This is a genomic window from Frankia sp. RB5, assembly GCF_059816245.1.
The window spans coordinates 1-41,843 of record NZ_JCBATA010000071.1; the positions used below are offsets into that span (position 1 = coordinate 1).

The 41,843-nt window shown below is 72.4% G+C and carries 29 protein-coding genes; 15 read left to right on the top strand and 14 right to left on the bottom strand.

Annotated elements, in window-relative coordinates:
• The 3 genes from AC6EXY_RS27675 to AC6EXY_RS27685 form a co-directional block, all read left to right on the top strand.
• On the top strand, window positions 1-332 hold a 332-nt coding region (locus tag AC6EXY_RS27675; protein ID WP_499818468.1), incomplete at its 5' end, for a nucleotidyltransferase family protein.
• On the top strand, window positions 322-693 hold the full coding sequence (locus tag AC6EXY_RS27680) for a HepT-like ribonuclease domain-containing protein (RefSeq protein WP_499818469.1): 372 nt from the start codon (window positions 322-324) through the stop codon (window positions 691-693). The genes AC6EXY_RS27675 and AC6EXY_RS27680, both read left to right, overlap by 11 nt.
• Window positions 694-1,675: 982 nt before the next feature.
• Window positions 1,676-1,852 (top strand): hypothetical protein, encoded by a 177-nt coding sequence (locus tag AC6EXY_RS27685; RefSeq protein WP_207770448.1) that lies wholly within the window; start codon window positions 1,676-1,678, stop codon window positions 1,850-1,852.
• Between the two features lie 81 nt (window positions 1,853-1,933).
• Here the strand turns inward: AC6EXY_RS27685 and AC6EXY_RS27690 are convergent, their stop codons facing one another.
• On the bottom strand, window positions 1,934-2,857 hold the full coding sequence (locus AC6EXY_RS27690) for a helix-turn-helix domain-containing protein (protein WP_101833444.1): 924 nt from the start codon (window positions 2,855-2,857) through the stop codon (window positions 1,934-1,936).
• A 142-nt stretch (window positions 2,858-2,999) separates the two neighbouring features.
• On the opposite strand from AC6EXY_RS27690, the gene AC6EXY_RS27695 reads away from it, so the two are divergent.
• Both AC6EXY_RS27695 and AC6EXY_RS27700 read left to right on the top strand, forming a co-directional pair.
• A complete protein-coding gene (locus AC6EXY_RS27695; RefSeq protein ID WP_101833443.1) occupies window positions 3,000-3,740 on the top strand; it encodes an SDR family NAD(P)-dependent oxidoreductase in 741 nt (246 codons plus the stop codon).
• 392 nt (window positions 3,741-4,132) lie between these two features.
• Window positions 4,133-6,409, top strand: a complete 2,277-nt coding sequence (locus AC6EXY_RS27700; protein ID WP_101833447.1) for a molybdopterin oxidoreductase family protein — start codon at window positions 4,133-4,135, stop codon at window positions 6,407-6,409.
• 50 nt (window positions 6,410-6,459) lie between these two features.
• Here the strand turns inward: AC6EXY_RS27700 and AC6EXY_RS27705 are convergent, their stop codons facing one another.
• Window positions 6,460-7,041, bottom strand: a complete 582-nt coding sequence (locus tag AC6EXY_RS27705) for a class I SAM-dependent methyltransferase (RefSeq protein WP_101833442.1) — start codon at window positions 7,039-7,041, stop codon at window positions 6,460-6,462.
• Between the two features lie 946 nt (window positions 7,042-7,987).
• Here AC6EXY_RS27705 and AC6EXY_RS27710 point away from each other — a divergent pair.
• Complete coding sequence (locus tag AC6EXY_RS27710; protein ID WP_101833440.1) at window positions 7,988-8,806, top strand: TIGR03620 family F420-dependent LLM class oxidoreductase; 819 nt, start codon at window positions 7,988-7,990, stop codon at window positions 8,804-8,806.
• A gap of 264 nt (window positions 8,807-9,070) precedes the next feature.
• Here AC6EXY_RS27710 and AC6EXY_RS27715 read toward each other — a convergent pair whose 3' ends face one another.
• On the bottom strand, window positions 9,071-10,000 hold the full coding sequence (locus AC6EXY_RS27715; RefSeq protein WP_207770447.1) for a LysR family transcriptional regulator: 930 nt from the start codon (window positions 9,998-10,000) through the stop codon (window positions 9,071-9,073).
• A gap of 435 nt (window positions 10,001-10,435) precedes the next feature.
• Here AC6EXY_RS27715 and AC6EXY_RS27720 point away from each other — a divergent pair, with 435 nt between their 5' ends.
• From AC6EXY_RS27720 to AC6EXY_RS27740, 5 genes are all read left to right on the top strand, one after another.
• Window positions 10,436-11,209 carry an SDR family NAD(P)-dependent oxidoreductase gene (locus AC6EXY_RS27720; RefSeq protein ID WP_499818471.1) on the top strand — a complete coding sequence of 258 codons (774 nt, stop codon included), beginning with the start codon at window positions 10,436-10,438 and terminating at the stop codon, window positions 11,207-11,209.
• Between the two features lie 22 nt (window positions 11,210-11,231).
• Window positions 11,232-12,908 (top strand): rhodanese-like domain-containing protein, encoded by a 1,677-nt coding sequence (locus AC6EXY_RS27725; RefSeq protein WP_499818472.1) that lies wholly within the window; start codon window positions 11,232-11,234, stop codon window positions 12,906-12,908.
• A gap of 25 nt (window positions 12,909-12,933) precedes the next feature.
• Entirely contained in the window at window positions 12,934-13,821 is an 888-nt protein-coding gene (locus AC6EXY_RS27730; protein WP_101833437.1) for an ABC transporter permease, read from the top strand.
• Window positions 13,822-13,897: 76 nt separating this feature from the next.
• Entirely contained in the window at window positions 13,898-14,749 is an 852-nt protein-coding gene (locus AC6EXY_RS27735; protein WP_480014664.1) for an ABC transporter ATP-binding protein, read from the top strand.
• Window positions 14,750-14,775: 26 nt separating this feature from the next.
• A complete protein-coding gene (locus AC6EXY_RS27740) occupies window positions 14,776-15,891 on the top strand; it encodes an ABC transporter substrate-binding protein (RefSeq protein WP_499818473.1) in 1,116 nt (371 codons plus the stop codon).
• A 261-nt stretch (window positions 15,892-16,152) separates the two neighbouring features.
• On the opposite strand, the gene AC6EXY_RS27745 is transcribed toward AC6EXY_RS27740, so the two are convergent.
• Window positions 16,153-17,559: an NtaA/DmoA family FMN-dependent monooxygenase gene (locus AC6EXY_RS27745; protein ID WP_101833434.1), complete on the bottom strand. Its 1,407-nt coding sequence runs from the start codon at window positions 17,557-17,559 to the stop codon at window positions 16,153-16,155.
• A gap of 214 nt (window positions 17,560-17,773) precedes the next feature.
• Here AC6EXY_RS27745 and AC6EXY_RS27750 point away from each other — a divergent pair, with 214 nt between their 5' ends.
• Window positions 17,774-18,982: an acyl-CoA dehydrogenase family protein gene (locus tag AC6EXY_RS27750; RefSeq protein ID WP_101833433.1), complete on the top strand. Its 1,209-nt coding sequence runs from the start codon at window positions 17,774-17,776 to the stop codon at window positions 18,980-18,982.
• Between the two features lie 27 nt (window positions 18,983-19,009).
• Here the strand turns inward: AC6EXY_RS27750 and AC6EXY_RS27755 are convergent, their stop codons facing one another.
• The 5 genes from AC6EXY_RS27755 to AC6EXY_RS27775 all read right to left on the bottom strand — a co-directional run bounded on the left by AC6EXY_RS27755 (window position 19,010) and on the right by AC6EXY_RS27775 (window position 22,450).
• On the bottom strand, window positions 19,010-19,396 hold the full coding sequence (locus AC6EXY_RS27755) for an SDR family oxidoreductase (protein WP_115538004.1): 387 nt from the start codon (window positions 19,394-19,396) through the stop codon (window positions 19,010-19,012).
• 66 nt (window positions 19,397-19,462) lie between these two features.
• Window positions 19,463-19,999, bottom strand: coding sequence for a MarR family winged helix-turn-helix transcriptional regulator (locus AC6EXY_RS27760; RefSeq protein WP_101833432.1), 537 nt, complete (start codon window positions 19,997-19,999; stop codon window positions 19,463-19,465).
• 16 nt (window positions 20,000-20,015) lie between these two features.
• Window positions 20,016-20,453, bottom strand: coding sequence for an SRPBCC family protein (locus AC6EXY_RS27765; RefSeq protein WP_101833431.1), 438 nt, complete (start codon window positions 20,451-20,453; stop codon window positions 20,016-20,018).
• A gap of 51 nt (window positions 20,454-20,504) precedes the next feature.
• Window positions 20,505-21,335 (bottom strand): radical SAM protein, encoded by an 831-nt coding sequence (locus AC6EXY_RS27770; RefSeq protein WP_243407855.1) that lies wholly within the window; start codon window positions 21,333-21,335, stop codon window positions 20,505-20,507.
• Window positions 21,336-21,559: 224 nt separating this feature from the next.
• Window positions 21,560-22,450 carry an alpha/beta fold hydrolase gene (locus AC6EXY_RS27775; RefSeq protein WP_101833429.1) on the bottom strand — a complete coding sequence of 297 codons (891 nt, stop codon included), beginning with the start codon at window positions 22,448-22,450 and terminating at the stop codon, window positions 21,560-21,562.
• 444 nt (window positions 22,451-22,894) lie between these two features.
• Between AC6EXY_RS27775 and AC6EXY_RS27780 the strand changes: the two genes are divergently transcribed.
• Window positions 22,895-24,622, top strand: a complete 1,728-nt coding sequence (locus AC6EXY_RS27780) for an acyl-CoA dehydrogenase family protein (RefSeq protein ID WP_101833428.1) — start codon at window positions 22,895-22,897, stop codon at window positions 24,620-24,622.
• A gap of 47 nt (window positions 24,623-24,669) precedes the next feature.
• On the opposite strand, the gene AC6EXY_RS27785 is transcribed toward AC6EXY_RS27780, so the two are convergent.
• A complete protein-coding gene (locus tag AC6EXY_RS27785; RefSeq protein WP_165818547.1) occupies window positions 24,670-25,254 on the bottom strand; it encodes a TetR/AcrR family transcriptional regulator in 585 nt (194 codons plus the stop codon).
• A gap of 95 nt (window positions 25,255-25,349) precedes the next feature.
• Between AC6EXY_RS27785 and AC6EXY_RS27790 the strand changes: the two genes are divergently transcribed.
• Window positions 25,350-26,852 (top strand): MFS transporter, encoded by a 1,503-nt coding sequence (locus AC6EXY_RS27790; protein WP_133150794.1) that lies wholly within the window; start codon window positions 25,350-25,352, stop codon window positions 26,850-26,852.
• Window positions 26,853-26,915: 63 nt separating this feature from the next.
• Here AC6EXY_RS27790 and AC6EXY_RS27795 read toward each other — a convergent pair whose 3' ends face one another.
• Complete coding sequence (locus AC6EXY_RS27795) at window positions 26,916-27,986, bottom strand: LLM class flavin-dependent oxidoreductase (protein WP_243407852.1); 1,071 nt, start codon at window positions 27,984-27,986, stop codon at window positions 26,916-26,918.
• A gap of 622 nt (window positions 27,987-28,608) precedes the next feature.
• Between AC6EXY_RS27795 and AC6EXY_RS27800 the strand changes: the two genes are divergently transcribed.
• A complete protein-coding gene (locus AC6EXY_RS27800) occupies window positions 28,609-31,551 on the top strand; it encodes an AAA family ATPase (RefSeq protein WP_499818474.1) in 2,943 nt (980 codons plus the stop codon).
• Window positions 31,552-31,701: 150 nt separating this feature from the next.
• Here the strand turns inward: AC6EXY_RS27800 and AC6EXY_RS27805 are convergent, their stop codons facing one another.
• From AC6EXY_RS27805 to AC6EXY_RS27815, 3 genes are all read right to left on the bottom strand, one after another.
• Entirely contained in the window at window positions 31,702-33,264 is a 1,563-nt protein-coding gene (locus AC6EXY_RS27805; protein ID WP_499818475.1) for an FAD-dependent monooxygenase, read from the bottom strand.
• A gap of 12 nt (window positions 33,265-33,276) precedes the next feature.
• A complete protein-coding gene (locus AC6EXY_RS27810; RefSeq protein ID WP_499818476.1) occupies window positions 33,277-39,249 on the bottom strand; it encodes a type I polyketide synthase in 5,973 nt (1,990 codons plus the stop codon).
• Window positions 39,250-39,372: 123 nt separating this feature from the next.
• A partial coding sequence (locus AC6EXY_RS27815; protein ID WP_499818477.1) for a KR domain-containing protein occupies window positions 39,373-41,843 on the bottom strand: 2,471 nt, incomplete at its 5' end.

The following is a 41,843-nucleotide window of genomic DNA, read 5'->3' on the forward strand; positions in this document are numbered from 1 at the left end:
GGGTCGTGCGGTCATCGTCGTCTGGAGGCGATAATGGTCGGGTGACCGTCGACCTGCGTGACAGCCGGATCGCCGAGGTGTGCCGGCGTTACGGCGTCGCCGAGCTGTCCGTCTTCGGCTCGGTGGCTCGCGGCGACGACACCGACTCCTCGGACGTCGACCTGCTGTATGTGCTGGCGCCCGACTCGACGCTTGGCTTCGAGATCGTCGATCTCCGAGACGAACTCGAGAAGATCGTCGGTCGTCGCGTCGACCTGGTGCCCAAGACTCGGCTGAAATGGGTCATCCGCGACCAGGTGCTCGCGGAGGCCAGGGTTCTCTATGCGGCGTGACGAGCTCTACCTCGTCGACATGATCGAAGCCGCGGCCGCCGCGACGGCGTTCGTCCGGGACGTTGACGAGATCGCGTTCGCGGCGAGCGACCTGATCCAGAGCGCCGTTCCGCAGAAGCTCCTGGTGATCGGTGAGGCGGCCGGGCGAGTCTCGCCCGAGATCCGCGCGCGCTGGCCGGACGTGCCGTGGCGATCGGTCACAGGCTTCCGCAACATCGCCGTGCACACCTACTTCGACGTCGACTGGTCCATCGTGTGGCGCATCGCCACGACCGCGCTGCGCGACCTTCAGGAGCAACTGACAACGCTCCTCAAGGCGGAGTTCCCGCTCATCGCCAGCCAACTCGACCAGCCGCACTGACCATGATCACGGTCACCTGTCGGCCCAGAAATGCCCGGACCGCCAGACGTTCGGAACGCTTGCTCTCCTCTGTCGATGATGTTCTAGTCAGCGCGATCACCCGGCAAGGTCACTGTTTGGAGCGGCTGCCTCCACTACCATTCCTCAGCCGACCAGCGGCGCTATGCACATCGGAACACCCAGATGCAGCCCGAGCGCGAGGACATGCCGAACCCGAAGCAGAACATCAACGCGACCACCACGCCGACGATCACGGTCACGAGACGGGCCGAAGTGTCCGACGCCGCCAGGAATTCGGGACACGTGTTCGATTCGCTAGATAATGTAGAGGTCGGCGCGGTCACTGGGCATCGTCCCTGGTCAGGGTCCGGGTAGCGACCGGTCGGACAGCGATTTCAGGGCCAGCAACCAAGATCAATCGGTTCGGATGCTGGTACACATGGTCCACCGGTCGAGCGTTGGGTAGGTGTCTCATGCCGTCGGACCTGGGCTTTTCGCGGTTGTGACGTCCCAACTCGCCGATCTTGCTAACCGTGCCGGCCGTCCTCGGCGGTGTCGGCCGGCTCAGTCGCGAAGGTGCGGATCCTGGCACTCCAGCAGCGCTGCCTCACCCGACCGCGCCACACAACGCCGCCCGCCCCTGAAGCCAGGCCGCTGATTCCAGGTCTCACCACAGCAAGATCCCGTTGGGTAATCAGGGATTGGGTCTGCTCCCTGTGCAGACGGTCACCGCGCGGTCGTCGCCAACGACATCAGGGACCCGGGGGGAGGCCGCCGTGGTGGTGGTGGCGGCCAGTATCTCCGGCGTGCCGCTCGGGGTCAGGCGTTCAACGGTCGTTACCAGGCGCCATGGGCCGCCCCTTCCGGTGACTCCTGAAACGGATGTCGCCGCCCGCGCCGGTATTCGTCGGCGCGGACGGCACCGGGTCTAGTGGAGCGTGACTCTGTTTTCTTTATTAAAGATTCATGCTAAAATCGAGATATGGAACTTTCGGCGGAAAGTGCCGCGGAACGGCGACCCGGCGGCATGGCCGAGCTGCGTGGCGCGCCCAAGGTCGTGGACCTGGCGCCCTCGGCGAGGGACACCGAGACCGGCCGCCGCCTCTGGGACATCTCCGAGGAGCTCACCGGGGTTCGATTCAAACTTCCTCCCATGTGACCCCGCCCAGGCCATGGTTTCCGATCGCACATGGGATTGGCCTGCCCCGCCCCGTGGTTCGGCCGTAGATGTTCTCCGAGGTTATCGCTGACGCAAGTCGCCGGTACCGCGTTCCGTCGGGACCACATTCGTTACCCCCGGGCTTGAGCCAGGGTTGTTGTCCTTACCGGCCCGAGTAGACCGAGTGGGTAGACCCGCGGAGGCCAAGATCGCGAGCTTGTCGGCGTCGGTGGAGCCGGCGTCGGGGTGGTAGACGACGAGCATCAGGTTGTCGGTGCCTGTGATCGCGAGCCGGTCACGGTTGAGGGTTAGCTCGCCGACCTGCGGATGCATCATGCGGATCGGCGTGCCCGTCTGGCCGCGTACCTCGTGGCGGGCCCACAGCTGGCGGAACCTCGGGCTGGCCAGGGAGAGTTCGCCGGTGAGGTCGATGAAGCGCGGGTCGTCGATGTCGGACCCGACGGCCTGGCGCAGGCTGGCGACGAAGCACTCCGTCATCGCCTCCCACTCCGGGTGGAAGGACTGCTGGTCAGGGTCGAGGAACATGTCCTTGAGCTGATTCCCGCCAACGTCGAACCGAGGCGAGACCGCGCGGGCGAGGCTGTTGGCCGCGAGGATGTCGAAGTAGCGACCCTCGATGAAGGCCGGTTGAGCCATCGAGTCGAGCAGTTTCAACGCGCCGGGTGGGACCGTCTCCATGCGGGCCCGCGGGCGGCGTCGACGGGGGGCGGCCGCGGCCAGCGACAGCAGGTGGGCGGTGTGCTCGTCATCGAGCTGGAGCACCCGGCCGATCGACTCGAGCACCTGCACCGACGGATTGCGGTCGCGGCCGCGCTCGAGGCGCAGGTAGTAGTCAGCGCTGATGCCCGCGAGCATCGCGACCTCCTCGCGGCGCAGACCGGGGACGCGTCGCGCGCCGCTCTCCGGGATCCCGGCCTGCCGTGGCGTGACCAGCGTCCGACGGGCCCGAAGGAAGGCGCCGAGGGCGTTGGTCGTCTCGCTCACGTCCCCACTCTAGGCCGGCTCGTCGTGGCCAGGGGGGCCCTGCCAGTCCCCTGTCTGGAGAGGGCTCTGGGTCGGTCGCGGAGCCTTACCTAGCGTCGGCGATGGTCCGGTCCGGACCGCCGACCTTGAAGGGAACCGGAAAATGGGACAGTTCGACGGCAAGATCGCTGTGGTGACGGGCGGCAACGCCGGGATCGGCCTGGCCACGGCGAAGCGGCTGGCGGCCCACGGCGCGCACGTGTTCATCACCGGCCGCCGCGAGGCCGAGCTGGACAAGGCAGCCGCCGAGATCGGCAACGCCACCGCGGTGGCGGGCGACGTCAGTGTCGCGGCCGACGTGGATCGCCTCTACGAGCGGGTACGGGAGCGGGGCGATGGCCTGGATGTGGTGTTCGCCAACGCGGGCATCAACCCGCTCGCGAGCCTGGAGGAGCTCACCGAGGAGACGCACGACGCGATCTTCGACGTCAATGTCAAGGGCGTCTTCCTGACCGTGCGGAAGGCCCTTCCGCTGCTCAACGACGGTGCGTCGATCGTCCTCACCGGATCCACGGCCGGGTCGGGTGGAGCTGCCGGCATGAGCGCATACGGCGCTTCCAAGGCCGCCGTGCGCGCGTATGCCCGCGCCTGGACCAGTGAGTTGGCCCCGCGGGGCATCCGGGTCAACGTCGTCTCACCAGGGCCGGTGGCCACCCCGTTGTGGGACACGGCCTTCGGGGACCGAGCCGAGGAGATGATCACCAGCGTCGCTGCTGGCATCCCCGCCCGGCGCCCGGGTGATCCGGGCGAAGTGGCCGCCGTCGTCGCCTTCCTGGCCTCCTCGCAGAGCAGCTTCGTCTACGGGGCGAACGTCTACGTCGACGGCGGCCTGGGCCAGATCTGAGCCCGCGGCCGGGCGAACACCATGGATCAGCCGCCCTGATCGTCCAGGCCGCGACCCTGCCTCAGGTCGAGCCAGGCGGCGCCGGCAGCGTCCGGGCCCTCGCGGCGCCAGGACCGTGCTCAGGAAGTTGGCGACGCCGAAGACGAGCAGGAGCGCGGCGAACGTGCCGGCACCGGCCAGTGGTTGCGCCGATGCCCACCCCTGGGCATAATCAATACGCTAATTAGATTAAATAATTCACCGGCATGCGATCGAGCGGCTCTCGCGGAGCCATGCCCGCGCCGCCCCATCCGGGGCACCGGCCCACCGCGGTGCCGGCGACCTGGGAGGACCGCGTCGATGGAGCTGGACCAGCCTCGAACCGTCAGCACGCCGCCCGGGGGGACGTCGCGATGAGCCGGGTGCACACCACGACACCGGACGGGATCCGGGTCGGCTTTCGCACCTGCCCACTGTGCGAGTCGAGCTGCGGCCTGGCCGTCTCGCTCGCCGGGGACGAGGTCGTCGGGATCCGTGGCGACGCCGCGGACGTGTTCAGCCGTGGTTTCCTGTGCCCCAAGGGCGTGTCGGTGGCCGCGCTCGACACCGACCCGGATCGCGTCCGTACCCCCCTGCTGCGGCGCGGGGACGACGTCGTCCCGGTCAGTTGGGACGACGCCTTCGCCGAGGTGCACAGGCGGCTGGTGCCCATCCTGCGCGAGCATGGGCCGAACGCCGTCGCGCTGTACTCCGGCAACCCGACCAGCCACAATCTGTCGGGGCTGCTGTACACGTCCGTCCTGCTGCGCGCGCTCGGCACGCAGAACTACTTCACGGCCACGACGCTCGACGCGATGCCGAAGATGGTCGCGGCCGGGCTCATGTTCGGAACCCAGATGAGCATCGCCGTGCCTGATGTGGACCGGACCGACTACCTGCTGGTGCTCGGCGCGAACCCGGCCGAGTCGAACGGCAGTCTGATGACCGCGCCGGACATGCCGGGGCGGCTACGCGCCCTGCGTGCCCGGGGCGGGCGGCTGGTGGTCGTCGACCCGCGCCGCACCCGGACCGCCGAGCTCGCGGACGAGCATGTCACGCTGCGTCCCGGCACCGACGCGTACTTCCTGTTCGCGGTGGTGCACGTCCTGGTGGCGGAAGGGCTGGTGCGGCTCGGCCACCTCGATGGCCTCGTCAACGGTGTCGCCGACGTCGGGCGGCTGGCCACCGCCTTCCCCCCCGAGGCGGTGGCGTCGCGGTGCGCGGTCCCGGCGGGGACTATCCGGCGGCTGGCGAGAGAGCTCGCCGCGGCCCCGTCGGCGGCGGTCTACGGACGGCTCGGGACCTGCGCCCAGGAGTTCGGGACGCTGACCAGCTGGCTCGTGGACGTCATCAACGTGCTGACCGGAAATCTGGACCGGCCGGGTGGCGCCATGTTCACCCTGCCCGCCAGCGGGTCGGCGACGACACAGGGCCTGCCCGGCCGCGGCCAGGGCGTCCGGTTCGGCCGGTGGCACAGCCGGGTGGGCGGGCATCCGGAGATCTTCGGCGAGCTGCCCGCCGGCTGTCTCGCCGAGGAGATCGACACCCCGGGGACGGGGCAGGTCCGCGCGTTGGTGACCCTGGCCGGCAATCCGGCGCTGTCGGCGCCGAACGGTCCCCGGATCTCCCGCGCGCTGGCCTCGCTCGACTTCATGGTCAGCGTCGACATCTACCGCAACGAGACGACCCGCCACGCCGACCTCATCCTGCCGGCGCCCCGGATCCTCACGCGCAGCCACTACGACCTCGGCAACTACCAGCTCGCGGTGCGCAACATCGCGAACTACTCCGAGCCGCTCGTGGAACGCGCCGCCGGCGAGTTCGACGAGTGGGAGATCCTCCTGCGCCTCGCCCGCATCGCCCAGTCGGCGACCGAGCCCGACGACCCGGACCTGAGCGCCGAGGGTCTCGCGGCGGCCGTGACCGCGACCGACGACGCGATCGCGTCCCGGCTCGCCGGACGGACCGCGCGGACGATCGGCGCGGCCAGCGGCGCGGAACTCCTCGCTGCCGTCTCGCCCCGCCGCGGACCCGACCGCCTGCTCGACCTGATGCTGCGTGGCGGCCCGTACCGGCTCTCCCTCGACGACCTGCTCGCCCAGCCGCACGGCATTGATCTCGGGCCGCTGCGGACCCGCCTCCCGGACGCCCTGCGCACCCCGTCGGGAGCCGTGGAGCTGGCGCCGGCGCCGATCGCCGCGGATGTCGACCGGCTGAGGGAGGCGCTGTCGTCACGCTCCGGCGAGGACACGCTGATCCTGATCGGCCGGCGGCACCTGCGATCGAACAACTCGTGGATGCACAACATCGGCACCCTGGTGAAGGGCCGCGATCGCTGCACGGTGCAGGTGCATCCGACCGACGCCGCCCGGCTCGCCCTCGTCGACGGCCAACCCGCCCGGCTGTCGAGCCACGTGGGTGCGGTCGAGGCGCCGGTGGAGATCACCATCGCGGTGATGCCGGGAGTGGTGAGCCTGCCGCACGGCTGGGGGCACGGCCGGCCCGGCACCAACCTGCGGGTCGCGGCGGGACGCCCCGGAACCAACGTGAACGACCTCATCGACGAGACCGTCATGGACCCGCTGTCCGGCAACGCGGTGCTCAACGGCATCCCGGTGACGGTCACTCCGGCCGCCGTCACCGCGAGCTGAACCCGCCCGAGTCGCGTCAGCCCGCGCGGCCCGAGTTGGATGCAGGCTGATCAGTGCCGGTCGGCGGTGATGACCGCAAGATCGTCGCGCTGCCAGGTGACGGCCGGTTCGAAGCCTGCGTGGTGGAGCCAGGCGAGCTGGTCGGGTAGACGGCTGGGTTTGTCGTAGACGCCGTTGACAGGTGTGACGGCGTTCTGGGGGTCTTCCGGCACGATCACGTCTGCGAGCACGAACCGCCCTCCCGCCGGGATGGCGGCGGCGATCCGGTGGAACAGGTCTGCCTTTCCCGGGCCATCCAGGTGATGGACGGCGAGGGCGGAAATCACCAGGTCGAACGGGCCGGTCGGTAGTGGCTCCTCGAGTCTGCCGACGAGGAGGTTCGCGTCTGGTAGGTGGTGGCGGGCGTGGCCGAGCATCTGTGGGCTTTCGTCGAGTGCGACGAGCGCGGCTGTGGGGTGGAGCGCGAGCACCCGTCGGCTGGTCTCACCGGTGCCTGCCCCGAGATCGAGCACGCACCTCGCGGCCAGACCGGCCGTGGCGGCGGCCACCTGGTCCTGGACCTCCTCGTAGAAGGGGACGTCGGCCAGGACCATGGCCAGGTAGGTCTGTGGGTCGAAGTGAAACTGCTCCATACTTCAGTGTCAGCGGAGAGGCCCCCTGACGCCCGTACCGCCAGCTTCGTCGCTGGCGGTCATCGGCGTGGTGGGCGTCGCTGCTCCCGCTTCTCCCGGGGCGCGGACCGGGCGTGCTTTGCCGGCAGAACATCGGCCGTGGCTAAAGCGACGGCGACCCGCCAGCCTCGACGGCGACGCGAAAGAATGCGCAACAAAGCGCGGTGCGCGATATGCCGTCCCCGCGTCGCCTGGAGTTCATCTGCTGGTCGCCGGAATCAGGCGGAGCGCATGCTCGGGCGGATGGCCCCGCCGGTGAAGCCCGGCTGGTGCGTCACGGCGTTCGGGAGCCGTCCTGGGGCTAAGGCTCTGTCTAAGGCTCTGTGACGGCGGTCCACCTGCGATCGTGGGAGGCGGCGGCTCCCAGGTCCTGCAGTCGCCGTAGGGCTGCCTTCACCTCGACGGCGGGGAGGCCCAGAATGTGCGCCAACGCACGGGCCCGAAGGGGTTGGTTCGCGCGGGCGAGGGCTGCCCGAACGCGGGCACCCGTCCAGTCCGGTCGGCCCGCGATCTCGACGCGGTGCCGTACATCCTGGCGGGGCACCTTGATGCCTAAGCCGCCCTCCGATGGTGTCGTGAAGGTGACGGGATTCACAGAATGCATGTCGCCGCTCCTCGTCTGTGTTGGTGCCTTCCACAATGCAACACCACGGGAGCATATTCCCTGCGATATGCGTCGCTTTACTGTCTGTGTCGTCTATTTGATCGAGTGTGTCGACGTGGGGGTGGCCATCGGCGGCGGGGGAGTGGATCAGCGGCGGGGCGGTGCGGGCGGCGGCGTCGCGCGGGGGAACAGGAGCGCGACCGGGCGGGTTGCCGATCGCTGACGGACCGGCGCGCGCCATGGCCCGATGGGCCCGACGCGTCAGTCCGGACACCCGACCCGAACTACCGGACGGAGTCCGCGATGCCAAGGATCGAGCTGGGGGCTGTGGGCGTGGTGCTCAGCCCCGCGACGAACGGGCTCGCCGCCGCCGCCCGCGAGGTGGAGGCGCTGGGTTACCCGACGCTCTGGCTGACCGGCGGCCCGCTGCGGAGCCTCGGCCAGGTCAGGCAGGTCGTCGAGGCCACCAGCAGGATTCGGGTCGCCACCGGCATCCTGTCCGTGGACCTCTTCCCCGCCGCCGACGTCGCCGCGCTCTACACCGAGCTGGAGGCGTCCCACCCCGGGCGGTTCGTCGTCGGACTCGGTGGCGCGCACGGACCCAGGCCACTGCGGACGCTGGCCGACTACGTCAACGCGCTCGGCGGCGCCGTGCCGCGGACGGCGCTGGCGTTCGCCGCGCTCGGGCCGAAGATGCTCGCCTTCGCCCGCGAGCACGGCGCGGCCGCCTACCCCGTTCTGGTCACCCCGGAGTACACGCAGGAGATCCGCGGGTCCCTCGGTGACGACACGACGCTGGCCGTCAGCCAGCTTGCCGTCCTCGACGCCGCCGACCCGGCCCGCGCCCGGGCGGCCGCCCGGGCACCGCTGGGCTTCCTCGGGTCTCTGCCGGCCTATCAGGCGCACTTCGCCCGGATGGGCTTCACCGACGAGGAGATCGCCACGCTGGCCGACCGGCTCGTCGACGACCTGGTTCCGCACGGCGAGGTCGCGGCGGCCGCCGCCGCCGTGGCCGCCCAGTCCGCCGCCGGCGCCGACCACGTCGCCATCAGCCTCGTCACCGACGGCGAGGAGGCCCCGCTCGCTTCCCTGCGCGCGCTGGCGGAGGTACTGCCGGTCTGATTTCCGGATTCTGGGTGACCGCCGGTCCGCCAGCCGCCGGCCGTGCCGGGCCTGCTCGGCCTCGTCAGACGTCAGCTCAGGGCAACGGTTTCTTTCTTAAGTTCTCCTACAGCAACGATGTAGCAGTAACTCATTGATTGTCGGTGTGATCAACCCGGATCGTGGGTGGCGGCCACCCGCGGTTGTCACACCCCGCTGAGGATTCCTGGAATGACGAGGTTCGAGCGCGCACCGCGTCACACCGAGGCTGCCGGCGTGGCGCCGTCAGGAGGCGACGCTCAGCCGCGGCTCGCCCAGCGCCTGGGCGCCGATCACGCGCAGCGTGCGCAGGATGAGCGCGATGTTCGGGTCGGCGCGACGCCGGTCGCGCACGACCGCGCTGACCGTGCGATGCCCGACGGGGATGTCCTCGACGATGAGGTGTGCCAGGTGCGGCGGCACCGACAGCCGGGGCACGATCGCCGGGACGACTCCGGTGGCGGCGAGGTCGCAGACGATCTGGGCGGTCACCAGCCGGTGCGTGACCCGCGGGGTGAAGCCGGCCCGCTCGGCGGCGCGCAGCAGGGCGATGTCCAGGCTCGAGTCGACCAGGCCCGTCACCCAGGCGAGGTCCGCGAGGGCGGCGAGCCCCCGGCTGAGCACCCGCGGGTGCAGCCGTGTCGGTGCCAGCAGCACGAACGGCTCGACCAGCAGCGCCTGCTGGGTCAGCCCGGTGAGCACGTCCTGGGCCTCGAAGTCGCAGCGGTAGATGATCGCGACGTCGACCTCGTTCTGGCGCAGCAGGCGCAGCGCGCCGTCCGCGTCGGCCTGCTGCAGCCGGACCTGCAGGTGTGGCTTGTCGGTGCTCAGGCGGTGCACGAGCGGCGCGGCGAAGGCCGGGATGCCCAGGTTGTAGGAGGCGACGGCGACCTGGCCGGAAACCTGGTCACGTTCGGCCGCCAGCGCGCTCATCGCGTCGTCGACGGCGCCCAGCACGACGCGCGCGTGCTCGACGAGAACGCGGCCGCTGCGGGTGAGGCCCAGGGTGCGGCCAGCCCGGCGGAACAGGATGGCGCCGGTCTCCTGCTCGAGCACCCGCAGCTGCTGGGAGACGGCGGAACTGGTGATGTTGCGCCGTTCGGCGACCGCGGTGACCGTGCCAAGGTCGGCGAGATCGCGGAGCAACATCATGCGGCGCAGGTCGAGCATGCTCATGGATGACCTCAGGGGTGAGCGAGTTGATCGCTACGACACCGGGCAGGCCCCGGTCGGTGTCGGCGACGGACGTCTGGAAGGGCACGACGCGACCGGCGCCCGCCGGCGTGGCGGGCAACCGCCCGGTTACCGGACGAAGCGACTCAACAACAACAGGCGGCGACGCAGGCACGCATGAGATCCACATGCAGACGCGCGACGAGGTCCATCCTGCTGCTCACCCCCTGATGATGGCACAGACCTGCACGAACACACCACCTTGCCGATCGGAATGATCGGGATTGACCCGGCGCGGCCGGACTCGGCGCGCCACGGTTAAGCCCGATTCCACCTTTTTCGGTAGACAAACTTGCTTGTTCGCGGCGTCCCCGCCCCGCACGCTGAGCCCGTCCCGGCAGCCGAGCGCTGCCACCGTGCTCTCGATCGGGGAAACCTGTGGGTCTCGAACTGGCCGGCAAGCGCGCGATCGTCACCGGCGGCGGCACCGGCATCGGCTACGCCATCGCCGAGGAACTGGCACGCGAGGGCGTGCGGGTCGCGATAGCGGGACGTCGGGGGGACGTACTCGACCAGGCGGTGGCCGCGATCAGGCAGTCAACCGGCGCTGACGCCCTCCCCGTCCCGGCCGACACCGGTGACGACGACTCGGTGCGCGCTCTGGTCGACACCGTGCGGGCGGCCTTCGGCGGCGTCGACATCCTCGTGAACAACGCCGCCGAGCAGCCCGCCCAGCAGGGCCCGAGCCTGCACGACGCCGACGACGCATGGTTCCAGCGGCAGCTCAACGTCAAGGTGATCGGCTATCTGCGCACCATCCGTGCGGTGGCTCCGTTGCTGATCGAGAACGGCTGGGGCCGCATCATCAACATCAGCGGCACCGGCTCCCGCTCCACCGTCTCGGTCATCGGCTCCGTGCGCAACGCCTCGGTCACCGCGCTGACGAAGAACGTCGCCGACGAGCTCGGCCCGCACGGCGTCAACGTCACGGTCGTCCACCCGGGGCCCACCCGTACGGAGCGTTACGCGGAGCTCGCCAGTGCCCGAACCGCCGACGGCACGCTGCCCCCCGCGAACACCGTCATCGGCCGGGTGATCGAGCCCCACGAGGTGGCGTGGGTCGTCGCCTTCCTCGCCTCCCCGCGCAGCGTCGCCATCACCGGAGACGGCGTCTTCGCCGGCGGCGGCGTGCCCGGATCCATCTACTACTGAGCACAGAAGCCCGGGAGACCCCATGACCGATCTCGCCGCCGCCACGCCGCCCGCCTCCTCGCCCGCGGCACCCACGCTCGACGCCGCCACCATCGACGCCGCCACCATCGACGCCGCCGGACTGCGCACCCTGCTCGGGGACGGCGGGGAGTACGCGCTCGTCGACGTCCGCGAGTCCGGCGTCACCGCCGAGCAGGGGTCGATCCTGCTCGCCGTCTCGATCCCGCTCAGCATCCTGGAGCGCAGGGTCGGTGCGCTCGTCCCGCGCCGAAGCACGCCGGTCATCACCTATGACGGGGGTGAGGGCGAGCTGGCCGGGCGGGCCGCGGCACGGCTGGGCGAGCTCGGCTACACCGATGTCCGCGTGCTCGACGGCGGGCTCGCCGCGTGGGCCGCGGCCGGGCACAAGGTCCACAGCGGCGGCGACCACGTCATCGGGCAGGCCTTCGGCGAGTGGATCGAGGAGATCTACACGACGCCGCACATCAGCGTGCCCGAGTTTCTCGAGCGCCGGGCCGCCGGCGAGGACATCGTGCTGCTGGACAGCCGGCCCATCGGCGAGTTCACGAACCACAGTCTTCCCGGCGGGACGTCGATCCCCGGCGCCGAGCTCGTCTACCGGGCCGCCGAGGTGGTGTCCTCGCCCGACAGCCTCGTCGTCGTCAACTGCGCCGGTCGCACGCGCAGCATCCTCGGCGCCCAGGTGCTCATCAACGCGGGCCTGCCGAACCGGGTCGTGTCGCTGGAGGGCGGCACCCAGTCGTGGGTGCTGGAGGGGCACGAACTCGACCACGGCAGGCAGGCGCAGGCGCCGCTGCCGACCGGCCCGGCGCTGGACGCGGCGAAGGCGGCGGGGGACCGCTTCCGCGAGCGCTTCGGAATCCGGCGGATCGACGCCGCCACCCTGGCGAGCTTCGGTGCCGACGACACGCGCTCGCTCTACGTCCTCGACGTGCGCACGCCCGAGGAGTTCGCCGCAGGCCATCGGCCCGGCTCGCGCTCGGCCCCGAGCTGGGAGGTCGCGCCGTGGGTGTTCCGGTACGTCGGGACGCACCACTCCCGGGTGGTCCTCGTCGACAACGACGGCGTGCGGGCGACCGTCGCCGCCTCCTGGATCGCCCAGTTCGGCTGGGCCGAGGTCTTCGTTCTTGAGGGCGGGCTCGACGGGGTGGAGCTCGAGACCGGGCCGGTGGCGGCCACGGACGACCTCGGCCTGCCGACGGGCGGTCCACGCTCCATCACCCCCGGCGAGGTGCACGATGCGCCGGCCGGGAGCGTGCTGGTGCTCGACGTCGCTCCCAGCCCGGAGTACCGCGCCGGCCACCTCCCCGGCGCCAGGTTCGCCATCCGCGCCCGGCTCGCGGCGTCGGTCGGTCAGCTGCCCGGCACCGGGCCGATCGTCGTGACCTCCACCGACGGCGTGCTCGCGCGCTACGCCGCGGCCGACCTCGCGGCCGTCACCGACCGGGAGGTCCAGGTGCTCGACGGCGGCACCGACGCCTGGCGCGCGGCCGGCCTGCCCGTGGAGACCGACCAGGTCGCCTGGCTGCACGAGCCGAACGACGTCGTGAGCTCGGGCTGGCGCGAGATCGACCTCGAGGCCCGCAAGGCCGGTTTCCGTCGCTACCTGGCCTGGGAGCTCGGCCTGGTCGCCGAGCTGGACCAGGACGACACCGTCCCCTTCGCCACGTTCGCCTGAATGCGCCAGCCGTGAGGACCCGATCATGACCACCATCACCGCGATCGCGCCGGACGAGAAAGCCGCCGCGAAGGCACCGCTCAACCGGGCACTGATCGATCTCAGCCCGAACGGCCGCGGCCGCGTGGTGGCGATGCGCCAGCGGATTCGGTTCTGGGGCGGCTGGACGCTGCGCGTCGGTGTTCCCATGCTGCTGATCGTGTTCTGGCAGCTCGCGCTGAACTGGCACTGGACCTCCGAGGACACCCTCCCGTCACCAAAGACGATCGTGGAGGCCTACAAGTACCTGTGGGGCAACGGCTCGCTGCAGGACGCCATCCCGGTGTCGCTGCGCCGCGCCGGCGAGGGCCTGCTGCTCGGCGGGAGCGCCGGTCTGGTCATCGGCATCTTCGCCGGGCTCTGGAAGCTCGGTGAGGAGATCTTCGACGCCACCCTGCAGATGCTGCGAACGGTCCCGTTCATCGCCCTGGTGCCGCTGTTCGTCACCTGGTTCGGTATCGAGGAGCCCTCCAAGCTCGCACTCATCACCGCGGCCGCGCTGTTCCCGCTCTACCTGAACACGTTCCACGCGGTGAAGGGCGTCGACCAGAAGCTCATCGAGGCGGGGAAGACCTTCGGGCTCACCGGCTTCCAGATCGCGCGCCGCATCATCTTCCCGACGGCGCTGCCCGGCATCCTCACCGGCCTGCGCTTCGCCTGTTCGTTCTCGTTGCTGTCGCTGGTGCTGGCCGAGCAGGTCAACGCGACCGCCGGCATCGGATATCTGATCATCAACGCGCAGAACAACCAGCGCCCGGACATCGTCATCGCCGGCATCTGGATCTATGCGGTGCTGGGAATCCTCATCGACTTCTTCATGCGCGGCGTGGAGCGCCTCGCCCTGCCCTGGAGGGCCCGTGTCGGCATCGGTTGACGCTCCCGAGAACGCCACCGTGGACGGAGTTTCCACCGTGGACGGAGTCGCCACTGCGGACCGCGCCGCCGCGACTCTGGACGGATTTCCCGCGCCAGCCGAACCAGCGCACGGCGTGGGCAACACGGACGAAGTGCGGGGCGCGGCCGAGGCCGGTTATGTGGTCGAGGCGCTGGGTGTGCGGCGCGTCTTCAACGGCCGGGCGGTGCTCGACGGGGTCGACCTCCGGCTGCGCAAGGGGAACTTCGTCGCGCTGCTCGGCCCGTCCGGGACGGGGAAGACGACCCTGTTGCGCATTCTCGGCGGCCTCGACACCGCCGACGCGGGGCGGGTGATCGTCCCCCGGGTGCGATCGACCGTCTTCCAGGAGCCCCGCCTGATTCCCGCACAGCGGGTGTGGCGCAACGTCGTCCTCGGCGCCCGCCGACCGCGGGCCGCGCGCCGCCGGGCGACGGACGCCCTGGCCGAGGTCGGTATCGCGGGCCACGCGAATGCCTGGCCCCGCACGCTGTCCGGCGGCGAGGCCCAGCGCGTCGCGCTCGCCCGCGCGCTGGTCACCGAGCCTGACCTGCTGCTTCTCGACGAGCCGTTCGCGGCTCTCGACGCCCTGACCCGCATCAGGATGCACGACCTGCTGGCGGCGCTGTGCGCCAGGCACGAGCCGGCCGTTGTCCTGGTCACCCACGATGTCGACGAGGCGATTCTGCTCGCCGACCGCGTCCTGGTCCTCTCGGGCGGCGCGATCGCCCTGGACCAGGCGGTCGACATCGACAAGCCCCGCAACCGCGACGATCCGCGCTTCCTCGCGCTGCGGGCGACGCTGCTCGAACAGCTTGGCGTCGCCCGGACCGTCGGTGGTGGCAGCACGGAGGTCGCCGCTTCCGGACATCACCCCGTCGACCGGAACCCGACGACGGACCTTCACTGACCAGCCCACGAGAAAGACCGCTTTTCATGATCAGTAACAGGAAACCCTGGCGTCTCATCCGACGCGCGTCCGCCGCCGCCACGACCGTCGCGCTGGCGGCGGTGGTCGCCGCGTGCGGCAGCTCCGGCGGCTCGACCGCGAGCGGGGCCTCGTCGACCGGCGCGCGCGCGACGGGCGGGTCCGGCGGATCGTCCCTCGACCTCTCCGGCGTCACCCTGAAGGTCGGCTACCAGACGGCCGACTTCCCGGCGCTGCTCAAGGCGTCCGGCCTGTTCGAGGACACGCCGTACAAGTTCCAGATCCCGGTCATCGCCGGGCCGGCGAACCAGCTGGCCGCGCTCTACGGCAAGCAGATCGACGTCGGCCAGACCGGTGAGAACACCGCCGCCTTCGAGGCCGCCAACTCCGCCACCCCGTGGCCCGCCGACGGCGCCCCGATCCAGGGCTTCGCCGTGACCTGGACGCCGCGGGCGCCCTATCCCGCGGCCGTGTACGTGACGAAGAAGTCGGGCATCACCTCCCTGGCTGGACTTCGGGGCAAGAAGATCGGCTTCAACTACGGCGGCAACATCTACGCCGAATACGTCATCGCCCTGCAGAAGGGTGGCTTCGCGCTCAAGGACGTCCAGGGCGTGCAGTTCCCGAGCAACCAGGCCGCCGCCAACGCCTTCCTCGCCGGCAGCCTGGACGCCGTCGTCACCAGCTACAGCATCGTGAAGAAGCTGGTCGACTCGGGCGACGCGATCAAGATCGCCGACAACAACACCCTCGGCATCATCGGGGGCAGCGGTTGGATCGCCCGGACCGACGCGCTGAAGGACCCGGCCAAACTCGCGGCGATCAAGGACTTCTACGGCCGGCTCCGCACCTTCTACGAGAAGTGGATCCCGACCCACGAGGCGGACTACGAGAAGGTTCTGGTGTCGCAGGTGGGCCAGCGTCCCGACGTCGCCAAGGTGAACTGGGAGAACGCCCGGCACTCGACCTTCTACCGGATCGGCGATCCGAAGTTCCTGCAGATCCAGCAGGCGACCGTCGACGCCGCGTTCGGCTACGGCGGGCTCAAGACCAACGTCAGATCCCGGCTCGGATGGAACTACTCGACGGTCCTGGACGGCGTCACGACCGGCACCACCGGCTGACCCACCCCTCGCACCCGCCCGGCCGGACCTTTCCCACGGAAGGCCCGGCCGGGCGTCTTGGTGACCAGTTCTCCGGCCCCTGGGCCGTCAGCCGACGATCCCGGCTCGCCCTGGCAGCGCCGCCGCCGTAGGCTCCGGCGCCCATCCCTCACCGGCGGGACGGTACCGGGGTGGGCAGGCCGAGGTGACCGCGCAGCGTTGTGGACCTGTACTCGCGCCCCAGCGCGTTCGCGTTGACGTTCAGATGCGGCTGACGGGTGCTCACGCGCGGAGATCTCCTGGCCAGACGTGTGCTGGGGCGGTGGCGGCCGCGGCAGCGGTGGCCGGGCTGGCAACGGTCGCCCCTGCGCCGGGGCCGGGGCGGGCCTCGCGGGAGAGGGGAGGCAGGCCGTAGTGGCCGCGCAGCGTGGTGGAGGTGTACTCGCGGCGGAAGATCCCGCGTCGCTGCAGTTCTGGCACCAGGTGGTCGGAGACCTGCTCCAGACCGGACGGGAAGATGTCGAAATTGATGTTGAAGCCGTCGGCGGCCTGCTGGGTGAACCACGCCTCCATCTCGTCGGCGACCTGCTCCGGCGTCCCGACGAGGGCGTTCTGCGCGTGCGCCCGCCGTTCCAGCAGCTGGCGGACGGTGAGGTTCTCCCGGCGCGCCACCGACAACACGGAGGTCGCGGCGCCCACGCTGCGCGGCCGCCACTCGTGCGAATCGATGAAGTCCCAGGGCAGCGTCCTGTCCACGGCCAGCAGATCCACCGGGACGCCGAGCTGCGCCGACAGCGCGCCCAGACTGGCGGCGTTCACCACGGCCGGACCGTCCAGGTCGGCGCGGCGTGCCCGCGCCTCCGCCTCCGTGCCCCCAAGGGTGATGTTCAGGCCGGGCAGGATCAGCAGCTCGTCCGGGTCGCGGCCATGGGCGGCGGCGCGTGCCTTCAGCGTGCGGTAGAACTCCTGCGCGGTCGGGATGGTGTTGACCGCGCAGAACACCGCGTCGGCATGCTGGGCGGCCAGGTCGATGCCCCGCGGTGACGCACCGGCCTGGACGATGACCGGCCGTCCCTGGACGGACCGGGGGAACTGGAAGCGCGCCGTGAAGCCGACGTGCGTGCCGTCGTAGTCCACCGTCGGCACCAGGCTGTCCTTCACCAGTTCACCCGCGGCCGGGTCGGCGACCAGGGCGCCCTGGTCCCAGGAGTCCCAGAGCCGCTTGACGGCGATCAGCACTTCCTCGGCCCGGGCGTAGCGGACGTCGCGCTCGGGCAGCGTGCCCCGGCCGTACAGGGCCGCCGCCGCGTCCTCACCCGAGGTGACGATGTTGACCGCTGCCCGGCCACCGGAGGCGAGGTCGAGCGTCGCGGCGCGACGGGCGACGTCCCAGGGCTGGTAGAAGGTCGCCGACAGTGTCGCGACCAGGCCGATGTGGCTGGTCGCGCGGGCCACGGCCGTCTGGAGCATGAACGGGTCGAAGGCATGCCACGGCTTACTGAAGTCGGTGGCGCCCAGATGATCGGCGAGGAACACCGCGTCGAGCAGGCCGCGCTCGGCGATCCGTCCGAGCTGCTCCCAGCGGGCGACATCGAGGAACCAGGTCGGCGGATCGCTGCGTCGCCAGCTGTTCGGCGGCTTCGCGAGTCCATTGCCGTTGACATTCAGATGCAGGAGTCTTTCCGCCACCCCTGCATCCTTTGGTGCAGCCGTCGCGCCAAGGAAGGAGGAACGGCTACCGGTTCCCTGAAGCGCCTCTTCGTGGTCGGCGACGCAGCGCGTCGGGCCGGTGTCGGTGCGGCGCGACAGGTAAGCGCATGCCGTCCCAAGGCGTTAGCCGGACCGTGTTGATCCCGCCCGCCGCGGGATCAAGACTGGGTTGCCACGCCGAAAAGGGGCCCTGATGACCGACCTTGCCGACCTCACCACAGCCGTCACCTACGGCTCACCGCGCCTGCGGGAGCTGATCGACCACATCGCCGCGGGGGCCGTCGAACGCGATGAGCGCGACGAGCCGCCCTTCGCGGCGATCGACGCCGTCCGGCGTGCCCGGCTTGGTGCGATCCGGCTGCCGGTCGCGCAGGGTGGCGGCGGCGCCTCACTGGTCGAGCTCTTCGAGCTGTTCATCGAGCTGGGCGCCGCCGACTCCAATGTCGCGCACATTCTGCGCAGCCACTTCGGCGTCGTGGAGAACCTGCTGCGCGGGACCGGCCCGGTGAACGCGCGGTGGCGGGAACGGGTCGCGCGGGGCGAGCTGATCGGCGCGGCGTCGACCGAACTCGGCGCGAAGGCCGGCGCGACCGACGCGCCCTATCAGACCAGCATCACCCGGACACCACACGGCCCGCGCCTGAACGGGACGAAGCACTACACCACCGGCAGTCTGTACATGGACTGGCTGGTCATCGGCGCTACCGACCTCGACGGCGAGAAGGCCCAGCTGATCATTCCCGGTGACCGGCCGGGCGTGCACCGGCCGGGCGACTGGGACGGCTTCGGTCAGCGCTTCACCGGCAGCGGCACGGTGACCTTCGACGACGTCGCCGTCGGTCCCGACGACTACTTCGGCACGGGCGCGTCCGCCGGCGACGGCCTCCCGTATCCCGCGACCTTCTTCCACATCCAGCTGAACGCGATGATCGCCGGCATCCTGCGGCGGGTGGCCAGCGATGCCGTCGAGCAGGTCCACAGCAGGTCGCGTGCGTTTTACCACGCGACCGCCGACGTTCCGGCCGAGGACCCGATCGTCCAGTACAGCGTCGGGCTGCTGCACAGCCAGGCCTTCGCCGCCGAGGCCCTCGTCCTGACCGCCGCGGCGGCGCTGCGGGACGCCTACGCCGCACACGGCGCCGCCGAGGAGCCCGAGCTCTCGCTGCGCGCGTCGCTGCTCAACGCGAAGGCCAAGGTCGTCATCGACGAGCTCGCCAACCGCGCGGCCTCGGAACTGTTCGACATCGGCGGCGGCTCGCTGGTCCGCCGCGGCGCCCACCTGGACCGGCACTGGCGCAACATCCGCGCGATCGCCGCCCACAATCCGAAGACCCTCAAGGCCGTCGCGGTGGGTCGGTACGCACTGCTCGGCACCCCGCTGCCCAACCAGGGCTTCTTCTAGAGGCCATCGGCGAGGTGGACACCCGGCTCATCCGGGCCTGACCGGTGAGCCGGTCACGGCTGCGCCGTCGACCGCGATGATCTGGCCGGTGACCCACCTGGCGGCATCGCTGACCAGGAACGACACGACATCCGCGACGTCCTGCGGCTGCCCGGGCCGCTGGAACGGTCCGAGCGGCGCCTCGGGTTCCGGCCGCCGCGGGGGCTGCGCCGGCGGGAGGGTGACGGGAGCCATCGACCCGATCCGCAGCGAGTTCACGGTGATGCCGCGTGGGGTTGCCGCCTGCTCACCCGTGTTGAACCCGATCACGACACGGTGTCCGTCGACGGCCAGGCGGTGGCAGATCGCCGAGCCGACCGCTCCGGAGCCTCCCGTGACGACAGCCACCTTTCCAGTGGGACTCACCGCGTTCACCGGTCCGCTCCTCCGGTTCGCTCCTGTCCCCGGCCCCCCAACCGGGTCTCGAACGGGTCTGGCACGTCAGGCCTCATGCGAGGCCGCGCCCAGTGGGGCGACCTGCGACGCGGCCGGGTGTGGGGCGTGCTGGCCGGCACCGGCCGTGGCCGGACCCGCCGCGCGGGTGTAGGCCGCCAGCCGGCGCATCTGGCTGACGAAGGACGGTGAGACGCCGGCGAAGAAGTCGGCGTCGGCCTGATCCACCACGGTGATGGCGCGCCGCGCGAGCGCCGCGCCATCGCTGGTCACCGAGATGACCCTGGCCCGGGTGTCACGGACGTCCATGACGCGCTGCACCAGCCCGCGAGCCTCCAGCCGCCGCAGGACCTCCGAGGTCATCCGGACGTCCGTGCCGGCCTGGGCGGCGATCGCGACCTGGTGCGGCCGCTCGCCCTGCTCGCCCAGCCACCAGGTGCAGGCGAGCAGCACGAACTGGACGTGGGTGAGCTCCAGTGGCGCCAGCACGTCCGTGAGTGCCCGCTGCCAGCGCAGCGTGAGCCGCCAGAGCAGGAAGCCGGGGCTGTCGTCCGGGCCGCCGGCGATCCTCGTCTCCGGGCTCATGCCGGCCTGCCCGGGATCACGCCGCCCCGGTCGTCGCCTGGCGGCGGGCGGCGTCGAACAGCTCGTCCAAGGTGTCCGGGAAGTCCGTGCTGATCTGCGGGCCCATCTCGGGACCGACCTGGTCCGCCTCGGCCCCGTCGATCTCCAGGCGGTGGGTGACCCTGGTCCGGCCCGGGCCCTCGGGGGTCAGGGTGTGCCGGAACAGCAGGGTCAGCCCGTTGAAGGTGGTGCGGTCGGCGTACACCTGCGGCTCGGTCAGCTCCACGATGGTGGACCGGAAGGTGTCCTGGCCCTGCGGGGTGACCGACAGCTCGGTGCCCACCGCGAAGGGGCCGTGCAGCTCGAAGGTGTCACTGCGCTCGCTCAGCTTCACCCCGGAGTGCAGGTCGCGCAGGGCGGCCCAGACGGCCTGCGGCTCCACGTCGGCGACCGCGCTGTGCTCCGTTGCCCACATCTCGTTCTCCCAGGATCGTCTTCGCTGGATGGTGGATTATCTACGCACGGATTATGTGTGCACGGTCATTCTCGCACACGTCCGCCGGCGGCCGGGGCCGGTCGGCGGGACGCGCGGATGAGCGCCCTCCACCGGATCGCCGCCCCGGCGGGTGAGCCCGATCGTGGACCCGACCGTGAAGCGGCCGTTCAGGCGGCTGCTCTCGATGCCGTCGTCCCAGGTTCGCCAGGCGTTGACGTCGACCCAGACGGCCCAGATGTCATGCGGCGTGAAGCCCCGAGCCTGGAACTCCCGGATGACCCGGGCGCTGTCCTGCGCGGCGTGCGGCGAGCCGATCACGCCGAGGATCTCCGGCTGGAACGACTGGACGCCGAGGCTCAGCCGGTTGATCTGTGACCGGACGACGTAGTCGATCTTCTCCTCGTCGAAGTCGCGGGCGTTGCCCTCGAGGGTGAACTCCGCGTCGTCGGCGACCTGGAACGACGAGTAGACCGCGTCGACCAGGCGCCGCAGGTTCGCCGTCTTCAGGATGCTGCCCGTGCCGCCGCCGATGAAGATGGTGCGGACCAGGCCGGTGCCGAACCTGCGGTACCGCGCCCAGTGCCGCAGATCGGCGATCAGCGCGTCGACGTAGCGCTCCTCCCGGCCACGGGTGTCGTTCTCCGAGAGCAGGCTCGCGAAGTAGGGGCACGACTTGCACCGGGTCCGGCAGAAGGGGACGCCGAGGTAGAGCACGAAGTCGGACCCGGCCCGCTGCAGGTCGACGTGGCCTTCCAGCCACTCGACCCCGCCCGTGACCCGGTGCATGCCGGGCGGATAGAGAATGAAGGGCAGGTAGCACTTGTTGGGATACGGATCGGACAGCGGTGCTGTCTCGAGCATCGTCACGGCTGTTCTCCTCGCGTGCGCGACGGCGGGACCGCAGGGGTTCCGACCGGACATGACGCGAGACACGGTCGTGCCGACGTCTCCAGGCCTGTTCCAAGCTGGCTCCAACCGGCCGATCCCCGGTGCCGCCGAGCGTTCGAGCCGTTCTGGAACAGGACTGGATGGCCGTGCGAGCGCGGTGCGAGAAGAAGGCCGTGAGGGTCGACCGGGGGCCGCCGTCAGGGACTGGTGACGAGGCTGCGCAGCGCCGCTGTGACCTCGCCGGGCCGGTCCTCGGGGAGCAGGTGGCCGCCGTCGAGGACGACGGTCCGCAGCCGTGGGGCCCAGGACTTCCACACCGCCTCGAAGTCGAAGACCGGCGGGGTCTGGCCCAGGTCGTTGACCACGGCGACGACCGGCATCGCCAGCTGCCGGTTCTGGGCGCGGTCGGCCAGGTCATGCAGGCCGTCGACGAACGCTCCCGACCGGTAGTCGCCGCAGACAGCCGCGATCGCCTCGGGCCGGCGGGCGGCGGCGAGGTAGGCGGCGCGCACGTCGGCGGGAATCGCCTCCGGATCGGTGATCCACGTGTCCAGGAAGTAGCCGAAGTACAGGTCCGGGTCGCTGGCGATGACCTGTTCCGGGAACGGGGCCGGATGGGCCATCAGGTGCAGGTGGAAGAGGAAGGCGTCCGCCTGGTAGCTCAGGGTGCTCCACAGGTCGCCGTAGGGGATGACCCCGAGGACGGCGAGATGACTCACGGCGTCCGGATGGTCCAGCGCGGCGCGGAAGGCGACGCCGGCGCCGCGGTCGTGGCCGGCGACGGCGAACCGGTGGTGGCCGAGCTGGCGCATGAGCGTGACGACGTCGGCGGCCATGGTGCGCTTGCTGTAGACGGTGTGCTCCGCGTCGTCGGCCGGTTTGTCGCTGTCCCCGTAGCCGCGCAGGTCGGGGCAGACGACCAGATGGTTGGCGGCGAGATCGGCGGCCACGTGCCGCCACGCGAGGTGCGTCTGCGGGAATCCATGCAACAGAAGGACCGGCGTGCCGGCGCCGCCGATCGCCACGTTGAGCGTCACGTCTCCGACGGCGATCCGACGGTAGGTGAATCCGGCAATAGAGGTGGTCACAATTCCCTCGCGGTGCTGAGGTTCTCCGAATATCACGTTCCTGACAGCGACCCAGCCTGTCATCGCCGCGGGCGGGCGAAGGGCACCGCCGGGCCCGGCGTGTCGGCCACGGTCTGGCGGCCGGGACCGCGGATCCCTGCTGGCTTCAGCGCCGCGACCACATTGTTGCTCGAATATTTCGCTGGCCAGCTGGCTCGGTGGTGGGGTTCGAGGCCGGGCCGCCGGCCGTCGCGGACAGGGGTTCGTCGGGGTTGGCTGTAGGGGGTACCCCGTCGCTATTCTCCGATATCGGGCGCAGGAGCCGCCCTGTAGCGCGTCGATGGTCTGCGAATCGTGTGGACCATGTGAGGCGGCTCTTTCATCTCCTGGTGTCCGGTTCGTTCGGGCGCGTCCTGGTCCTCGCCGGAATTCGTGGCGATGAAGCTGACGACAAGGAGCTGATCCATGAGTTCGACATCCACGCCCGCGACCGGCGGGCGGAGCTTTGTCGCGAGCCTCGACTCCGGCCGGCTGCGGTGGGATCGGGTGGCGCCCTTCCCGGCGGAGGATCCGGTGCAGCGGCGCCGGGCGGACGAGATCGTCGAGCGGGTCGGGGCGTTCGTCGAGGCGCGGATCGACCCGGAGGAGGTCGACGGGACGGCCGCGCTCCCCGACGGCTTCGTTGAGGAGCTGCGCGAGCGGGGCTTCCTGTCGCTGCGCCAGTCCGCCGAGATCGGCGGCCACGACCTGTCGGCGTACGGCGCGTTTCGCGTCGTCACCCGGGCGGTGAGCTGGTCGGCGCCGGTGGGCCAGCTGCTGGGAGTCCAGAACGGGGTCGCACCGTTCGAGCTCGCCCGGTCCCTGCCGGCCGGCGCCGTGCGCGACCTGCTGGAGCAGCGCATCACCGAGCGCGCGATCGGCGGCTGGGCGGACACGGAACTGATCGGGCAGAACAACAGCCGGCCGGCGCTGACCGGATATCTGACCGAGGACGGCTCGGCCTACCTGCTGCGCGGCCACAAGACGTTCATCGGCAACGGCCCGCTCGCCGAGTTGGTGGCCGTGACGGGGCTGGCGGCGACCGGAGAGGGGGAGCCGCGCATCGCGGTCTTCTTCGCGGACACCCGCCAGCCGGGGCTGACCGTGCAGGCGCACGAGTTCGTCGGCGCCAAGGGACTGCCGGTCGGGGCGCTCACCTTCGACAACCTCCGGGTCCCCCGCGAGCACGTCCTGCTGGTCGGCGAGGAGAACCCGCAGGCCGCGCCGCAGACTCGCGCGATGGGCATCGTCGGGCGCATGTACAGCACCTCGGGGCCGGCGCTCGCCATCGGGCGGCTGTGCCTGCAGTGGTCCCGGGAGTTCGTGTCGCGACGCTTCATCGACGGCCGCAACCTCGGCGAGTACGACCTGATCCAGCGGATCGTGGCGACGTCACTCGCCGACGTCTTCGCGACCGAGAGCGTCCTGCAGTGGTCGCTGATCGGGCCGGGCCTGGCTGACCGCTGGTTCGAGCTGGTCTGGTCGATGAACGTCTCCCGCGCCGCGAACTGGCGGATCGTGGACCAGACGGTGTCGCTGCTGGGCGGCGAGGGGATCGAGACGGCGCGCAGCAAGCGCCGCCGCGGCGCGCAGCCGCTGCCGGTGGAGCGGTTCTTCCGGGACGCCCGCCTGATCCGGACGATCGGCAACGTCGACTTCCAGGTCGACAACATCACCGGCCGGCAGTACCTGGCGCGCTTCTACGGGCCCGAGGCGGACCGGATCGGCTCCGCCGCGACCGGCGGCGAGGACACGCTCGCCTTCGCCGCGTCGGCCGACCTCTCCCCGGCGAACCTCGAGCATCTCGGCGCGCTGGGCGAGGAGACCCGGCGGTTCGCCGCCGCGACCCGGCAGCTCGTCCGCCGCTACCCGGACCCGCGGGAGCTCGCCCTGCACGAGCAGTCGCTCGTCCTGATCAGCCGGATCGCGAGCGAGCTGTACACGGCGGCGGTGACGCTGGCCCGGGCCAGCCACCTGGCCAGCGACGACGGCGGTGCCAGCCAGGGGCTCGCGGACGTCTACCTCACCGAGGCGCGCCACCGCGTCGAGGCCCTGTGGCGGCGCCTGGCGCCGGCCATCGCCGAGCCGGACCACGCGAAGATCAGCCGCGACTGGCTTGCGGGCGCGTCCTTCGACCAGCTCCTCACGCACTGAGGCTGGCGGGACGGGTGGGGCCGGCGGGACGGGTGGGGCTGGCGGGGCTAGCCGCCGGCCTCCGCGTCGACCAGCTGGCGCAGGCAGGGATCGAGCAGCTCGATCAGGCGTTCGGGGGGCGCCTGCACGACGTCGTCGAGCTTCAGCAGGTGCCTGGTGACCATCAGGCCGACCAGGACCGTGCAGATCAGCCCGGAGCGCAGGCCGGCGTCGTCGCCGTCGAGCACGCTGCTGATCTTGGCGGCGCCGTCGTCGAGGAACGCACAGCGGGCGGCCTCCGCGGCCTGCTCGTGGGTGAGCATCGAGCGCAGCGTCGCGAGCAGCGCGTCCGGCTCCTCGTCGAGCTTGCCGAGCAGGTAGGCCAGGACGCGGGTGCTCAGCTCGTCCCTGGGGCCGGGCAGCGTCTCGGCCAGGTCGAACTCGATCTCGGAGGCGGCCTGGAACAGCGCCTCCTTGGTACCGAAGTGGTGAATGACCAGCGCCGGGTCCACGCCGACCTGACGGGCGATCGCGCGAATGGTCGTGCCCTGGTAGCCGTTCTCGCGGAACAGCTCCCGGGAGGCGTCCAGGATCGCCGCGCGGGTGAGAGCACGACGCTCGGAGCGACTGACGCTCGGTGTGTGAGACGTCACAGGCATCCCTCGTTCAATGCGTGTTGACCCAGACTTTCGGACCCTTCTACGATACCTGAGTCAACGACTGTTGAACGGGCCTCGGGAGGACCTCCGTGACGCTTGCAGGGACTCGGCCGGCGTCGAGCACGCCGACGATCTCCGGTGCGCGCAAATGGATCGTGCTGGGAATCGTCTCGATCGGCCAGCTCATGGTCGTGCTCGACGTGACCATCATGAACGTCGCGCTGCCCAGCATTCAGAAGGCGCTCGGCTTCGCCAGCGGCAATGACCTGCAGTGGGTGCTGAACGCCTACGCGCTGACCTTCGGAGGCCTGCTGCTGCTCGGCGGACGGGTCGCGGACCGCTTCGGCCGCCGGCTGGTGTTCCTGGTGGGCCTGGCCATCCTCGGCGTGGCGAGCGTCGCGGGTGGGTTCGCGGAGTCGCCCGGCCTGCTCATCGCGGCGCGCGCGGTGCAGGGCATCGGCGGTGCGCTGATGTCCCCTGCCGCGCTGAGCCTGCTCACGGTGACCTTCCCCGAGGGGGAGGAGCGCAACCGGGCGCTGGGCATCTGGGCGACGGTCGCCGGCGCCGGCGGCGCGCTCGGGCTGGTGCTCGGCGGTGTGCTCACGGACACCCTGTCCTGGCGGTGGGTGCTGCTGATCAATGCTCCGGTGGCGGTGGTCGTGATCCTGGTGACGCCGATCTTCGTCACCGAGAGCAGGGACGAGTCGGCCCAGAGCCTGGACGCCGCCGGGGCGGCGACCGTGACGCTTGGGCTGAGCGCGCTGGTCTACGCGCTGGTACGGGCCAACACGGTGGGCTGGCTCACCTTCGAGATCATCGGCCTGCTGGTGGCGGCCGCGGCGCTGCTCGGGCTGTTCGTCCTGCTGCAGGCGCGGGTGCGCAATCCGATGCTGCCGCTGCGGGTGTTCCGCTCGGGCAGCGTCCTCGGCGCGGACGTCGGCATGCTCGTGCTGTCCGCCGGCATCGTGGCGATCCTGTTCTTCATCACCCTCTACCAGCAGCAGATTCACGGCTTCTCGCCGATCCGGACGGGGTTCTCCTTCCTGTCGATGTCCGCCGCGGTCGGCACCATGGCGCAGATCGCCCCGCGCCTCATGGACCGCTTCGGCCTGCGGCCGGTGGTTCTCGCGGGACTGGCGCTGTCCATCGTCGGGATCCTGCTGTTCGTCCGGATCTCGCCGCACGGCAGCTACGCCTCCGAGGTCCTGCCCGCGCTCATCGTCTTCGGGGCGGGGCTCGGGCTGTCGTTCGTCAGCCTGACCGCGGCCGGAATCGCCGGCATCCCGGAGGAGGACACCGGGGTCGCCTCCGCGCTGGTCAACGCCGCCCAGCAGGTCGGCAGCGCCCTGGGGCTGGCCGTTCTGATCGCCGTCTCGAACGCGCGGTTCGACGCGCTGAACCCGTCCCCGCGCGACCCGGCCGCGATCGCGTCGGCGACCACCAGTGGGTGGAGCTGGGCGTTCGTGGTCGGTGGCATCGTGATCGCCCTCGGCGCCGTCGTCTGCGCGGCGACGATCGGCTCGGGCCGGGACTCGCGGGCGGCGGCGGACCAGAGCGCGCCCGAGCCGGTGAAGGCGTCCGTCCAGGCCTGACAGCGAACCTCCCGCGCCGCGTCCGACCTCGCCCCCGTCGGACGCGGCGCGTGTGTGCTGTGGTCAGGCGCGCGCCCGATCGCGCCGGGCGACCTCCTGGCGCACCAGCGGGATGACCTCGCGCCCGATGTCGATCGTGTCGGCGAGCAGGTCGTACCCGCGCAGCGATAGGATGTCGATCCCCAGGTCGTAGTAGTCGAGCAGCGCCTCGGCCACCACCTCGGGCGTGCCGACGAGGGCGTTCGAGTTGCCGGCGCCGCCGGTCGCGGCCGCGGTCGCGGTCCACAACGCCCGGTCGAAGCGCTCGCCCTCGCCGGCGATGGCCAGCAGCCGCTGGGTGCCGGTGTTCTGCGCCGTCCCGGCGAAGTACCGGCCGATCAGCTCCGGGCTCGACCGGCGGCGGCCGTGGATGGTCTCCACGATCCGGTGGGCCTTCTCCCATGCCAGCGCCTCGGTCGCGGCGACGATCGGGCGGAACGAGACCTGGAACCTCGGCACGTCGGCGCGCCCGGCGGCCAGCGCGGCGGCCTTCACCGACGCGATCTGCTCGGCCGTCCGGGCCAGCGGCTCGCCCCACAGACAGTAGATGTCGGCCTCGGCGGCCCCGGCGGCGTAGGCCGCGGGCGAGGAACCCCCGAAGGACACCGACGGCCGTGGCTTCTGCACCGGCAGGATCTCGCTGGCGAAATCCGCGAACTGGTAATAGGTGCCGTCGTGGTCGAAGGGCTCGTGGGACTCCCACGCGCGCTTCACGATCCGCATGTACTCGCGGGTTCGATCGTAGCGGTCGTCCTTTGCCAGCAGGTCGCCCTCCCGGGCCTGCTCATGGCTGTTCCCGCCGGTGATGAAATGCACCGCCAGGCGCCCGCCGCTGAGATTGTCCAGCGTGGCGAAGGCGCGCGCGGCGAAGGTCGGATGGGAGACGTTCGGCCGGTGCGCCACCAGTACCTGGAGCCGTTCCGTGTGGTCGGCTATGTAGGCGGCGGCGAATCCCGGGTCGGGGCCGGCCGAGCTGTACGCGGTCAGCACCCGGTCCCAGCCGGTCTCCTCGTGCGCTCGGGCGAGTCGCAGGGTGTATTCCCGGTCGAAACTGGGGCCGGACCGCGGGTTTGTTTCCGATGCGTCGTTAGTCATGGCGATGCCAAGAAACTCGACGGGCACGTGCGCTCCTGTCCGTATTGAAGCTTCCCGGCGCCGACCCACCGGGTTCCGGCGTGCTTCGTCGCACGGGCATGCAGGGTGGAGATGCTACGAAGCGCCGGGCCGCCCGCGCCACCCCTAACCACCCCTTGTCGCATTCATGTTTTCCCCACCTCGGTCGCGTGCCTGGGGCACGACCGCACCTCGGTGCCGCCGTTGGGGTGTGTTCCGCGGGGTGTCGGTGCGGCGCTGGCCGGGTGTCGCGCGCCTACCGGCCATCCCGGCCCGACGCGTCAGGTCAGGGCCGTCGACGTGGCCCGGACCGCGGCGGCCGATCGCGTGCGCATAGTTGCGTCGGGAACGAATTGTCATGGGCGTGCAACAATCGAGACCCTGGACCGGTAGCAGCGTCGTCGCAGGTCGGCAGGCATTCGCGGGAGTCGGGTGCGATCGGTACCGCAGGGCGGGCGGGGAATCAAGGAGCTTTTTCCTCGAAGGCAATTCTGTTACACTGTGATCTGGATTACAGGATTCGCGCGGATGTTCATGGTGTCGAGGTCTCGGGTGATACTCCTGCTGATTGTGGGTTCAGGTGCGGACGAGGGGGTGCTGGGCCTTGGGTAGGTTCGTCGAGTCCGATCTGGTCGAGAGGCACGATCAGCTCGGATCGCTGGAAGCGATTCTCGATGCGACGCTGCAGGGCTCGGGCCGGATAGTGCACCTGACCGGCCCGGTGGCAAGCGGAAAGACCACGCTGGTCCGCTGCCTGGAGACGGCTGCCCGCGATGCCGGGATGACGGTGCTGCGCGCGATCGGTTCGCGGGCCGAGCTGATGCTGCCGCTCGGGGTCGTCGCGCAGCTGCTGGACTGCGCCGATCTGACGGTGTCCGAGCTCGCGGCCCTCGAGGCGCTTCTCGACCAGGGCGCCCGGGCGCCCTGGTCCGGACTGGGAACCAACGAGGTCGACGTCGGTGCGGCCCGGGTCCTGCGTGGACTGTGCGTCCAGCTGTTGACCCGCGCCGAGCGGGGCCCGGTCGTGGCCATCGTCGATGACGCACACCTCTCCGACGCGGCGTCCCTGCAGTGCCTGTCATACCTGGGACGGCGGCTTGCCTCGGTGCCCATGCTCGTGGTGCTGGTGGAGAGTCCCCATATTCTGCCGGCCTGCCCGGCCTACTACGCCGAACTCGCCGGCCCGCATGTCCGTGCGCTGCAGATCGGCCCCCTGACGCCACATGGCGTCGCGCGGATCGTCGACCAGTGCGCGAGCGCACCGCCGGAGCTCGACGCGCAGGAGGCCTTCGCGCTCACCGGGGGCAGCCCGCTGTTGCTGCGGGCGCTGCTGGAGGGGCAGAGCTCGGCGACGTCGGCCGCCCCGATCCGGCTCGGGCTGGAGGACGCGTTCGGGGAGGCGATCCTGCGGCTGCTGTACCGCAGCGATCCGCTCGTGGCCCAGGGCGCGCGGGCCATCGCGGTGATGGGCGCCTCGACCAGCCCGGAGCTGCTCGCCCGCCTGCTCGAGATCGACCTGGAGCTCGCGCAGCGGGTCATCCACCTGCTGCGGACCAACGGTCTGCTGGGTGCCGACGGCTTCCGGGACCCGCGCACGCCCGCCGTGGTCCTGGCCAGTGTGTCCGCGGAGGACCGGGAGTCCCTGCACGCCCAGGCCGCCCGGCTGGCCCACTGCGACGGGGCGGCGGCCGCGCAGGTGGCCCGGTACCTGGTGACGGCCGGTCCGATGGACGACCCCTGGGTCCATCCGACCCTGATGGAGGCGGCCGACCAGGCACTGGCCGCCGGTGATCACGATGGTGCGGTGGTCTGCCTGCGGGCCGCCCAAGCGCGGGCGCGCGACGACACCCACCGGGCCGAGGCCACCGTCCTGCTGGTCCGCGCGCTCTGGCGGAGCAGGCCCGCCGACGCGGCCCCCCATCTGCCCGCGCTCGCCGACGCCGTGCGGGCGGGCCACCTCGCGGGGCGCCACGCCCTCGTCGTCGCCAACCAGTTGCTCTGGCACGGCGACGGGGCCGGCGCGAGCGCCGTCCTGGACGTCGTCTGCGGCGTCGACCTGCTCGATCAGGAGGTCGCCCGCGGAGCGGCGGTCACGCTGCTGGCACAGGCCCACCTGTATCCGGGTCGGGCCGAGGCGGTCATGGGCCTGCTGCGTCGACTCACCGCGAAGTACGGCCTCGAGAACTGGGGGGAACACCTGCCGTGCGGGGGCGCCGAAACCCTCGCCGCCATGACGGCCTCGAGCGCCCATGGTGACGCCGTCGCCGCGGTCGAGCGTGCCCTGGCCGCCGGGGATCCGGGGGGAGCGGCGGTCGGCACCCTCGGCGTGGCCCTCGCCGCGATGGTCTTCGCGGACCGGATGGGGGCGCTCGGCTCCTGGCAGGATCCGCTGCCAGCCACGGCGTCGGGCACCTTCGCCGCTCTGACCAGCGCCGTCGAGGGAGAACGGCGACTGGCCCACGGCGAGCTGGCGGTCGCCGAGCGGGGCGCCATCCAGGCGCTGACGTCCCTCGCGGCGGCGGACTGGGGGGTGCTGCTCGGCTCGATCCTGGCGACGGCGGTGCGCGGCGCGAGCGCGGCGGGCAGGTTCGCCGCGGCGGAGGCCCACCTGTGCATCCCGATGCCCCCGACCGTCGCCGACACGGTGTGCGGCCTGGACCACCTGCACGCGCGCGGGGACTACTACCTCGCGAAGGGCCGGGCCCAGGCGGCGGCCAGTGACTTCCTCACCTGCCGCGACCGGGTGGTGACCTGGTGCCAGGACCGGCCGGGCTTCGACACCTGGCGCACCGACCTGGCCTGGGCCTTCCTCGAGCTGGGCCGGGGCCGGCAGAGCCGGGAGCTGGCCGAGGAGGAACTGCGACGCCTCGGCAGCGGGCATCCGCGGCTGCGGGTCCCGGCGCTGCGCGTGCTCGCCGCGGGAAGCGATGTCGAGCGGCGCCTGCGGCTGCTGCGGGAGGCGGTCGACCTCGCGGAGGGACACGGCACCTCGCTGGACCTCGCCTACGCCTACACCGACCTCAGCGAGGTGCTGCGCGCCGTCGGCGACGGCAGCCGGGCCAGGGTCGTCGCGCGGGTCGCCGGCAACCTGGCCCGGCAGCTGGAGCTGGAGCCGTTGGTGCGCAGACTGCACTCCGACGACCGCTCCGCGGAGGCCGTGCCGACGGCGTCCCGGGCCGCCGCCGTGCCGACGCTGCTCGGCGGGGCCGCCGTCTTCGGCACCGGCACCGGCGCGAACCCGGTGCTCAGCGACGCCGAGCACCGGGTCGCCTCGCTGGCGGGACTGGGATACACCAATCGCGAGATCGCCGGCCGCCTGCACGTCACCGTCAGCACCGTCGAGCAGCACCTCACCCGTGTCTACCGGAAGCTGCAGGTCAGCAGACGTACGGATCTCACGAACCTGCTGGGAGCCGACGTGGGGGCGCCGGCGCCGGCCGCGGCGGAACAGCGCACCGGCGGCGTGGTCCGTCCCGTGGTCAGGCCGGGAGCCGGCAGGCGCCCGTTGCCCGGCCTGACCAGGGACTGGACCGCCACCCCGGCCTGACCGGAAACCGGACGTCCGCCCACCCCGGCCTGACCGGAAACCGGATTGGCCGCCCGCTCCGGCCTGGCGAGGTATCGGGCGGCCGTTCCGTCTGACCGGGGGGCGGTCACCCCCGGCGCCAGGGCCGGGGAGCCGCCTCCGTTCTCGGCCTCAGCCGGACTTCGAGGCCGCCGCCGTCGGCGCCGGCTCGGCGTGCGCGGACGTCCCGGGAACGGGGCTCGTGCCCGCGGACAGCCTGGTGAGCAGCCGGTCGACCGCGTCCAGATCCTCACGGCGGGACCCGGAGGCCGCGACGTAACCGTCCGGGCGCAGCAGGAGGAAACCCCGGCCGCCGCGGTCGACCTGATCGTGGGCGACCAGCGGCGCCCAGCGGTCCGCCAGCGCCCGCGTGGCGCCGACCAGCCCGTCCGGCACGGAGCCGACCGTCAGCAGCCGCAGCGAGCCGGGGGCGATGTCGGCGCCCGCCGGCGGAACCCAGGACGGTGTGCGGGAACCGGCTGCCGGAAGGGCCGACCGCCCGGGCCGGGGCAGGCGCTGCCACCGGCGGGCCGGCCCGGCGGGCTCGGCGAGCAGCTGCGGGTACCGCGCCCGCCAGCCGGCGAGCAGCGGCGCGTACAGGCGGCGCAGCGCGCCGGTCCGCTGCAGGGTGCCCCAGCCGACGTTGCGCAGCCGCGCCTTCGCCCCGGTCAGCACGGCGAGCCGGATCAGCAGGGCCGCGACCCTGACCGTCTCCTGCGCGGCCTGCCGTCGCTCCGGGTCGTAGGTCCTCAGCACCGACTCGTCGAGCTGGCCGCGCACGACCCCCGCCAGCTTCCAGGCCAGGTTGCGCACGTCGGACAGCCCGAGGTTGAGGCCCTGGCCGCCGATCGGCGAGTGGGTGTGCGCCGCGTCGCCGACCAGGAAGGCCCGGCCCTGGCGCAGCGTCGCGGCGATCCGCTCCTGGCTGGTGAACGTGGTGAGCGTGCCCAGCTCCCGCACGGCCAGACCGCCCGGCCCGCGCAGGTCCACCAGCCTCTGGACCGTCTCGGCCGTGAGGTCCGTGCCGGGTGCCACCGGGGTGGCCAGCCGGACGGCCTCGCCGGGCAGCGGCGCGCACAGCAGCGGACCGGCGTGACCGAAGTGGTAGTGCAGCTCGTCGCGGGTGAAGTCGCCGTCGACCGTCCCCTCGGCGAGCAGCACGGTGACGGCGACCTGCTCGCCCGGGAAGTCGATGCCGAGCTGCTGGCGGACGGCGCTGCCCACCCCGTCGGCGCCGACGAGCCAGTCCGCCTCGATGACCTCGACCCCGTTCGGGCCGAGCGCGCGCACGGTGGCGCCGGCGTCGGTGACCGTGATGTCGGTGGCCCGGGTGGACCGTTCGATGGTGACACCGAGCCGGGTGAGCGCCGCGGTCACGAGGCGGGTGGTGTGCTCCTGGGGCAGGATCAGCGGCCGGTTGCGCGGGTCCAGCTCGACCCGGACGGTCCGCCTGCCGCTGAGGTGGTAGTTCATCGCCCGCGGCTGGAAACCGATCGAGAGTGCCTCCTCGAGCACTCCGATGTCGGCGAGGACGTCGAGGGCCGGCGGCCACAGCAGGATCGCGCGCGATCCGCCGCCCGGGCCGTCGGCGGCGTCGAGGACGCGCACCGTGACCCCGAGTCTGGTCAGGGTCGCGGCGAGCGCCAGCCCGCACGGACCGGCGCCCACGATCAGTACCGGCGTCTTGTCGCTCATGCTGGAAGCTCCTTAGCTCCTGGTGACGAGAATCTGGCCGAGCCAGTGCTGGACGGCGCGGGCGGCGGCGCCGGCGTGCGCGTCCAGGACCGAGAAGTGGTCGCCCGGGACGTCGGTGACGGCGTCGGCGCCGTCCCAGTGCGCCCGCCACGCCGTGTCCGGCGCCCAGGCGGGCAGCGGCTGGGTCGCCCGGACGAGCAGGGTCGGCGCCCGCAGCCCGCTGACCTGCCAGTCGGCCAGCAGGCGCAGATAGCCGCCCATGGCCGTGATCCGGAACTCGTCGGCCGGGGTCAGCTCGCCCAGCTGGGCCGCCATGCCGTCCAGCACCGCCGGCCCGATCCGCTCCAGCGCGCCACCGCCGGTCCGGTAGGGGTCGAGCAGCACGACCGCGGCGGGCCCCCGCGCCATCTCCTCGAGCCGCCGCGCGATCGAGTGCGCCAGCAGCGCGCCCGAGGAGTAGCCGACCAGGACGAACGCCGAGCCGTCCACGGTCGCGAGCAGCGCGTCGACGCTGGCCTCCACGACCGCCGCCAGGGACGACGGCAACCGCTGACCGTCGCGGTACCCGGGCAGCGACAGGGTCCAGACGTCGGCGGAACCCACGAAGTGGGCGGCGAAACGGGCGAACTGATAGGGACCCGTGGTCGCCAGCACCGTGGGGACGCAGATCAGCGCGGGCTGCTCCCGGCCCTCGGCCAGGCGGATGACGCCGGGAGCCTCGGCCGGCTCGGGCCGGTCGAACGTGGGCCGGAACTGTGCCGCCTTCATGATCAGCTCGGTGAACTCGGTCGCCCGGCCCAGCTCCTGCGCGCGCCGGAACAGGGTGCTGATCATGTCCTGGGACGAGGTGCCGGCCGCCGCGCTCACCCGTGCCGCCGAGCTGGCCGGACCGGCCTCCTGACGCGGGATGGCCGCCGCCTCGCCGAGGTCCTCGTCCGCCGCCTCGCCGGCCGGGTCCCTGCCGCCGGCCAGGCCCGCGTTTGCGGTGAGGCCCGCGTCGTCGGCCAGGCGCGTGTCCAGGCCATCACTCTGGCCGCCGACCAGCTGCTGGCGCAGGTGTCGGGCCAGCGCCTGCGGCGTGGGCACGTCCACCATCAGCCGGGCGGGCAGGCGCAGTCCGGTCGCGGCGCCCAGCCGATTGCGCAGCTCCACCGTGGTGAGCGAGTCGAAGCCGAGCTCGAGCAGCCCGCGTTGCGCCTGCACCTGGTGGGGAGCGGCATGGCCGAGGACGGTCGCGATCTCCGTACGGACCAGCTCCAGCAGGAGCCGATCCTGCTCGGCGGCGGCCAGGCCGGCGAGCTGGCGGGCGGAGACCCGCACGGACGCCGCGGCGGTGTCGGCGCCCGGCTCCCACTCCCGTCGCAGCCGCTCGACCTCCGCGATCCCGCGCAGCAGCGACCGCGGGCCGCCCAAGGCCACCCGGCCGCCCGCGAGTCGCTCCCAGTCGACCTCGGCGATCAGGATCGCGCTCTCCCGGTGGTCGAGCACCTCGCCCAGCGCGTGCAGGGCCAGCGCCGGCGCGATCGCGGCGAAACCGCGGCGGCGCAGCCGCGCGAGCCGACCCTCCTCGTCACTCGCGTCACCCGCGTCACCCGCGTCGGTCGGGGAGGCCACGCGGGTCGCGTCGGTCGTGTTGGTTGCGTCGGCCCCGTCGGCGCCGTCGATGGGGTGGGTGCTCGCCGCCCGCTCGGACCAGGCCGCCCACGCGATGGCGGTCGCGGGCAGCCCGGCGCCGCGCCGGTGTTCGGCGAGGGCGTCGAGGTAGGCGTTGGCCGCGCCGAACGCGCCGAGGCCGAGACCACCCAGGGTGGCCGCCGCCGAGGAGAACAACACGAACGCCGACAGGTCCAGCGGACGCGTCAGCTCGTCCAGGTTGCGGGCGGCCACCGCCTTCGTGCGCACGACGTGCGCGAGGCGCTGCGGGCCGAACGCGTCCAGAGGGCCCTCGTCGAGCAGCTGGGCGGTGTGGAAGACGGCGGTCAGCCGGTGGCCGGTCGGCGTGGCGAGCACAGCGGCGACCGCCTCCGGGTCCGCGAGGTCCACGGCCACCACGGTGGACGTCACCCCCAGCTCGGTGAGCTGGTCGCGCAGGCCGTCGGCCGCCGCCGGGTCGGCGCCGTCCGGCACCGTGAGAACGAGGTGGCGGGCGCCCTCGCGGGCGAGCCACAGCGCGGTGCCGCTGCCCAGCGGCGACGTGCCGTCGGTGACCAGCACGGCGCCATCCGGCCGCCACGGCGATTCGGGTGCCGTGGCCGTCAGCGGAGCCGAAACCAGCCGGCGCGCGAACGCGCCGGTGCCGCGCAGGGCCACCTCGTCCTCGGCCGCGTCGCCGGCCGCCTGCCCCGCCGCGTCGCCAGGGCGCCCCAGCGCGTCGCCGGTCCGCGCGGCCGCGTCCAGCCGGGCCCGCGCGGCGAACACGCCGGCGAGACGGGATCCGGTCCGCCCGTCCAGGACCGCCGGCAGATCCACCAGGCCGCCCCACAGGCCGGGATGCTCCGCCGTGATCCCACGGGCGAGGCCCCACACCAGGGACCGCAGTGGGTGGGTGAGCGGATCCGACGGCCCCACCGCGACGGCACCCTGGGTCACCAGCCACAACGTCGCGGCGCTGGCGGCGTCGACGAGGGCCTGGACCAGCAGCAGGGTCGCCGTCAATCCGATCGGAATCCCGGGCTCGCCCGGATCGTCGGACTCGTTCACGGCCAGCAGGGAGACGATCCCGGCGGCACCCTCGGCACCGGCCTCGCGGAGCCGTTCGGCGAGCGCGGCGCGGTCGCCGCCCGCCGTCGCCGTCACCTGCGTGACCCGCGCGCCGTGCACCGCCAGGATGTCGGCGACCTCGGCGGCCAGGGGCGCGGTCGTGTCGCTCCCATCATGCGCGACGAGCCACGTCCCGGCGAGCACCGCCGGGCCCGCCTCGCTCAGGGCCTGCCAGCGCTGCTGGTAGCGCCAGGAGTCGATGCGGCCGCGGCGGCGTCGCTCCCGGCGCCAGCCACGCAACGCCGTCAGGACGTGGTCGGGCAGCGCCGCCGGCTCGGTGCCCAGGATCGTGGCCGTGGTCGCGCCGTCCTCGCGTTCCACCGCGGCCCAGAACTCCGCCTCCGCCGGGTCCCCAGCCGGCCCCCGTGCCGGGGCGGCGGCGAAGGACCGTGCGCTCGACGTGGCACTCTCGGCCGGGCCGTCCAGCCAGAACCGGCGCCGCTGGAAGGCGTAGGTGGGCAGGTCGAGCCGCCGGGGGCCGCCGGGGGGGAGCACGGGCAGCCAGTCGACGGGGACGCCGCGGACGAACAGCTCCGCCACGGAGGCCAGGAACCGGTCCAGGCCGCCGTCGCCGCGGCGCAGCGACCCGACCACCAGACCCGCGGCGGCGCCCACGGTCTCCTCGACCGCCTCCTCGACGCTGGTCGTCAGCACCGGATGCGCGCTGGGCTCGACGAAGACCCGGAAGCCGGCGGCGGCCAGAGCCCGTGTCGTCCGGTCCAGCGCGACCGGCTCGCGCAGGTTGCGGTACCAGTAGTGGGCGTCCAGCCCGGCGGTGTCCAGCAGGCCGGCGGTGACCGTCGAGTAGAAGGGCACGCTCGACGAGACCGGTGCCAGCGGCGCGAGCGCCTCGACCAGCCGTTCCCGGATCGCCTCGACCTGGGGGGTGTGGGAGGCGTAGTCGACCTGCACCCGACGGGCCCGGATCTGCCGGCTCTCGCAGAGCACTACCAGGTCGTCGCAGGCGTCGGCGTCTCCCGCGACGGTGACCGACGAGGGCCCGTTGACGGCGGCGACGTCCAGCGACCCCTCCCAACGGGTGAGCAGCGCCCGGACCTCGACCTCGGACCGGGCGACCGACACCATCCCGCCCTGACCGGCGATGTCCGCCAGCAGCCGGCTGCGCAACGCGACGGCACGCGCGCCGTCCGCCACGGACAGTCCACCCGCCACGACGGCCGCCGCGAGCTCGCCCTGCGAGTGGCCGATCACCGCCGCCGGTTCCACCCCGAACGAGCGCCACAACGCGGCCAGGGACACCTGGACGGCCCACAGGACCGGCTGCACGACATCCACCCGGCGCAGCAGTGCCGCGTCGGCGGCCGCCGCGTCGAGTGACCAGTCGACGTGCGGGGCCAGCGCCTGCGCGCACTGCCGCCACTGGTGCCGGAACGCCGGCGACGACGCCGGCAGCTCCGCCACCATCCCCGCCCACTGCGAGCCCTGGCCGGGGAAGACGAACACCGGCCCTCGGCGCCAGTCGCCGCGGACCCCCGTGACCACCCCGTCCGTGTGCTCGCCCCGGGCGAGCTCGCCCAGCCGGGACAGCAGCCCGGCCCGGTCGGCGGCGAGGATCACCGCCCGGTGGTCCAGACGGCCCCGCGACGACGCCAGCGCGGTCGCGATCTCCTCCGGTGCCAGGTCGGTGCGCGTCGCGACGAATCCGCGCAGCTGTGCCGCCTGTGCCCGCAGCGCGCCCTCGCCCCGCGCGGACACCAGATAGGGCCGCACCCCGGGGTCCGCGTCCGCCTCGGCGGTCCCGGCGCCCTCGACGCCGGTGCCGCCCGTCGCGACGACGCCGTCGGCTTCGGCGTCGAGGACGGCGTCGGCGGACTCGGGCCGCGGGGCCTGCTCCAGGATGACGTGCGAGTTCGTCCCGCTCACACCGAACGCCGACACACCGCAGCGGCGCGCCTCGCCGGTGTCCGGCCACGGCGCCGCAGCGGTCAGCAGCGACACCGCGCCGGCGGACCAGTCCACGTGCGGCGACGGCGCGTCGACGTGAAGGGTCCTCGGCAGCACGCCGTGCTGCATCGCCAGCACCATCTTGATCACACCGGTGATGCCGGCCGCGGCCCCGGTGTGCCCGACGTTCGACTTGATCGAGCCGAGCCACAGCGGACGGCCGGCCGGCCGCTGCTGGCCGTAGGTCGCGAGCAGGGCCTGCGCCTCGATCGGGTCGCCCAGGGTGGTGCCGGTGCCGTGGGCCTCCACGGCGTCGACCTGGTTCGGCCGCACGCCGGCGTTCGCCAGCGCCGCCCGGATCACCCGCTGCTGGGACGGCCCGTTCGGCGCGGACAGGCCGTTGCTGGCCCCGTCCTGGTTGACCGCCGTGCCGCGGACCAGGGCCAGGACCGGATGGCCCAGCCGTCTGGCGTCGGAGAGCCGTTCCACCACCAGGACGCCGACGCCCTCCCCCCAGGCGGTCCCGTCCGCGGCGGCGGCGAACGGCTTGCACCGCCCGTCGGGCGCGAGCCCGCGCTGCCGGCTGAAGTACACCCAGCCCGCCGGGGTCGTCAGCACCGACACACCCCCCACCAGCGCCAGCGACGACTCCTCCTGCCGCAGCGACTGCACGGCCAGATGCAGCGCGACCAGCGACGACGAGCAGGCGGTGTCGACCGTGACCGCCGGGCCCTCCAGCCCGAACGTGTACGCGACCCGCCCGGACAGCACGCTCGCCGCGACGCCGGTCATCCGGTACGTCTCGATGTCCAGCGGCAGCGAGGCCAGGTTCGTCCCGTAGTCCTGCGTGCTGGTGCCGAAGAAGACCCCGGTCCGGCTGCCGCGCAGGCCCTCCGGATCGATCCCGGCGCGCTCGAGGGCCTCCCAGGTCGTCTCCAGCAGCAGCCGCTGCTGCGGGTCGATCGCGACGGCCTCACGCGGGCTGATCCCGAAGAACTCGGGGTCGAAGTCCCCGGCGTCGTACAGGAAGCCACCCGTGCGCACGTACGACGTGCCCGGCTGGTCCGGATCCGGGTCGTACAGCGACCCCAGATCCCAGTTCCGGTCGGTGGGGAACTCCGAGATCGCGTCGGTCTCGTTGATGACCAGCTGCCAGAGATCCTCCGGCGAGCGGGCACCCCCGGGGTGCCGGGAGGCCATCGCGACGATCGCGATCGGCTCGTGGCGGCGTTCCTGCTCCTCGCGGAGCCGCTGGCGGGTCTCGTGCAGTTCGACTGTCGCGCGCCTGAGGTAGTTACGAAGCCTCTGGTCATCAGACATGGCGGTACCTCGTTGCTCGGTGGGATCGCGGCCGCCGGTGCTCCGGCGGGACGGTCGGGGCTGGGACGGTCGGGGCCTGGGGGCGGTCGGGGCCTGGGACGGTCGGGGCTGGGGACGGTCGGTCTAGGACTGCTCGAAAGTCCTGTCGAGCAGGTCGAACAGGTCGTCGTCGGAGCCGTCGTGGATCGCCGCCGCGATGTCGTCGCCCCCGGCGGATGCCGCCACGGTCAGCTGCCGCAGCAGGTCCTGGAGCCGGTTCGCCGTCCGGCGGCGTTGCGCCTCGTCGGTCTGGGTGGCCACGGTGGCGGCGAGCCGGTCCAGCTGCGCCTCGACGCCCTCCGCGGGTGCCCGCGGGGCCAGCCGGGTGCGCAGGAACGCCGCGACCGCCTCGGTGGTCGGATGGTCGAAGGCCACCGTGGTGGGAAGGCTCAGCCCGGTCGCGGAGCTGAGCCGGTTGCGCAGCGACACGGCCGCCAGCGAGTCGAACCCGAGATCCTTCAGCGCGCGGCGCGGGTCGACGTCGTCCGGGCTGTCGGCGCCGAGGACGGCCGCCACCTCGATGCGGACCCGTTCGACGAGCACCTGGTCCTGGCCGGTCTCGTCCAGGGTGGCCAGCCGTTCGACCAGCTCCTGGGCGGCACGGTTCGCGCTGTCGCCCCGCCCGGCCTCGGCCTCGGCGACGGGTCGCGGCCCTGCCAGCGCCGCCAGCAGGCCGGCCGGGGCCGCCCCCCGCACGGACGCCAGCCGGGACCAGTCGACGTCCGCCAGCAGCAGGCCGGACTCCCCGCGCTCGATCGCCTCCCGCAGCGCGCCGAGCGCGAGCGCCGGCACGAGCGGACGGACCGCGTCCCCCATGCGGGCCTCGCCGCGTCCCGGCTGCGGGACGACGTCCCGCCCGCCGTTCCCGCCGCTCCCGGCGGGCGCCAGGTCGGGCCAGTGGCCCCAGGCGAGATGGGTCGCGGGCAGATCGCGGCCCCGACGGTACTCGGCCAGTGCCTCCAGGTAGGCGCCCACCACAGCGTCGGCGCCGCGTCCCGCGTCTCCCCACACGCCACTCGCCGAGGAGAACAGGACGAAGGCGTCCACCGGCCGGTCGGCCACCTGCTCGTGCAGGCGGGAGGCACCGACGACGGCCGGGCCGACCGCCGCCGCGAGGGCGGCGATCTCCAGGTCCGCGATCAGGGCGGTCGGAGCGTCGCCGCCGTCGTCACCGATACCGTCGTCACTGGTGCCGTCGCCGTCGCCGTCGCCGTCGCCGTCGCCGTCGCCGTCGCCGTCGCCGTCGCCGCCGTTGTCACCGGCGCCGATGACGGGGACGTGGACGACGGCGGTCGGCGGTTCGCCGGCCGGCACCGGGGTCGCGCCGGCGGGATCGGTGGCCAGCGACGCGTTGTCCGCGACCAGGAGCCGCTCGGCGCCGTCGCGTTCCAGCCAGTCCGCCACCTGCGCCCCGGCAGCCGTGGCGCTGCCCGTGACGAGGACCGGACCGCGCGGCCTCCACGGTGCCCCGGCGACGTCGTCGACCAGCGGCGCGCGCACCAGCCGGCGCGCGAGCGTCCCCGTCGGCCGGACCGCCAGCTGGTCATCGACGTCGGTATCGACGTCGGTGTCACCGCTGGCCAGGACGGCCACCAGCCGGGTCGTCACCTCCTCGTCGAGTGAGGAGGGCAGATCGACGAGCCCACCCCAACGGGTCGGCTGCTCCACGGCGAGGACGCGGCCCAGACCCGCGACCAGAGCCTGCAGCGGATGGTCGACGCGGTCGCCCTGCGCGGCGTTGACCGCGGCCTGCGTGACGATCCACAGCCGCCCGGTGACGTCCGCCTCGTCCAGCGCCTGGACGAGCAGCAGCGTCGCCGCCAGCCCGTTCGTGATGGCCGGGTGCTCGGCGTGCGGTGTCTCATCCAGGGCGAGCAGCGACAGCACACCGACCGCGGCGCCACGGCCGGCCCCCGCGTCAGCCTCGGCGGCTTCGCGCAGCCGGGCGACGAGGCCGCCACGCTCGGACGCGATCGCCGGCCCCGGGATGAGGACCAGCCGCGCCCCGCCGGCGCGCAGCGCGGCGATGACCTTCTCGACCGGTCCCTCCTCGACGGCCTGCGTGGGTGTCACCACGAACCACGTTCCCGTCAGAGCCGCGGCCGGTCGGCTCACATGTGTCCACCGCGTGCGGACGCGCCACGAGTCGACGATCTGGCGATCCTGGCGGCCACGCCGCCACGCCGACAGCACCGGCAGCACCTCGCCAAGCGCCCCGGAACGGTCGGTGCCGAGGGCCTCGGCCACGGTGTCCAGGTCCTGTCGCTCGACGGCCTCCCAGAACGCGCGTTCACCGGAGTCCGTGCCACCGACGCTCTGGTTCGCGGCCGGCCGAGCCGTCTCGGTGAGCCAGTAGGTGTGGTGTTGGAAGGGGTAGGTGGGCAGGGTGGTGTGGGTCGGGGTGCCGGTGCCGCCGGTGTCTGTGCTGGTGTCTGTGTCTGTGTCTGTGCTGGTGCTGGTGGGCCAGGTGGGGGTGGGTCCGTGGGTGTGGAGGGTGGCGAGGGTGGTGTGGAAGTGGGTGAGGGTGGGTCGGTCGCGGTGGAGGGTGGGGTGGA

Excerpts from the sequence above, each read along its gene's own strand:
- AC6EXY_RS27795 (WP_243407852.1), bottom strand. The coding sequence starts at position 27,986 with ATGACTAACGACGCATCGGAAACAAACCCGCGGTCCGGCCCCAGTTTC.
- AC6EXY_RS27680 (WP_499818469.1), top strand. The coding sequence starts at position 322 with ATGCGGCGTGACGAGCTCTACCTCGTCGACATGATCGAAGCCGCGGCC.
- AC6EXY_RS27685 (WP_207770448.1), top strand. The coding sequence starts at position 1,676 with ATGGAACTTTCGGCGGAAAGTGCCGCGGAACGGCGACCCGGCGGCATG.
- AC6EXY_RS27810 (WP_499818476.1), bottom strand. The coding sequence starts at position 39,249 with ATGTCTGATGACCAGAGGCTTCGTAACTACCTCAGGCGCGCGACAGTC.
- AC6EXY_RS27710 (WP_101833440.1), top strand. The coding sequence starts at position 7,988 with ATGCCAAGGATCGAGCTGGGGGCTGTGGGCGTGGTGCTCAGCCCCGCG.
- AC6EXY_RS27760 (WP_101833432.1), bottom strand. The coding sequence starts at position 19,999 with ATGAGCCCGGAGACGAGGATCGCCGGCGGCCCGGACGACAGCCCCGGC.
- AC6EXY_RS27725 (WP_499818472.1), top strand. The coding sequence starts at position 11,232 with ATGACCGATCTCGCCGCCGCCACGCCGCCCGCCTCCTCGCCCGCGGCA.
- AC6EXY_RS27695 (WP_101833443.1), top strand. The coding sequence starts at position 3,000 with ATGGGACAGTTCGACGGCAAGATCGCTGTGGTGACGGGCGGCAACGCC.
- AC6EXY_RS27750 (WP_101833433.1), top strand. The coding sequence starts at position 17,774 with ATGACCGACCTTGCCGACCTCACCACAGCCGTCACCTACGGCTCACCG.
- AC6EXY_RS27765 (WP_101833431.1), bottom strand. The coding sequence starts at position 20,453 with ATGTGGGCAACGGAGCACAGCGCGGTCGCCGACGTGGAGCCGCAGGCC.
- AC6EXY_RS27700 (WP_101833447.1), top strand. The coding sequence starts at position 4,133 with ATGAGCCGGGTGCACACCACGACACCGGACGGGATCCGGGTCGGCTTT.
- AC6EXY_RS27730 (WP_101833437.1), top strand. The coding sequence starts at position 12,934 with ATGACCACCATCACCGCGATCGCGCCGGACGAGAAAGCCGCCGCGAAG.
- AC6EXY_RS27705 (WP_101833442.1), bottom strand. The coding sequence starts at position 7,041 with ATGGAGCAGTTTCACTTCGACCCACAGACCTACCTGGCCATGGTCCTG.
- AC6EXY_RS27770 (WP_243407855.1), bottom strand. The coding sequence starts at position 21,335 with ATGCTCGAGACAGCACCGCTGTCCGATCCGTATCCCAACAAGTGCTAC.
- AC6EXY_RS27780 (WP_101833428.1), top strand. The coding sequence starts at position 22,895 with ATGAGTTCGACATCCACGCCCGCGACCGGCGGGCGGAGCTTTGTCGCG.
- AC6EXY_RS27805 (WP_499818475.1), bottom strand. The coding sequence starts at position 33,264 with ATGAGCGACAAGACGCCGGTACTGATCGTGGGCGCCGGTCCGTGCGGG.
- AC6EXY_RS27740 (WP_499818473.1), top strand. The coding sequence starts at position 14,776 with ATGATCAGTAACAGGAAACCCTGGCGTCTCATCCGACGCGCGTCCGCC.
- AC6EXY_RS27715 (WP_207770447.1), bottom strand. The coding sequence starts at position 10,000 with ATGAGCATGCTCGACCTGCGCCGCATGATGTTGCTCCGCGATCTCGCC.